This window comes from Rhizobium sp. 01T444 (genome assembly GCF_056398305.1).
Genome location: NZ_JBFTPD010000011.1, coordinates 110,524 through 163,962 on the forward strand (window position 1 = coordinate 110,524; position 53,439 = coordinate 163,962).

Sequence of the window (53,439 nt, forward strand, 5' to 3'; positions counted from 1 at the left end):
TGCAAGGGCGCAAGCGGCCCGGCAAGACAAGGCTCTCACCATGGCTCATCTGGGCAGACGGATTTTAGTTTCGGCGTTCGCCGCGCTTCTGGCCTTGCCGGCCGGTGCGAGCGAAGTACAGCACCGCACGGAGTACAAGGTAGCCCTTGCTGGCCTGACGATCGCGCGGGCTGCCTTTCTCACCAAGATCGAAGACGATCACAGCTACAAAATCGACGGTGACATCAAATCGGCCGGACTTGCCGATCTCGTCACCGATATCCTGGCAAAGACCAGCGTTACCGGGGTGGTACGCGACGACCGGCTGCAGGCGGCAAAATATGTCCTCTATTACAAGACCGGCAAAAAGGTTCGCACCTATGAGGTCAGCTACCGCAACGGCAATATCGTTTCGGCCACCACGACACCGGAGCCGCGCCGGCCGAAGGAATGGATTCCGGTAACACAGGGCGATATGCGCTCTGTGCTCGATCCGATTTCGGGGCTCATCTTCACCGGCGATACCGACGTCTGCTCGCAGAAGCTGCCGATCTTCGACGGCGAGACGCGCATGGACCTCGTGCTTTCACCGAAAGGCGACGAGGATTTCTCGACAGATGGGTTCAAAGGCAAGGCGACCGTCTGCGGCGTGCGCTTCATTCCGCGATCCGGCTACAAGAAGGGCCGCAAGGATCTTGTCTACCTCAGCAAGAGCAACCGCATGGAAATCTGGTTTGCCAAGGCGGCGGCGGCAAATGTATATGCTCCGGTCTACGTCCGCATTCCCACGGAATACGGGACGGTGACGATCACTGCTGTGAAGTACAGCAGCGTGAACAGCTGACGGAGCCTTCGTAAGTCTCCGCGAGGGGGATGGGTGAAGCTTCAGGCAACGTTGATCGGTTTTACGGCCATTCTGATGTGGTCGTTCCTGGCGCTCTTTACAGCTGCTTCCGGCAAGATGCCGCCGTTCCAGCTTTCGGCCATCTGCTTTGCCATCGGCAGCATTCCCGGCATTCTCGTACTCATCCTCAACCCGTCGCGGATCGCGCTCCTGAAGCAGCCGGCAAAGATCTGGATCACGGGCATTGCCGGCCTGTTCGGCTATCATTTTCTCTATTTCACGGCGCTCAGGAATGCGCCGGCCGTCGAGGCGGGATTGATTGCCTATCTCTGGCCGTTGCTGATCGTCGTCGGTTCGGCATTGCTGCCGGGCGAGAGGCTGCGCTGGTACCACATTGTCGGCGCTCTGGCCGGTCTGTGTGGCACCTTCATAATTGTCGGGCGCAACGGCATCGATTTCGACGGTGCTTATGCCGTCGGTTATGGGGCGGCCTTCCTCTGTGCCTTCACATGGTCGGGCTATTCGCTGCTGACGCGGCGTTTTGATGCCGTCTCCACCGATGTCGTTACTGGCTTCTGCCTTGCGACATCGGTGCTTTCGCTGCTCTGCCATCTGGGGCTTGAGACCACGGTCTGGCCGGAGACGAGCTTCGAATGGCTTGCCGTGGTCGGCCTCGGTCTCTTTCCGGTGGGAGCTGCCTTCTATGCCTGGGATCATGGGGTCAAGAACGGCGACATCCAGATCCTTGGTGCCGCAAGTTACGCCGCACCGCTGCTTTCGACACTGATCCTGACTGTTTTCGGCATTGCCGAGCCGAGCTGGCGCATCGCGCTTGCCTGTCTGCTGATCACGGGAGGCGCGGTGCTTGCGGCACAAGAGATGTTCCGCCGCAAGCCGCAGATGCAGCCGGTCGCAGCCGAGCAGACCTAGATAATACCGGGCTTCCAGTCCGGCGGCGCCATCTCGAATTTGGAAAATTCAAAACCGGGCGCCACCGTGCAGCCGACCAGCGTATAGTCGCCGAGCGTCTCGGCCGATTGCCACCAATTGGCAGGGATGATGGCCTGCGGCCGCTCACCGCCGGCAATATCCGTGCCGAGCTTCAGCGTTTCGCTGTGGCGGCCATCTCCCGAGCGGTGCAGTGCCAGCGGCGCGCCAGCATAGTAATGCCAGACCTCTGCCGCATCATGGACACGGTGCCAGTGCGAGCGCTCTCCTCTTGCGAGCAGATAATAGATCGCCGTCGAATGGCCGCGTTCGCCGCCATTGATGTCGCGGAAGGTCTGTGCATACCAGCCGCCTTCGGGGTGCGGCTGCATGCTAAGCTCGCGGATGATCTCCTCGGTGGTGAGTTTTCTCCCGGCCATGTCCTAGAAATTGTCCTTGCGCTTGCGGATTTCGGCGAAGACCTCTTCATTGGTCTTGCCTTCCATCAGCAGATTGCGGCGGACGGCGGGATCGGCCGCGCGCAGGAAGGGGTTGGTTTCCTTTTCGAGCGCCAGCGTCGTCGGAATGGTGAACTTGCCTTCGGCCCGCAGTGACTCGATCTCCGCCGCGCGGCTCTTCAGGCGCTCATTGCCGGGATCGATCGTAACCGCAAAACGGGCGTTGGAGAGCGTATATTCGTGGCCGAAATAGACGGCGGTCTCATCCGGAAGAACGGCAAGCTTCTGCAGCGAATGCCACATGTCGGCGGCGGGGCGTTCAAACAGGCGGCCGCAGCCGAGCGCAAAGAGCGTATCAGCAGCAAAGAGGAGCTTGTCGTCGGCAAAATGATAGCAGATGTGGCCGGCAGTATGGCCGGGCGTTTCGATGACGTTGACCGTATGATCGCCGAAGAGGAAGCTGTCGCCGTCGCCCACCGTCTTGTCGAGGCCGGGAATCGCCACCGCTTCGTTGACCGGGCCGATAATCTCCAGGCCGTACTGCTCCTTTAGCGGCAGGTTGCCTTCCACGTGGTCGATATGGTGATGGGTCGTGAAAATATGGGTGATGGTCCAGCCACGGCGGACAGCAGCAGCTTCCACGGCTGCCGCATCAGGCGCATCGATCGAGGCGGTCTGCCCGGTTTCCGGGTCATGGACGAGAACACCGAAATTGTCGCTGCGGCAGAGAAAAACTTCTAATTCCAAAGGTTTCATCGCTCAAATAGTCCCTTATCCCTCGTACTGACCGGGAATGTAGAGGTTCCGGCCTTGAAGTCCAACCGGTCACTGATAACATTTGTCTTAATGCACGCCGATATCGTCGACCTTCGCCAATTCTATCATTCCGAGCTTGGGCACATGGCCGAGCAGTCGATTGCCATGGCGCTGTCGTCGCTCTGGGTGCGCCTGCCGCAGGAGCGACTTGTGGGCATTGGTTATTCCGTGCCCTTCCTTGACCGGTTCCAGGCTGATACGGAACGCACCTTCGCTTTCATGCCCGCTGGACAGGGGGCTGTGAACTGGCCTGTCGGTTCGCTTTCTTCCACCGCATTGATCTTCGACGAGGAATTGCCGCTGCCGGATTCCTCAATCGACCGGGTGCTGATGGTGCATTCGCTGGAATTTGCCGAAAGTCCGCGCGAGACGCTGAAGGAGCTCTGGCGGGTGCTGGCGCCGGGCGGACGCCTCGTTATCGTGGTACCGAACCGCCGCGGGGTCTGGGCGCGCATGGAGCATACGCCCTTCGGCTCCGGCCGGCCCTATTCGCGCGGCCAGCTGACCCATCTGCTACGCGAGACCAACTTCACGCCGGGCGCGACGGCCGAAGCGCTGTTCTTCCCGCCGTCGAAACTGCGTGCGGTGCTGCGCCTGCGCCGCGGCTTCGAGCGGATCGGCCGCACGCTCTGGCCGGCTTTTTCGGGTGTCATTATCGTCGAGGCGCAGAAGCGGCTTTACCAGGGCCTTCCTGTTGCCGCGCGTGCTTCACGCCGCGTTTTTGTACCGGTCCTTGCGCCGCATGGTGTGCCGACCACACGCAGCCGCTAAGCGCTGCAGCACTCGACAAAATCGCCATTCCGCTTTAATTGCACTCAAGTCTTTCGCCGGCCTTCCGGCAATTTCCAAGGTCGATCCATGAGTGTTGAGATGAGCAAGCCCGTTCCGCGTCCCGGTATTCTGGATATTGCAGCCTATGTGCCGGGCAAGGAGCATGCACCGGGTGTGGCCCGCGTCTACAAGCTCTCCTCCAACGAGACGCCGCTCGGCGCGAGCCCCAAGGCGATCGAAGCATTCAAGGCGGCCGCAGGCAATCTCGAGCGATACCCGGACGGTCAAGCGCACGAGCTGCGCGAGGCGATCGCTTCAGTGCACGGCCTCAACCCGGCAAACATCCTGTGCGGCAACGGCTCCGACGAGCTGCTCGGCTTGCTCTGCCACGTCCATCTCGGCGCCGGCGACGAGGGCATCATCACCGGGCACGGATTCCTCGTTTACAAGATCCAGATCATGGGCGCGGGTGCGACGCCTGTCGTGGTCAAGGAAAAGAACCACACCGTCGATGTCGATGCGATCCTTGCTGCGGTGACAGACAAGACGAAGATCGTCTTCATTGCCAATCCCGGCAATCCGACCGGCACCTATATTCCCGTGAGCGAGATTCGCCGCCTGCAGGCCGGCCTGCCGAAGCACGTCATCCTCGTGCTCGATGCTGCCTACGCGGAATATGTTCGCCGCAACGACTATGAAGCCGGTATCGAGGTGGTCTCGTCTAACGCCAATGTCGTCATGACCCGGACCTTCTCGAAGGTCTATGGCCTTGCAGCGTTGCGTGTCGGCTGGATGTATGCGCCGGTCGACATCATCGACGCCCTGAACCGCGTGCGTGGGCCATTCAACATGAATGCTCCTGCAATTGCCGCGGGCGCTGCCGCGATCCGTGACCAGTCCTTCATTCAGGATGTTGTGTCTTTCAACCAGATGTGGATCGAGAAGCTGACGAGCGCATTCGAGGCCATCGGCCTGGAGGTCACGCCATCGGTCACCAACTTCGTTCTCATCCATTTCCCCGATGTCGACGGCAAGCGGGCGGCGGATGCCGATGAGTTCCTGACGAGCCGCGGCTATATCCTGCGCGCGGTGCGCGGCTACGGCTTTCCCAACTCGCTGCGTATGAGCGTCGGTTCGGAAGAAGCCAACCACGGCGTCATCGAGGCGCTTGGCGAATTCATGGGACGCAAGGCATGACAGCGCAGTTCAATCGCATCACCCTGATCGGTATCGGCCTGATTGGCTCTTCGCTTGCCCATGACATCAAGCGTCTGGGCCTTGCCAATGAAGTCGTCGTGGCTACACGCAGTGTCGAGACGCTGAAGCGTGCCGAGGAGTTGGAGCTCGGCGACCGCTATACGACTTCCTCGGCAGAGGCGGTAAAGGATGCCGATCTCGTTATCGTGTCGGTGCCGGTCGGCGCCTCCGAAAGTGTCGCGAAAGAGATCGCCAGCAGCCTGAAACCCGGCGCGATCGTTACTGATGTCGGCTCCACCAAAGCTTCCGTGATTGCGCAGATGCAGCCGCACATGCCTGATCATGTGCATTTCATTGCCGGCCATCCGATCGCGGGCACGGAAAAGTCCGGCCCGGATGCAGGCTTCCCCGGCCTGTTTCAGGGACGCTGGTGCATCTTGACGCCGCTCGAAGGAACTGACCCGACAGCGCTGAAGACGTTGCGAGGCTTCTGGGAAGCGCTCGGCTCCCGAGTCGACGAGATGGACGCCCAGCATCACGACAAGGTGCTTGCGATCGTCTCCCATCTGCCGCATCTCATAGCATACAATATTGTGGGAACGGCCGACGATCTGGAGACGGTAACGGAATCGGAAGTTATCAAATATTCCGCCTCCGGCTTCCGCGATTTCACCCGTCTTGCCGCATCAGATCCGACGATGTGGCGCGACGTCTGCCTGCACAATCGTGACGCGATCTTGGAAATGCTGGCGCGTTTCTCGGAAGATCTCGCCTATCTGCAGCGGGCGATCCGCTGGGGCGAGGGCGACAAGATTTTCGAACTCTTCACCCGCACCCGTGCCATCCGACGCTCGATCGTCCAGGCAGGCCAGGATGTGGATGCGCCGGACTTCGGCCGCCCACATCCGCTGGAAAAGAAATAGTCATGATCGAGATCGCGAAGCCGAGCCAGTCGGAGAAGGAATGGCTGCTTCGCGAGGATCACCATGTCGGCGAGGCCTGGATTTCGCGCTGCATCGATCTCGGCGAATATCTGATCGCCCGCGAGCAAGGCGAGATTGTCGGCTTCCTGCGCTTCTCCCGCTTCTGGGGCAGGATTCCCTACATGGAAATGATCCGGGTGCTGGATGGCCATCGCCGGTCCGGCGTCGGCACGGCGCTGTTTCTTGCCTGGGAAACGGAGATGCGCGAGAGCGGCGCGCGTCTTTTGATGACATCAAGCGAGTGCGATGAAAGCCGCCCGCAGGACTGGCATCGCCGCAACGGATTTTCTGAAACCGGGTCGATCGAACTGCCCGGCATCCAGACGGTGCCGGAAGTCTTCTTCCTTAAAAAACTCGATTAAACCGGCGGGATCTTGCCGAGCGGGATGAAGCCGCTCACTGTCGCATTGCCGTGATCGACGACCAGATCGACGGAAACCTTATCGCCGCCGCCGGCAAGCGCCTTCAACAGCTTGGTTGCGGTATCGACCGTCGAGGCGATATCGGGGAAGGCCTCCTTGATGCTCTTGCCCCAGGGGCCGAGTTGCTCGATCTCCAGCTTGAACTTGCCCGAGAGGAAGCCCTGTTCGTCGAAGGCGAAGGGGCCGGAAATGGTCATTACCTTGCCATCGCCGATATCGGCGACGATGCGGCGAAGCTCGCCCTGAGAGCCGTGGATGCCTTGTTCGTCGGTGCCGTCGATCATTCCGGCCTTGCCAATCAGCGTCAGGTCGGCGCTGGCGGAGAATTTCGGGAAGACCTGCGGCCAGTCCTTGACGATCGCATTGGCGTTTTCGACCGAGATTGCGCCGTCAAGATCCGCTCCGTTCTGCCGCAGGTGGATCTCGGTGCGGGCGGCATCGAAATTGACAGTCTGCCCGGTAAAGGAGGAGATGGCCACGGCCTTCAACCCGTCAATGACGGTCGAGGTGCGGTCGATGCCCTGCGCCTTGGTAACGAGGCTCGATTGCAGATTGTCCCATTGGGCATTGATGGTCAGGCCCTGCGCGGTGCGGATCTCGGCCGGGGAGTCGAGTTCCCAGACGATATGGCCGGGGGCATAGACCTGGGCGGCGGAGCGAAGCGCGCCGAAGGTGGCGGATATGCCGTTCACATTATCGTCCACATCCACCTTGGAGCAGAAAAGTCCGATGCGGAAAGGAAAGCCGCGGAATTCAATATCGGAGCACTCGCCGCTCACGCCCACTTCGGCACGAGGAGCGATTGCGGTCAGAACGGTCTGTTTCAACGCAGAGGCCGCATAGAACCAGCCGCCTGTATAGAGAGCGATCACCAGAAGGATAGCGCCGCCCAGCAACCAGAATTTCCTGCCGTTGCTGTATTGGCCGCTGCCGGATTGGCTTGACGCTGCCATGATGTTCTCCAATGGTGAAAACGAAATCTGATTTTGATCTGGCGTGCGATATGGACGAATTTTGGGTATTTGGCTACGGCTCGTTGATGTGGAATCCGGGCTTCGAATTCGTTGAGCGGTCGCAGGCATTGGTTTATGGCTACCGGCGCTCGCTCTGCGTCCGTTCTTTCGTGCATCGCGGCAGCCGCGAAAATCCCGGCCTTGTTCTCGGCCTCGACAGAGGCGGCGCCTGCCGCGGCATGGCTTTTCGCGTAGCGACAGAGAAATGGCATGAGGTGATTGATTATCTGCGCGCCCGCGAACTCGTCACAAACGTCTATCTGGAACGGCACCTGCCGTTGCAGCTTCCGGATGGTCGCAGTGCGCGGGCGGTCGCCTATGTGGTCGACCGCGCCCATGAGCAATATGCCGGCGCACTGGATGCGTTTGCCGCCGCACGGATCGTTAATGTCTCTGTCGGCCAGTCGGGCCCGAACGATGCCTATGTCTTCAATACGCTCGCGCATTTGAAGGAGATGGGCATTCGCGACCAGTGGCTGGAACAGGTGGTCGAGGAAGTCACGCGGCTGCGTGCCGCGGCTTAGATCCTTCCCGGAAAAGATCTATCTCTTTGTTTTTATGTAATTCCGACGCAAATCGCTGCACGCTTTTGCTGGAATTGTTTCAAGCCGTCGCGGCCTTTGCCTTGCGCAACTCGGCCAGCCTCTCTACCGCCGTCGGCGGCAGCGGCACATGCGGGTTGTGTTCGACCGTGTCGATCAGAAGCTGATCGCTGGCGCTTTCCGTCACGTCGATCAGATGGGCGAAGAACGCGTCGGGATCCATGCCAGGCATGATGGGCGGCAGGATCTGTACCTTGAAATGACCGGGATAACGCATGGTGCTGCGGCGCGGCCAGAACAGGCCGGGATGCATGACGATGGGTACGACCGGGAGCTGCAGGTCGCGATACATGCGGGCGATGCCATATTTGTACATCGGCTCGGCACCCGGTGGGCGTCGCGTGCCCTCGGGATAGATGATGAGCTGGCGGCCGGTGGCGAGCTCTTCCTTGGTGCGCTTCAACACCTCCACCATCACCTTGCCGCGCGCGCCACGATCGACCGGAATCATGCGCTGCCTCTTCGCGTACCAGCCGAAAAGCGGGATCCACATCAGCTCGCGCTTGAGGATATAGACCGGATCCTTGAGGTTGGGCAGCAGCGCATAAGTATCCCAGAAGGACTGATGCTTCGGCGCAATGATGTAGCTGCCGTCAGGCAGGTTCTCCAAGCCCTCGATCTCGAAAGTGGTGCCGACGATCACCCGCATCAGCCAGTGGTTCGAGCGCGCCCAGTTCTTGGGGACGTTGTAGGCGAGCTTGCGCGGCGCGATGAAGTAGAAGGGGGAGAGCACGATCATCCTGATGATGAGGTTGGCATAGAAGATCGTGTTGAACAGAACGGAACGCAGGGCGATCATGAAACTTTCCCGAGGCACGGTCACGCCGACCGGCCTACACGATATTGCCTGTCAGAAAAAGCGTCTGATTGCCGAAGTGCGTAAAAGCCTCAGTTCTGATCGGCCAGGCTGGCGGAACGCAGGCCGGTATGGCGCAGGCCGACGATGTTGCGCCCGCCTGCCAGCAGCACCTTGGCATACTCGGCCAGCATGACGCGCATGGCGTTCGGATCGGTGAACCAATCGCGTGTCTTCAGATCAGAATTGACGACGGGATAGGGAATGAACTCGATGTCAGGATCGACATAGGAGAGTTCGGCGAGGCTGCGCGGCATATGGTAGTTGTTGGTGACGACGAGGATGCTCTTATAGCCCTTTGCATGAATCCAGTTCGAGGCTTCCTCGGCGTTGCCGATCGTATCGAGCGCGTCATAGCCGATGTCGACACAGCAGGAAAAGAGATCGGCGGACCCTTGAGTCATCCTGCGGATCTGCGTCGGCGTGGTGGAGGGATGCGCACCAGAGATCAGCAGCCGCTTGCCGGCGCCTTTCTGCAGGAGTTCGACGGCCTGATCGATACGCTGGTAGCCGCCGGTCAGTACGATGATTGCGTCCGCCCGCGGCTCGGCAGGAGGCTTCAGGGTCGTGACCGAATCTGCAAAGCGTAAAAAACCGCCGAAGATCAGCGCGGCGATCAACACGCAGGAAAAGCCCATCCAGCGTAAGACGCGACGGATTGGGCCGCGTCGCGGCAAGACGTTCTCGGGGCGTTCATGCTCCGGGTCTGGGCGAATCGGATTGCGTGTCGTATGGCCCATCGTCATGAGTCGTGATTATACGCTGATTGCGGCGCGGAACAGACGCTTTCATGGCAAAACGGCATGGCTGCGATCAATTCACGATGCCGTCAGCCCGCGTCGGATCGGAACGTAATATATCGATTTCATAGATCGTGCGCATGACGGTGAGCCGCGCCGTCAGCGTCGTCAGCAGTGCGATCACGATCATCGTCGCGAAGATGCCGAGATAGCCGAGGGCGCCAACCGAAAATGTGCCGAAGAGGGCCGTTGCCTGATCGGTCTCGGGCGTGGCGATCGTCTTGCTCTGCAAGAAGCCGGCGGCGGCGAAAAAGAGGGCGGCCAGTGCGCTGCCGATCGCCGAACCCTTGAGGCTGATTTTCAGGAAATGCTTCTGGAATTCCGTTGCGACGAACGAGCTCTCGGCGCCGACAAAATGCAACACTTCGACGATGTGGCGGTTGCCCGAGAGCACGCCACGCGTCGCAAAGACCACTGTCAGCACCATGGCGGCGAAAACGAGCAGCAGGATGCCGGTGCCGATCATGACCGTCGTACGGGCCATCGCAACCAGCCGGTCGACCCAGGTACGGTGGTCATCGAGGAAGGCCTGCGGAATGCTTTCCTTCAGAAGGTCCCGCATTGCCGCAAAGTCGGGTGGATGGCTCTCGTCAATGGTGACGATGACGAGGCGCGGCACGGGAAGTTCCTTGATGTCCAGGCCGCTGCCGAGCCAGGGCTCCAGAAGGCGTGCGGTGGCGGCTTCGTCGACGATCTGACCACTCTTCGTGCCGACGAAGGTCAGCGCGATATCGCGGGCCTGGACGAGGGCCTTTTCCATGTCCAGATTGTCGTCCGGCTTGATCTGAATGGTGACTTCGCGGGAAATCTGGCTTTCCCAGCTCGCTGCCGTCGAGCGAACCATGCTGACGCCGCCGAGCGTTAGGCAGGCGAGGAAGGCCATGATGGCAATGACAACCATCAGCGCATTGCCCTGAATGTTTGATGGCGGCAGGATCGGTGCCGTGGGGCGCACGCGCATCTCCGGCCGCTTGGGCTGTTGGGCGGCAGCGGCGGGCGCCTTCGCGCGGGTCCTGGTGGGCGTTTTAGTCATAAATATCGAGATGCCCTTCCGAGAGGATCATGCGGCGGGCTTCCACCTGGTCCATCAGCGAGAGATCGTGGGTGGCGATCACCACTGCGGTGCCTAGACGGTTGAGTTCCATGAAGAGGTTCAGAAGGCGTTTGGCCATCGGCGGATCGACATTGCCGGTCGGCTCGTCGGCGAGCAGCACTTCCGGCCGATCCATCAGCGCGCGGGCGATCGCAGCACGCTGTTTCTCGCCACCCGAGAGCACCGGCGGCAGCACGTTGATGCGTTCGCCGAGCCCGACCCATTTCAAAAGTTCCAGCACGTCGGTCTTGTAGGTGCTTTCATCCTTGCCGCGCACGCGAAGCGGCAGGGCCACATTCTCATAGGTCGTCAGATGGTCGAGGAGACGAAAATCCTGAAAGACGATGCCGACGCGGCGACGCAGCAGCGGCAGCTCCGGACGAGGGATCTCGGATATGTCGCGCCCGAACATGCGGATCAGGCCGCGGGTCGGCTGCAGCGACATGAAGAGCAGGCGCAGCAGCGTGGTCTTGCCGGCGCCGGACGGGCCAGTCAGAAACTGGAAGGACTTTTTCGGGATGTCGAAAGTCAGGTCCCGGAGAATTTCCGGGCCCATACCATATCGCAAACCGACATTCTCGAAATGGATCAACGGGGTAGCTCAGTCTTTCGTGGTTTCACCGCATGACTTGTTAACCAACACCGTTAACAGCGGGTAAATTTTGCCGGAAAGACGCCCGTTTGATGGCGATCTTTGCGAAGCATTAACCATTGAAATTTACGACTGGGCTGGATTCGTTTCAATGCCAAGATTGTCTTAGGCAGCGAAACCATGTGGACATCCGAGAGGTCGCCACCATGGAAGCATCCTCCTTCAGACGACCGGCCGCCGGCCGGGCCTATGATTTTCTGCCGCCGGAGCGGGTTATCCGCCAACCCCGCCGCATGCCGCGCACGGATGACGTAGCCGATGCCGAATTCGTGGTCGTCGGTGAGGCGCGGCCGCAAGGTGCATCTGCCAGTGCCCGCGACGCGACCCAAAACGACAATCGCCGTCGTAGCGTTCCGCCCGAGACGCAGCCTCCGGTCTGGCTTGCCACCGCTGCCGCGGTCTTGCGTGGCATGGAGGTCTGGCTGCAACAGGCGTCGCTTCGGGGCTTTGCGGCACTGGTGATCTCGCTCTTCGTGCTGGTCTTCGGACTTGCCGGCGGGTTCTCCGGACTTTTGAAGAGTGGAGCGTCGCCGGCTACTACGCTCCACTTTTCGCATGTGACGATTACCCCGCGCGACGCCAATGGCATGCGCATCCTGCTGATCAACGGCATCGTCGAGAATGAAAGCGGCGTGACACAACAGGTCAAGCCGATCCGCGCCGATCTCGTCGCCGACGAGCGATTGACCGCCAGTATCGTCATCGCACCGCCGACGGATGCCATTTATGCAGGCCAGAGCCGCGGCTTTTCAGCCCGCGTGCAGCATGCCGGCGGCAAGGTGCCGGAGGTGCGGCTTTCGTTCATGCCATGAGCGCGAGGCGCGTTTTTGGATTGATCGATGGGAAAAACCTGTCTCTCCGGGGTGTTTCGCCGGAATTAATGTGCTAACGGCTTACCCTTCATTTTACGGAGCAAGCCTTTATGCCTGTCGTGCGCGGAAAAAACATCGAGCCGCTCTTCACTGCCGAGCAGATAGCCGAGCGCAATCATTCCATGGCGCAGGATATCGCCGCCGGTCCGACGAAGGACCTGCTGGTCATCGCCGTGCTCAAGGGCTCCTTTATTTTTGCGGCCGACCTGCTGCGCGCTCTGCATGATACCGGCCTTGCTCCCGAGGTCGAATTCATCACGCTCTCGAGCTATGGCGCGGGCACGGTTTCGCAGGGCGTGCGGATCGTCAAGGACATCGACAGCGACGTGAAGGACCGTGATGTCCTGCTGATCGACGACATCCTCGAATCCGGCCGTACGCTGCGGTTTGCCAAGGAATTGCTCTATGAGCGCGGCGCGCGCAACGTGACGATCGCCGTACTGCTCGACAAGCGGGTCAAGCGCAAGGAAGAGCTGGAAGCGGACTATGTCGGCTTCGAATGCCCCGACTATTTCGTCGTCGGCTACGGTATGGACGTTGCCTATGCTTTCCGCGAGCTGCCCTTCGTCGGCGTGGTTACCGGTGACGCGTAAGGCGTCCTGCTTCAAGACGGCTTGTTAACCATTCCGTCGATCCGCCGCGCGTGTTTACCGATCGCTAGGGAACGGCGTGCGATCTCGGTCGCGGGGCATGACGACGGAGCAATGCACAGATGGCAAAAATTCTGATCACGGAAGACGAGGATTCCCTTCGTACTTTCGTAGCCCGGGCACTACGCCTTGACGGTCATGAGACCGATGAAGCCGCCGACGGGGCGGAAGGGCTGGAAAAGTTGAAGGGCGGCAGCTACGACCTGCTGCTTTCAGATATCCGTATGCCGGTCATGGACGGCATCGAACTGGCGCATCAGGCGAAGGACGCCTTTCCGGCGCTGAAAATCCTGCTGATGACGGGCTATGCCGAACAGCGCGAACGGGCCGACGACCTCGCTGAAAAGATCATCGATGTCGTGCCGAAGCCGTTCGCCTTGCCAGACATCCGCAAGGCCGTGGCACGGGCGCTAGTGGCCTGACGTTTATGGCCCGGGCGTGCCTCCGAGGCACGCCAAAAGCCTCATCCTCCCAGCATCACTGAATATCCAGCAGCCGTTCGAGATATTGTCGCTCGATCGCCTGGGTCGGATTGTTGCCGAGCTTTTCGCGGATAGCGTCCAGAATCTCTCGGGCGCGCTGAACGTCGATCTCGTCGGGTATCTTCACATCGTTGTTCATGTCCGGCCCGAGGTCGGTCTGGCGCGGGCGGCCGAGCGGATCGCGGCCGTTCTGGTTGCCCTGGCCGAGTTGGCCGTTCGGGCCCTGCTGTCCTTGTTGACCCTGCTGCGCCTGCATCATCTGGCTCATCATGTCACGTGCGCCCTGTCGCAGGGCTTCGAGAGCCCGGCCCTGGCCTTCCACGGCGCTGCTGCCGTTGCCCTGGCCGAGGTCACGGCCGGCACCTTCCATCTCGCGCTGTGCCTGACCGAAGCCTTCGCCTGGCTTCATACCCATATCGCCAAGGCTCTTCTGCAGTTCCTGCAACTGCTTGCCGAGTGCATCCTGCTGGCCACGGAGCTGCTTTAACGCTTCGCGCAGTTGCTCGGCCGTCATCTGGTCGCCGGGCTGTTGGCCTTGCTGCTCCTGCTGGCCCTGCTGTTGTTGCTGCTGGCCTTCCTCGCCCGGCATCATGTCGTCCATGTTGGGATCGCCGCGCTGCATGCGGTCGCGAAGCTGCTGGTCGAGGCGGAAAGTCTCGTCCATCAGCTTCTGCTGGTCGCGCAGGATCTGGCCGAGCTTGTTCATCTGCTGCGTCAGCTGGCTGTTTTCCTGCTGCTGGCCGCGCTGCGGACGGGCCGTCTGCAGGTTGTTCATCAGCCGCTGCAGGTCGGAGAGCATCTGCTGGGCGGCATCGCGATTGCCGGAGCGTGCCAGGTTTTCGATCTGGTCCATCATGCGCTGCAGATCCTGCTGGCGCAGGAAATTCTGGGCATTCTGGTTCGGCTGCATTGGCATGTTCTGCAGGCGCTGGGCGAGCTCGTTCATATAATCCTGCATCGCCTTGCGCAGCTCATCCATCAGTTTCTTGATTTCGGCATCAGGAGCATTGCGGTTCAGCGCATCGGCAAGGTTCTGCTGGGCGTCGCGCAGTCGCCGTTCGGCCAGCGAAAGATCACCTTCCTCGATGCCGAGGGCGATGTCCCAGAGATATTGGGCTGTATCCTTGAGCTGCTCATCACCCTTGGCGAGCTGCATGCGGGTCAGCGCGGACTCGATCAGCAGGTAATGGGTGGTGTTCGGGATCGTCTCCTCGGGCCGGATCGTCAGGGCTTCGTTGAGCGCGATCGCCTCGGGCATCTTGCGGGTATCGAGAGCGAAGGTCTGGCGCTCTTCGGCGACAGCCGCAGCCAGCGGCTCGCTGAACGGACGCGACGGCATGATCATCTCATAGGGCGGGCTGCGGCCCGTCTGTCCGGCAGCATCCTTGGCGACGAGGGTGATGCGCACGCGTTTGCCGGCCAGCGGATGTTCGGTCAGGTTCTTGCTCGTCAGGCCCTTGCCGTCACGCGCGTTGCGGCGGGGAATGTCCAGCCGGAACTCCGGCAGCGGGTAGAGCGGTGTTGCGGCCGGATCGGATTCGACCGGCACGATCTCGGCATGAGCCTCCTGCACGCCGTAATCGTCCTTCACCGTGAAGCCGATTTCCAGCGCGCCGTTGACGGCGCGGCGCGGCATGCCGTCGAAGGCGATTTCCGGCGCCTTGTCGGGCAGCACGTCGAAATTCCAGGTGCGGTCGTTTGCCTGCAGTGCGCCATTCTCCTCAAGCTTCATGATGTGCGTCTGCGCCATCAACTGAGGTGCGACTGGAGCGCCCGAAACCTGTTGGGCATCGGCATTTGTGGCTGGCTGCTGCGGCCGGGTGTCTTCCTGAACAGCGATTTCCTGGCTTTCGCCATTGGCCTTCCTGAACAGCACCTTCTCGGCCGATTGGCCGCCGCTGACGCGCACCGTCAGGCTGGAAAACTGCGGAACACCGATCGGCGCCTGTTCACTGCCATCGGCCGTCAGATAGATCGGCGCGCGGCCAGTATAGGAGGGCGGGGTCACCCATGCGTCGACACGCACGGCCGGATTGCTCGTAACCTGTGCAGGTGCAGGCTGAAATGCATCGGCGACAGAGCCGCCGTTGATGGACAGCGAATAACCGAAGGCGGTGACAACAAGCAGCGCTGGAATTGCACGCAACGCGAAGCGGTCGTGCCGGGCGATATCGGGTCGCGGCAGGCCGGCGTCCAATGTCGCGATCTTCCGCGCCATGCGCGTCTGGTGTTCACGCCACAGGGCGCGGGAGAAAGGCGTATCGAAGGCGGGCTCATCCCCCTGCACCATGACTGGCTGGTGCGGCAGGCCGTTACGCTCTTCCAGCATGCGGTCGGCATCGACAACCTGTGGCCAGCGAAGATTACGGAACGGCAGCAGGGAAACAAGGAAGCCAGCGGCAAAGGCGATCAGCAGGAGGATGCGCAGCCAGTCCGGTACAAAGCGGAAGAAGCCGAACCAGGAGACCGAGAGATAAATCGCGATGACGGAAAGGGCGGGCACCAGCAACGGAAGGACCTGCTCGGCAAAAAGCACGATCCGGGCCAAGAAACGCTTTGCCGCCACCAGCCGCGCAAGAGAGGGTTGAAGCGCGAATGCGCCTTTCTTCTGCCTTGCGGGGCTTGTCATCAATCCGGTCTCCGCGATCTGGTGTTCAGGGAACAGAGGGCGCTTCCGGCGATTGCTGGGCAATACGCTCACGAAAGAAAAGGATAACACTCTTTGTGGCGAAGGCGAGGGCGAGCACCGGTCAATACCGGTTTTTCGCGTGTGGTCGCCAAAAAGTGATTGCGACTTTTAGTCCAGCCAAGCCGGAACGGAATCGAGACCGATCAACTCCGAATAAGTGCGGCGAGGACGAACCACATGGAATTCGTCACCCTTGACCAGTACTTCAGGCACCAGAAGGCGGCTATTATAGGTGCCAGCCTGGACCGCGCCATAGGCGCCGGCCGTGCTGACGGCCAGGAGGTCGGCCGGCTTCGGGGTCGCCATTTCCCGGTCCAGAGCGAGGTAATCGCCGGTCTCACAGACGGGGCCGACGACATCGGCGCGGATGCGCGGCGCGTTGGCGGCCGAAATCACCACGGGGCGGATCTCATGATAGGCCTCATAGAGTGTCGGGCGGATAAGGTCGTTCATCGCGCCGTCGACGATCACAAAGGTCTTCTCGCCGCCATCCTTCACGTAGATGACTTCGGTCACGAGGATACCGGCATTGCCGACGATCAGGCGGCCAGGCTCGGTAATGATCTTACAGTTCAGCGCGCGAAGCTGGTTCTTGACGATCGCGGCATAGGCGTCCGGCAGTGGCGGCGGGTTGTTGTCGTCCTTGTAGGGAATGCCGAGGCCGCCGCCGATATCGACGTGGTGGATGTTATGGCCGTCGGCGCGCAACGTGTTGACCAGATCGTGCAGCAGCTTGAAGGCATCGTCGAAGGGCTGCAGCTCGGTGATCTGGCTGCCGATATGCATGTCGATGCCGGTTACTTCGATGCCGGGCAGGCTGGCGGCGCGGGCATAGATGGCGCGGGCGCGCTCCCAGGAGATGCCGAACTTGTTTTCCTTCTTGCCGGTCGAAATCTTCGCATGGGTGCGGGCATCGACATCGGGATTGATGCGGAAGGAAACGGGCGCCTTCTTGCCGGCGCGCACGGCACGCTGATTGAGGACTTCGAGTTCCGGTTCGGATTCGACGTTGAAGCAGTAGATGCCGGCTTCGAGTGCGTAATCCATCTCATTCGGTGTCTTGCCGACGCCGGAGAACATGATGCGATTGGCGGGAATTCCGGCGGCAAGCGCGCGGCGCAACTCGCCCTCGGAAACCACGTCGATGCCGGCGCCGAGCCGGCCGAGCGTCTTCAGCACGGCCTGGTTCGAATTGGCCTTCATCGCGTAGCAGACCATGGAATCGACATCGCCGAAAGCCTCGGAGAAGACCCGGTAATGGCGCTCGAGCGTTGCTGTCGAATAGACGTAGAAGGGCGTGCCGACCGCCTTGGCGATCTCGGGAACGGGAACGTTCTCGGCGTAGAGAATGCCGTCGCGGTACTCGAAATGGTTCACGGTAGCCGGGCCTTAGAGAAGGGGATCGAGAATGAAGGGCTTATCGACGGTGCCAGGCTGTTTCGTCGGCTTGGAAACATCGCCACCCTTCGTCGCGTTGGCGCTCGGCGGATCGAGGTCGCCCTTGCGGCCGCATCCGGCAACGGCAAGGCCGATGACGGCAAAAACCACCGTAAGGCGGATGAAATGCGGCAAGCTCATCTGCATGAATATCCTCATATCGGGCACGGGGCACTGGCTGGCATCTTCATAGCGAAGTTTATCAGCCTTGTGCACCCCGATTGTTGAAGCTTCGGCCTGTGTGCATTTCCGGGCGGCGGACGGTCTCCATTTCGCCCGGAAATGACTTAATTGCGAGCGCGCCAATAGGCGATCTGCTTCCTGACTTCCGAAGGTGCCGTACCGCCGAAGCTTTTGCGGCTGGCGACCGAAGCTTCGACCGTCAGCACGTCATAGACCTTGTCGGTGATGGCGGGATTGATCGCCTGCAGATCGGCAAGCGGAAGCTCCGAGAGATCGCAGCCCTTGCTTTCGGCAAGTGCGACAGCACGGCCGGTGACATGGTGGGCGTCGCGGAAGGGAAGGCCCGCCTCGCGCACTAGCCAGTCGGCGAGATCCGTCGCGGTCGAATAACCGGATCCGGCAGCCGCTTTCATTCTGACAGTGTTGATCGTCATGTCGCGCACCATGCCGGTCATGGCGGCAATCGCCAGTTCCAGGTTTTCGGCGGCGTCGAAGACCTGTTCCTTGTCTTCCTGCATGTCCTTGGAATAGGCGAGCGGCAGGCCCTTCATGATCGTCAGCAGGGCGATCAGCGAGCCGTTGATGCGACCGGTCTTGGCGCGCACCAGCTCGGCCGCATCAGGGTTCTTCTTCTGCGGCATGATGGAGGAGCCGGTCGAGAAGGCGTCGGAGAGGCGAACGAAGCCGAATTGCGGCGTCGACCAGATGACGATTTCTTCGGCGAGGCGCGAAAGATGCACGGCGCAGATCGCGGCAATCGCCAGGAATTCGATGGCGAAATCGCGGTCGGAAACGGTGTCTATCGAGTTGCGGGTCGGCTCGCGGAAGCCGAGAGCCTTGGCCGTCATGTGACGGTCAATCGGATAGCCGGTGCCGGCGAGCGCTGCCGCACCGATCGGGCTTTCGTCCAGATGTTCAATCGCATGGCGAACGCGCGAGCGATCGCGGCCGAACATTTCCACATAAGCCATGCAGTGGTGGCCGAAGGTGACCGGCTGGGCGGTCTGAAGATGCGTGAAGCCGGGCATGACGCTGTCGGCATGTTCTTCGGCGCGGTCGAGGAAGGCGGCGATCAGGTTGGTCAGCATGGCCTCGGTTTTCTGCAGCTCTTCTTTCACCCAGAGGCGGAAGTCGAGCGCTACCTGGTCATTGCGCGAGCGGGCAGTATGAAGGCGACCGGCGGCGGGGCCGATCAGGGTCGCGAGCCGGGCCTCGACATTCATATGGATGTCTTCGAGCTGACGAGAGAACTCGAAATTGCCGCTTTCGATTTCTGACAGGATCGTGTTTAGCCCGTGAACGATCTTGTCCTTATCGTCGGCAGAAATGATGCCCTGATGGGCGAGCATCGTGGCGTGGGCGATCGATCCGCGGATATCCTGGGCAAACAGCTTCTTGTCGAAACCGATCGAGGCATTTATCTCCTCCATGATCGCATCGGGGCCGGAGGCGAAACGTCCGCCCCACATCTGGTTGGAGGATTTGGTGTCCGTGTTGTCCTCGGCCATGGAAGATGCCCGTCCTGGAGAATGAAATGACGACGAAAAAACCCTTCGGCCTGCCGTCGGTGAAACTGATCGCAATCGCTGCCGTTGCTGGCATTGTTGCCGGTGCGGCAGCGGTATACGTGAAGGAGACGGGCATTGGCAATGGTATCGGCGATACGGCTTCGGCCGAGTGCCCGCTGACGAAGGAGCGCGCCGCCAATCTGACGCCGCTCATGAAGGGCCAGGTTGCCGCAATGGTTGCCGCCAACCAGCCGAAGAAGCTTGGAACCGTCGCCTTCAACGGCCCTGACGGTAAGCCGATGACGCTCGATCATTTCTCCGGCAAGACCGTGCTTCTCAATCTCTGGGCCACATGGTGCGTGCCCTGCCGTGAGGAGATGCCGGCGCTGAATGCGCTGGAGAAAGAGATGGGCAGCGACAAGTTCCAGGTCGTGCCGGTCAATATCGATACTGGTGACGATGAGAAGCCGAAGGCGTTTCTCAACGAAATCGGTGTGGATGCTTTGCAGCTCTACCGTGACAACACGATCGGTGTTTTCAACAGCCTGAAGAAGGAGGGCCTGGCCTTCGGTCTTCCGGTGACGCTCCTGCTTGATGACAAGGGCTGCCTGATCTCAGCTATGAATGGCCCGGCTGCCTGGGACAGCGAGGATGCCAAGGCGCTGATCAAAGGTGCGGTGGGTTCGTAAGAGCGGCCGTCAGGAGTCGCCGGCGCCGCGAATGAGGAAGACGCCTGCAAGTCCGATCAGGACGCCGCACTGCAGCAGGAACATCGGCAATTCGCTCGACATGGCATTTTCCTTCCGTTCGACGGAAGGAAAGCATGTCTCGGGCGTTTGTTCCATTCACCCGTTCTGATGACGGACGAGCCTAGCGCGTCGGAACCGGCGTTTCGCCACGATAATCGTAGAAGCCGCGACCGGATTTGCGGCCGAGCCAGCCGGCTTCGACATATTTCACAAGCAGCGGGCAAGGGCGGTATTTGCTGTCGGCGAGGCCGTCATGCAGCACCTGCATGATCGAGAGGCAGGTATCGAGCCCGATGAAATCGGCAAGCTGCAGCGGCCCCATCGGATGGTTGGCACCGAGCTTCATGGCGGTATCGATCGCATCGACCGTGCCGACGCCCTCGTACAGCGTATAGATCGCTTCGTTGATCATCGGCAGTAGGATGCGATTGACGATGAAGGCCGGGAAATCCTCGGCGACTGTGACCGTCTTTTCCAGCGACGCGACGAATTCCCTGGCGGCAGAGAAGGTCGCTTCCTCGGTCGCGATGCCGCGCACCAGCTCCACGAGCTTCATGACCGGAACCGGGTTCATGAAATGGATGCCCATGAAGCGCTCGGGGCGGTCTGTCGCGGACGCAAGACGTGTGATCGACAGCGAGGAGGTGTTGGTGGCAAGGATCGCTTCCGGCTTCAGTACCGGACAGACCTGCGCATAAATCTTGCGCTTGACACTTTCATCCTCGGTCGCCGCCTCGATGACCAGATCGGAGGGGGCGAGATCGTTGACATCGGCTGAGCCGGTGATGTGCGCAAGCGCTGCACTGCGCTCTTCATCGGTCATCTTGCCGTTCGTCACCTGACGCGCAAAATTGCCGTTGATGGTGGCAAGGCCGGACTCGATACGATCCTGCGACAGATCGTAGATGTGAACCTTGTATCCTGCGGCGGCCGAAACATGCGCGATGCCGCAGCCCATCTGGCCCGCACCAATGATACCAATATTCTTCAACACCGCGCTCATCTCCAACCCCCGCCCGGCATACACCCCCGCGCTGCCGGTATTTTTATATGAAATTGCCGGACGAAAGATCGCCCGGCAAAAGTAGTAGACCGATAGAAGACAATTTTCCAGTCATTCGCAAGTGCGAAAAGAAGGCAATCTGCCCGATCAGAGGGCTTTTTCGAGCTCCGGCAGGACATCGAAGAGATCGGCGACAAGTCCATAGTCGGCAATCTGGAAGATCGGAGCCTCCTCGTCCTTGTTGATCGCGACAATGACCTTCGAGTCCTTCATGCCGGCGAGATGCTGGATAGCGCCTGAGATGCCGCAGGCGATGTAGAGCTGCGGGGCGACGACCTTGCCGGTCTGGCCGACCTGCCAGTCGTTCGGGGCGTAGCCGGCATCGACGGCGGCGCGCGATGCACCCACGGCAGCACCGAGCTTATCGGCGACCGGCAGGATGACTTCCTTGAACTTTTCGGCTGAACCGAGCGCACGACCGCCGGAAATGATGATCTTGGCGGAGGTCAGTTCCGGTCGCTCGGAGGCCGACAGTGCGTCGGACACGAAATTCGAAAGGCCTGGACCAGAAACCGCCGGAATTACTTCGACGGTAGCCGGGCCGCCCTCGGAAGCGGAGGCGAAAGAGGCGGTGCGCACGGTGATGACCTTCTTGGCGTCGGTCGCCTGCACCGTCTGGATCGCATTGCCGGCATAGATCGGGCGCTTGAAGGTGTCGGGAGAAACCACTTCGATGATTTCAGAGACCTGGGCGGCATCGAGGAGCGCTGCGACACGCGGCATGACGTTCTTGCCGGTGGAGGTGGCAGCGGCGACGATGGTGTCATAGCTGCCAGCCAGCGAAATGATCAAATCGGCGAGCGGTTCGGCAAGGTTGTTGGCGAGCTCGTCGCTTTCGGCGAGCAGCACCTTGGAGACGCCGGAAAGCTTGGCAGCCGCGTCTGCGGCTGCCTTTGCGCCCTTACCGGCGACGAGGATGTGAACATCTCCGCCGATCTGAGACGCAGCCGTCAGGGCCTTGGCAGTCTGGTCGGAAAGGCTCGCGTTGTCGTGGTCAGCCAGAAGAAGAATGGCCATTATCGTGTTCTCCCTTTCCAGATCTCAGAGTACGCCGGCTTCGTTCTTGAGCTTGTCGATAAGCTCGGCGACCGATTTCACCTTCACGCCTGCCTTGCGGCCGGATGGTTCTTCCGTCTTCAGCACCTTGAGGCGCGGCGCGGTGGAAACGCCGAAATCAGCCGGGCTCTTCTTGTCGAGCGGCTTCTTTTTCGCCTTCATGATGTTCGGTAGCGTAGCATAGCGCGGCTCGTTCAAGCGCAGGTCGGTCGTCACGACGGCCGGAAGCTTGACCTTGATGGTCTGCAGGCCGCCATCGATCTCACGGGTGACCGTCGCCGTTGCAGATTCTCCGGCGCCGGCGATCTCGACCTTGGAGGCGAAGGTCGCCTGGGCGGAGCCGAGAAGGGCTGCAAGCATCTGGCCGGTCTGGTTGGAATCATCGTCGATTGCCTGCTTGCCGACAATGATGAGGCCTGGCTTTTCAGCGTCTGCAACACCCTTGAGGATCTTTGCGACTGCGAGCGGCTCGACGGCGTCATCGGTTTCAACGAGGATGGCGCGGTCGGCGCCCATGGCGAGCGCGGTTCGCAAAGTTTCCTCGGCCTTGGCCGGGCCGATCGAGACGACGACCACTTCCTCGGCCTTGCCGGCTTCCTTCAGGCGAAGGGCCTCCTCAACCGAAATCTCGTCGAACGGGTTCATCGACATCTTGACGTTGGCAAGGTCGACGCCCGATCCATCCGGCTTGACACGGATCTTCACGTTGTAATCGACAACGCGCTTGACTGGGACGAGAATTTTCATGGGGTCCTTCCTTCGAACAGAGATGGGCCTTCAACAGAGACTTCTGGGAAAATGCGCGCTTGGACGCTGCTCCGATTGTCGAATGGCGACATGGATACGCGTTTTTCCTCCAAATACAACGCTTCCGTGACGCAGCCAGCCGATTTGGATGGCAATATATTAACGTTTACGTTCACGTCAATATTAATGCTTGTCCCGTCCCCAGGGCAGGCGCGGCGGCACGGGCATGCCGGAGGCGGTGACACGGATGGGGACCGGCCGATCGCGAACGGCACGTGGAGTGACGATCTGCCGGTCCAAGAGCGGCACGCCTGGCCGGCGCAGGATGAGAATGAGCAGGGCGCCAGCGATGATGCCGCCGACATGCGCGCCCCACGAGACGTTCCCGTCAGGATCGATCAGTAGCATGAAAAACTGCTGACCAACCCAGAGCAGGAGTGGGATGAAGGCCGGCAGCGGTAATGGCACGCGGAAGAAGACCAACACCCAGACCCGCACGCGCGGATGCAGCATCAGATAGGCCGCCACCACGCCGGAAATTGCGCCCGATGCACCGACGAGGGGCGCTTCCGATGTCGTCGACAGCAGGCCATGGCAAAGGGCACCGGCCGCAGCGCAGGCGAGGTAGAAGACGAGGAAACGCAGATGTCCCATCGCATCCTCGACATTGTCGCCGAAGACCCAGAGGAAGATCATGTTGCCGGCAAGATGCCAGAAGCTTGTATGGATGAAGGAATAGGTGATGTAGGTAGCGGCTTCCGGCACGATCTCCAGTCCTGGCGCCAGCATTGCATGGCCGAAGATGATAGCCGGGATATAGCCGAGGCCGATGGTTGCCGCCTGCGCGACTTGATCGCTTTCGACTGCCGTGAAGATCCAGGCGACTATGTTTGCCGCCATCAGGCCGAGTGTGACCCACTGAACCTTAATGTGTTTCAGCGTATTGGCATCGTGCAGTGGTATGAACATGAAGGCCTGCCCCCGGGCGATCGTGACGGCTGCGAACCTACCTGTTTTTTCCGGGAACCCAAAGCACATCTGCCTTGCCACCATTATTTGCATGACGAGCGGCTACGAACAGGAAATCGGAGAGGCGGTTGACGTATTGAAGTGCTGCGGCGCTGACGATTTCTCCGTCGCTTCGGGCAAGCGCCACCATCAGCCGTTCGGCGCGGCGTGCGATCGTACGGGCGAGGTGCAGATGGGCGGCCGCAGCGCTGCCGCCGGGCAAAACGAAGGATTTCAGCGGCTGCAGGTCGGCGTTCAGCCCGTCGATATCCTGCTCCAGCCGTGTGACCTGGCTTTCGACGATGCGCAGCGGCTCGTAAGCCGGCGGCTCAGCGGTTTCAGGCGTGGCGAGATCGGCGCCGAGATCGAAGAGGTCGTTCTGGATCAGCGCCAGCATGGCGTCGAGTTCGGCCAGGTCTGCCGTATGCAGCCTTGCGACGCCGATGGCCGAATTGGTTTCGTCGATGGTTCCGTAGGCCTCGACGCGCAGGTCGTGCTTGGCGCGGCGTGGACCGGAGACCAGCGCGGTCGTGCCGTCATCGCCGGTTCTGGTGTAGATCTTGTTGAGCTTTACCATCGGCGGCTCGCAGATCAGCTCGGGCGTCCGCCGCCGGTCAGCCAGAGCGTCAGCATGATCAGGACGACGGCGATCGCCTGCAGCAGCACGCGCAGCTGCATCAGCTTGTTGGAAAGGTTCGCATCGCCACCTTTCATCATGTTGAACAGGCCGCGGATCAACACAAGAGCGACGAGGCCCATGACGATGATCGCGATGACATAGGTGACCGTGGACATGGCAGTCTCTTCTCTTCTTCAGTCCGTCCAGCGCATCAGGCGGTAGAAGAGATTGGCCGGAAGCAGCCTCTTCAACAATATGCCCTGTTTAGCCGGAATCGTTACGGGATAATGTGGCTTCGGATTTTTCGAGTTCAATGCACGCGTCAATACTGCATAGACCGCCTCGGGGCCAAGTTTGTGGCGGTTGACCGGACCTGAGCCTTCAAGGCGGGCAAGCTGTCTGCGGTATTCGACCGCATGGGGCGAGTTTTCCAGGTCGACATGTTCTTTGATCTTTGCCAGCGCGTTTGCCGTAAAGCGGCTGGTGATCGGTCCCGGCTCAATCAGGCTCACATGAATGCCGCTTCCCTGCAGTTCCATGCGCAGGGTGATGCTCAAGCCTTCGAGCGCGAATTTCGACGCCGTGTAGGCGCCGCGATAGCGGTAGGGCAGGAGGCCGAGAATCGAGGAACATTGCACGATGCGGCCCTGGCCGCGCCGGCGCATGAAGGGAATGACCAGCCTGGTCAGCTCGTGCCAGCCAAAAACATTGGTCTCGAACTGGTCGCGCAGCGCCTGCGTCGACAGATCTTCCACCGCTCCCGGCTGCCCATAGGCGCCATTGTTGAACAGTGCATCGATCCTGCCTCCGCTGCGCTCGGCCACCGCATCCACCAGTGCCGAAATCGTCTCGGGCTGTGTGTAGTCCATCAGGAAGGCTTCGATGCCGTCCGCTTCAAGCGACGACAGATCCGCCACCTTGCGTACCGTGGCGAAGACACGCCAGCCGTCCGCTTTCAGGGCGCGCGCGCAATAGGCGCCGATGCCGGAAGAGCATCCGGTTACGACGATGGTGCGCTGATCGGCCATTCAATGATTCCTGTACAAAGTGGGACTCGTTTCCCATATTCGCGGGAAGGATACAATTGGGAAGCCGAATGCCGAAATTCCTGCGCACGCTCTATGATGTGGTCTACGATGCCATCTGCCATCTCATCGAGGACGACGGCTTTGCCATGGCAAGCCATGTGGCGCTTTCCACTCTGCTTGCGGTCTTTCCCTTCCTGATCTTCGGCACTGCGCTTGCCAATTTTCTTGGTGCCGACCAGTTTTCCACCACGGCCATCCATCTGATCTTTGATACATGGCCGGAAGCCATCGCCAAGCCGCTGGCCGACCAGGTCGTGCAGGTGTTGACGATCCCTCGCGGCGGGCTGCTGACCATCTCTGTGCTTGCAGCTGCCTATTTCGCCTCGAACGGTGTCGAGGCGCTCAGAATCTCGTTGAATCGTGCCTATCGCGTGCAAGAGACGCGGCCCTGGTACCTTACGCGCCTTGCGAGCCTTGGCTATGTGCTCATCGCCGTGATCATCTTTGCGGCCATCAGCATTCTGCTTGTGGCAGTTCCTGTTGGTCTTGATTATGCGCGCGACTGGCTGCTGCATAACGACACGCTCGAATGGCTTCCCGTCACGATCCGTCAATGGTTGCCCATTATCGTCGACACACTCGAAATTGTTTTCAGCTGGCGCATTTATGGCACGCTCGTCATGCTGACGATTGCCTTGCTTGTCGTCCATCTCTGGTTGCCCGCCGGCAAGCGTCGCGTTTTCGACGTCGTTCCGGGCGTGTTTCTGACCTTGGTGCTCTGGCTCGTCGGCGCGCTGATCTTTGCCTATTATCTTGCGACCTTCGCCAATTACACGGCTACCTATGCCGGCCTGGCATCGGTCATGATCGTGCTGATCTTTCTCTACATGGTGGGTGTCATCTTCATCGTCGGCGCGGAGATCAATGCGGCACTCATGAAGTTCCGAGTGCTGCGCAATTTCTCGCGAACCTTCTCGGTGGTCGGACGTGACCACGCCGCTGATTCAAAGTCCGACAAGACGGCGAATATCGGCAACTGACAGCCCTGTGGCACGCAGTTCCGCAAGGCCGGTATCGCCCTCGCTCTTGGATAGCTTTCGGCCATCTGTATCCACGACGAGGCGATGATGGTGGTAGACGGGCTGCGGCAGGTTGAGCAGGTTCTGCAGCAGCCTGTGCACCGAGGTGGCGTGGAAGAGGTCAAGGCCGCGCACAACATGGGTCACGCCCTGCAGCGCATCATCGATGACGACGGAGAGATGGTAGCTGGAGGGGGCATCCGAGCGTGAGAGAACGACGTCGCCCCAAGCGGCGGGCTCGGCCAGGATTTCGCCCTTTCGTTCATCGCCGGTTTCCGTCCAAAACAGCGGTTCGCCGATCAGATCCAGTGCCCTGTTCATGTTGAGCCGCCATGCATGTTTGAGACCGGAGACCAGCATCGCATCGCGTTCTTCGTCGCTGCGGTCACGGTCGTCGGCTGGATAGTGCGGCGTGCCATCCGGGTCGCGCGGCCAGGGCTCACCCATTCTCTCATAGGCAGCGACGCGTGTTTTGACCTCGCCGCGCGTCAGGAAGGAGGGATAGACCAGTCCGCGTTCGATCAGAGAATGAAGGGCTGCCTGGTATTCGGAAAAATGTTTCTGCTGGCGACGGACCGGCTGTTCCCATTCAATGCCCAGCCACTCGAGATCGGCGTAGATGCCGGCCTCGAATTCGGGTGTGCAGCGCGTCAGATCGATGTCTTCGATACGCAGTAGCAGCCGGCCGTCTGCGGCCTTGGTCATGTCGTCGTTCAGGAAAGCCGACAGCGCGTGACCGAGATGCAAAGGCCCATTGGGGCTCGGCGCGAAACGGAAGACGGGCTTTTGACGCGGAGTCGTGATCATGCTTTCTTCTGGCACGGATTTGAAGCGATCGCGAGGCAAGGTGCAGGTCATCAGCAACGAAAAGGATATTGAGGAGGGGCTCGCCGCTCTTCTTGTTCTCGATCCACGGCTCGTGGCGATTGCCAGGGAGGCCGGCCCTGTCCCGCTGAGGCTGCGCGAGCCGGGCTTTGCCGGCCTTGCTCATATCATCGTTTCGCAGATGGTATCGCGCGCCAGCGCCGAGGCGATCTGGCGGCGCATGCAGCCGGCGAGCGGACTGCTAAGTGCGGAATCCTACATATTGCTTCATCCCGATGCCTGGCGCGAGTTTGGGCTATCGCGCGCCAAGGCCGATACGCTGACGCGGATTGCGCAAGCGGTCGCATCCGGACGAATCAATCTGCAGACCCTGGTCCAGAAACCGCCTGGCGAAGCGCTCGCAGAACTGACGGCTCAGAAGGGAATCGGGCCATGGACGGCAGAGGTCTATCTGATGTTCTGCGGCGGCCATGTCGACGTATTTCCGGCGGGTGACGTGGCGCTTCAGGCGGCGGTCGCTGCGGCATTCGGTCTCGCTGAACGCCCGCAAGCCAAAGTACTTACAGGGCTTGCAGAAATCTGGTCACCCTGGCGTTCGGTCGCAGCCCGGCTTTTCTGGGCTTATTACGCCGCAAAAATGCGTCGCGACGTGCTGCCGATCGGCTAACGGACACTCTCCCTCAATTTGCCTTTATCCCCTGAATTTATTGGACTTCACAATCCTGTAACAACCGGCCTAATATACAGGTGCAGATGCCGAATCGATCCAGGAGGGCTCCTTGACGATTGCAGTCTCACCACAGGCCCTGCCAGCGCTCGTCCTGAACGCTGACTACCGGCCACTGAGTTATTACCCCTTGTCGCTCTGGTCCTGGCAGGACGCGATCAAGGCGGTATTTCTCGACCGTGTGAACATTATCGCGGAATATGAGCATGAGGTTTCCTCACCGAGCTTCTCGATGCGGCTGCCGAGTGTCGTGTGTCTAAAAACTTACGTTCAGCCGTCCCGCAACCCCGCCTTCACCCGCTTCAACGTCTTCTTGCGCGACAGGTTCGAGTGCCAGTATTGCGGCGCTCATGACGATCTGACCTTCGACCACGTCATCCCGCGCGCTCATGGCGGCGAGACGACCTGGGAGAATGTCGTGGCGGCCTGTTCGCCCTGCAATCTGCGCAAGGGCAGCAAGCTTCCGAAGCAGGCAAGCATGTTCCCTGCGCAGAAGCCGTACCAGCCGACCGTGCAGGATCTGCACAATAACGGCCGGCTCTTCCCGCCGAACTATCTGCATGACAGCTGGCTCGACTACCTCTACTGGGATACCGAGCTGCAGCCGTGATGCATTGGTTCGAAGTCCTGGGTTTACGCAGTCGTTAGCTGCGCAGTTCTGGCCACATGCTTTATGCGGTTAAGCAGTCTTCTTCACGCTCCAGAAGGCGAAGGCCGCGAGGATCAGGCTTGCGACCACATTCCAGCCCGCAAAGGACAGGCCGAGAACGCGCAGTGCTGCATCCGTGCAGGACGGGCCCTTGATCGTGTTCAGCTCGCCCAGCAGATCGCCGGCATTGGTGGTCATGCTGCTTGCGGTGGTCGAGCAGGTGGCGGGGCCTGGCCAGAAGTGCCATTCCACGCCTGCGTGATAGACGCCCATGCCGGCGCCGACGAGCATCAGGATGCCGACGGCAAGAATGATGGCGCGCGTCATCCAGTTCGGCAAGCCGATGAGGGCGGCCACGGCGCCGACGATCGCGATCGGAATTCCATAATAATAGGGCTGGCGCTGCAGCAGGCAGAGCGCGCAGGGAATATAGCCGCCGATATACTGGAAGCCGAGAGCCGTGCCCACAACCGCTGCCATGGCGATGGCAAGGAGCAACAGGAGGACGACGCCCCGACGGGCAAGTGGCGAAGCAGTGGCATTCATGTCGGCACTCCGCAAAGTTGGCTCAGTGGGCAAAATATCGGTAGGCGATATATAACACGATCACGGCCGCGGCGCCGATGCCGACGATCTGGCCGAGACGCTTCTCGATGAAGTGGCGGATCGGCTCGCCGTAACGCCGCAGCAGCCAGGCAAGGAACAGGAAGCGCGCGCCTCGAGCGATGATCGCCGAAACGATGAAGAGCGGCAGGCTGACATGGATGACGCCTGATAGAATCGTGACGATCTTGATCGGCGGCAGATGCGCGAGACCCGAGGTGACGAGCAGCAGCAGGATCGTCTCGTAAGTGACGTAGGATTTCATCTGCTCGAATTGATCGAGCTTTCCATAGAATTCCAGAACCGGGCGTGCCACGGTTTCGTAGGCAAAATAGCCAAGCGCCCAGCCGGCGATGCCGCCCAGCACCGATGCGACAGTGGCGACGAGTGCATAGCGATAGGAGCGTTCGGGCTTGGCAAGCGCCATCGGCAGGAAGAGCACATCAGCGGGAACCAGAAAGACGGAGCTTTCGACGAAGGCGATGACGGCGAGCCAGACTTCGGCTGATTTCTTCGAGGCCAGAGACATGGTCCAGTCGTAAAGTCTGCGGAGCATCCGTTCCCTTTCTCTGTTGCGACGCACAAAGCATTAGGGGGCGATCATGACGCTGTAAATGCTCGGGCTGTGCCTTCGCGGCGTTCGCGCTGAAAATTTTCGTGATCTGATGCGGCATTCCCTCCCAAGATCTTGCGGGATGGCAAAAGCGCCAAACTACGTCAGGCTGGGTTGTCGTTCGACGAATCCGGGCATGTCATGAAATTCAGGGTCATAGAGGGCGGGCTGAGTTCCGCAGGGGAGTGGGATAGGCAAGCGAGCGGTCGGGGGCCGGAGCGCGAGGATATCAGGCGCGAGGCGGCTCGTCGTTTGAACGCCAGCGGCTATCACCGTTCCCGCATTATGGAAGCAGCCGGCGTGCCGATGCCACCGGCGTTCCAATATTTCGCCATGCAGATCGATTTCGCTGCAGATGCTATCTGCCGCCTCGATCCCATCCCGGCCGATTTTTGTTCCGATCTTTACTGGCCGAAGCTGGATGAAACGGCGACGGCGTGATCGAGTTTGCGCTCCGACCGCTTACGACAGGTCCATGGATTTTTCCCACTGCTGGCGCATGACGTTCATTTCGGTGCGCTTCTGCGCCATTTCGCTGACGATGGCGCGAAGGTTCGGGTGGCGAGACATGAACATGTTGAAGTCACGCCGCTCCAGCACTTCGAACTGGCAGAAATCGACCGCGATGACATCGGCCGTGCGGCGTCCGCCGCTCAGCAGCGCCATTTCGCCGAAGAAGGCGCCGGGCTCAAGCCGCACCGCGCCGCTTGCCAAGCGCACCTCCACCGCGCCGGAGGAGATGAAATACATGCTGTCGCCGCGGTCGCCACGGCGGATGACGCGTTCACCCGGCGAGGCGAGTTTGGGGTTGAACAGCAAGAGCAGTTCCTCAAGCGCATCCTCGCCAACTTCGGAGAAAAGCGGGAAGGTCTCGACCAGCTGCTGGATCCGCAGATGATGCTGGCGCGCGCGCTCCTCGCCGAGCGCCCTGATCTTTTCCAATTCCCGCGCCAAGGCGTCCTGGTTTTTCCGGCCGTAGCTTTCATGTAGGCGCGGCCATTTCACCCTGATCTTGCGGTTCAGCTTCTCGGCCACGAAGATGACGAGCGGGTTCAGCGTGATGGAAAGGATTGCGGCGGCAAGGATAAGATCCTGTCCTTCATGCGGCAGGAGCCCGAGCGAAACGCCGAGGCCGGCAAGGATGAAGGAGAATTCGCCGATCTGGGCAAGGCCGCCGGCGGCGGTCAGGCCCATGCCGATCGGATAGCGCAACAGGACGACAATACCGAAAGAGATGATTGCCTTGCCGACGATGATCAGTGCCAAAGCACTGATCACGGCTAGAGGATGCTGCACAATGATCGACGGATCGAAGAGCATGCCGACGGAAACGAAAAACAGCACTGAGAAGGCATTCTGCAGCGGCAGGGAATCGGCGGCGGCGCGATGGCTGAGATGGGATTCACTCATGACTACGCCGGCGAAGAAGGCGCCGAGTGCGAAGGAAACGCCAAAGATTGCCGCCGAACCGAAGGCAATGCCGAGCGCGATGGCGAGCACGGTGAGCGTGAAGAGTTCACGCGAGCCGGTGCGGGCAATCAGCGTCAAAAGCCAGGGCACGATGCGCGGCCCGAGGAAGATCGCCATTGCCGCAAAGGCTGCGACCTTCAGCAAGGTGAGGGCGATCGTGATCCAAAGCGGCAGGTCGAGGCCATGCGCGGCATCGCTCGCATGCCCGCCCAGAAGTTCGGCGAGGGCCGGCAACAGCACAAGCGCCAGTACCATGGCGAGATCCTCGACGATCAACCAGCCGACGGCTACGCGCCCGCCGGCGGTATTGACGAGGTTGCGCTCTTCCAGCGCTTTCAGGAGCACGACCGTGCTGGCAACCGAAAGGCTGAGGCCGAAGACGATGCCGGCGCCGAGGCTCCAGCCCCAGAGTTCGCCGAGGCCGACGCCGAGCAGGGTGGCAAACAGGATCTGGCCAATCGCGCCCGGCACGGCGATGCCGCGCACGGCCAAAAGATCGGATGCGGAGAAGTGCAGACCGACGCCGAACATCAGCAGGATCACGCCCATTTCGGCAAGCTGGCTCGCAAGCTCCGTGTCGGCCACAAAGCCCGGTGTGAACGGTCCCATGAGAATGCCGGCGAAGAGATAGCCGACCAGTGGCGGCAGCCGCAGCCTGTCGGCGCAATAGCCAAGAACCGCCGCAAAGACGAAGCTTATGGCTACCGTCGCAATCAATCCCGCTTCCTGATGCATCAGCCCTCTCAAAATGCCTCGCGGCCGGCACTTTAGGATGAAGCACCGGCAAAGTTAAAGAGTTGATTTGGATGGATTAGACCTAAATGGCCGGCTTTTTGAGCCGAACCACTAAGCTCCCGTGTCGTTGCCTATACATGACGACAAGGAGAAGAGAGATGCGAAAGATCATCATCAACTGTGCAATCGCTGTCCTTGCCCTGGGCTCGGCCGCAGCGCCTGCAATGGCAGACAGCGTGACGGTCATGCGCGAGCGTGCCTATGACGGTTATGACCACTATGACCGTGACCGGGCTCGGCCCGGCGTTACCATCAGTGATCGCGGCATTACGTTCGGCGCGGTGCGCGAACGGGATCGCTGGCGCGATCGGGACCGTGACCGTTGCGTCACGCGCAGCGTGACCCGTCAGACAGATGAAGGCACTGTCACAAAAACGGTCAGACGGTGTGATTGAACAGCAGGCTGAGGGGCCGGCATCCCACTCCGCCGGAACTTCGGCATCGTCTGCCAAGGCTCATGCCCTCGCCCTCTGGGGCGTGGGCGAAGTTTAAAATCCATTTATTTAGAGATATTTGGTGCCCCATGCCGGGGTCGAACCAGCACTTCTTTCGAAACTCGATTTTGAGTCGAGCGCGTCTACCAATTCCGCCAATGGGGCAGCGAAATACGAGGCGGCTGTCTAACATGCGTTCGCCCGCGCGTGCAAGACGGCGGGCGAAGTTTTGGCGTTTGGAAATCGAGGTTTAGTGGGCGACTGCCTCACTTGGGGCAGTGAGGCTGGATTTCTTCAGTGTGATCGCGAGGACCGAGGCCAGCAGGCAGAAGGCGCCGGCAATGAAGAAGGCCGGCAGGTAGCTTTCCAGGGCCGTGCGCGACAGGCCTGCGCCATAAGCCGCGGTGGCAGCACCAAGCTGATGACCGGCAAAGACCCAGCCGAAGACGAGGCCGGCTTTTTCACGGCCGAAGCGGTCGGCGGCGATCTTGACAGTCGGCGGCACGGTGGCGATCCAGTCCAGGCCATAGAAGACGGCGAAGATGGACAGGCCGTAGAAGCTGAAATCGCTGAAAGGCAGGAAGAGCAGCGAGAGGCCACGCAGGCCGTAGTACCAGAAGAGCAGCCAGCGATTGTCGAAGCGGTCGGAGAGCCAGCCGGAGCCGATCGTGCCGAAGAAATCGAAGATGCCCATGACGGCGAGAACGCTGGCGGCTGCGACCGGCATGATGCCGAAGTCGCCGCAGAGTGTGACGAAATGCGTCTGGATGAGGCCGTTGGTGCTGAGCCCGCAGATGAAGAAGGTGGCAAACAGGATCCAGAAGGTCGAGGTCGTCGAAATGTCCCTGAGAACCGTGATCGGCGTTACAAGCGCTGCGCCGAGCGTGCCTCGGGCCGGGGCCGGCGCAACCTGGGTTTCGCCGACCGAGGGCAGGTTTACGTCCGAGGGGCGGTCGCGCATGAAGAGCAGCACGAGAAGAGCGGCGACCATGATCATGGCGCAGACGAAGAAGACGGTGGCACGCCAGCCGTAGCGTTCGGTCAGCTCCGCCATCAGTGGCAGGAAAACGAGCTGGCCGGTTGCCGAACTTGCCGAGAGCATGCCGACGACAAGGCCGCGATGCTTGACGAACCAGCGTGTGGAAATCGTGGCTGCCAGCACCATGGCCGTCAGCCCGGTTCCGAAGCCGACGACGATGCCCCAGAGCGCCAGCAGATGCCAAAGCTTGGTCATGAACAGCGAGCCAACGAAGCCAGCGCCGATGAGGGCCAGCGCAAAGACGATGACCTTGCGGACGCCGAAATAGTTCATGAAGGCTGCCGCAAACGGACCCATCAGGCCGAAGAGGATCAGGCGGATGGCAAGGGCGGAGGAAATCTGCGAGGTTTCCCAGCCGAATTCGTCCTGCAGCGGCTTGATGAGGACACCCGGCGCGCCCATTGCGCCGGCGGTTACCAGCATGGTCAGGAAGGTGGCGCCAACGACCACCCATCCATAGTGAATGTTTCGCCGGGCAAGGGATGATGCAAGGACTGCAGAGACCATGGGCAAATTCCGTTTGTGACGTGAGGACCATATAGAAGGCCGCTTTACATGACGGCCATCATATTTGTTGCGTATTGATGATGGACATCATATAAATTGTCAAGCGACCATTTCCGGAGACGAAAAATGCGGGTCAGCCGCGAGAAATTTGCAGAAAACCGCGAGAAGATCCTGACGGCGGCCAGCGTGCTCTTCCGCGAGAATGGGTTCGATGGCGTCGGCGTCGCCGACATCATGAAGGCTGCAGGCCTTACGCATGGCGGTTTTTACGGCCATTTCGAATCGAAGGACGACCTTGCTCTGGAGGTCAGCCGCAAGCTGATCGAGCGTGTGGAAGAACGTTGGCTTGAGCTGATCGCCGCTGAACCAGACAAGCCGCTTCAGGCGCTGCTCGATCACTACATCCATTGGCGCACGGTTGATGATCCCGGCGGAAGCTGCGTGTTCGCCTCGTTGATCCAGGAAGTCAGCCGCAGCGAAGGTGCGGTTCGTGCGACCTTCAGTGAGGGGTTGTCCGCGCTGGTCGATGTGCTGAAGGAGGTGGTGCCGGGTGCGACCGAGGAAGAGCGCCGCGCCAATGCGACATCGACGCTTTCATCGATGATGGGCGCCGTCATTCTTGCCCGCGCGGTCGAGGATCGGGCGCTCGCCGAGCAGTTTCTGGTCACGATGCGCCGCAAGCTCGACCCGGCGCAGTAATCCCAAAGCATTCACGCAATTCCGGACGCAAAACCGCTCCGCGCTTTTACTGGAATTGCTTAGTTTCGGAAGGCGATCATCGCATGGCCCTCGACGATTTCGGTGAAGGTGCCGTCCGGCGCCAAAGCGGCGAGCTCGCTGCGGAAAGCTGCCTCGAATTCCTCTGTCTTGTCGCCTAGCGCCTGTGGAGAGGTGACGGACATGGAAAAGGCGCGGCCGATGATATCCTCCGTCCCGATTACCCGTTCGTTGACGATGCCGATACGTTCAAGGCTGCGGAAGGGGGAGCGCAGCAGGACCGCCTCATGCGGTCCGAATTCCGGCGCGCGGCGTAGTTTACGCTCGGCGCTTTTTTCCGGCGAATAGGTCTCCGACAGCTGATGCAGCACATCACGCCAATCCGGTGTCGCTGCGATATGCCTGTCGGAGAAGAGAACGACAGCTCCGCCCGGCGCGATGAGCTCGTCGAGCGCTACCAGCGTCGCCGGGCGGTCCATCCAATGGAAGGAGCGGCCCAGGACAGCAAGTTTCAGCGGGGCCAGATCCGGGTTGAGATCGTAAGAGGAGCCCTGGATGAGCCTCATGTTCACGGCGGCTTCGGCCGCATTTTCGCGCGCGGCATCCAGCATTTCCGGCTCGGGATCGACCCCGATCACATCAGCGCCAGCGAGGCGTGCGAAGGCGACGCCGAGCGGTCCTGGTCCGCAGCCGAGATCGAGCACACGATCGCCGGGTTTCAGGCCGGTGCGTTCGGCGACGCGTTCGATCAGCCTGTCCGGATAGGGGACACGGAAGCGGTTGTAGTAGACGGCAGTGGTACGAAAGCGGGGGGCTTCGAAAGGAACGATAGTCATGCGGACGGTCCTCTGTTTGCCGCAAACCGCTAAGGCTCAACTGTGACCGGCTCGTGATGGTTTCTTGGATCGCACACGCGTGGCCTCGAACGAGGCGACGTTTTCGGCCACCCAACGCCAGAGCGGCATGATCTGCTTCAATAGGTCGCGGCCGAACTCACACAGCGGGCAATCGCCTGGAAGTCCGGATATCGGGAAAGGAATGAGCCTCCTCCACATCGGCGGAGAGAGGCTATCACGCGGCGGCTTATTTGAAGCCGGCGACGTTATGCGGGATGTAGGGTGCTTCGAGTGCGGCGATATCATCGGCGCTGAGTTTCACAGTCAGCGCGCCGACGGCGTCCGTCAGGTGTTGCGCCTTGGAAGCGCCGATGATCGGGGCGGTGACTGCGCTCTTCTGTAGGATCCACGCGGTGGCGACCTGCGCGCGGGAAACGCCATGGGCCCTGGCGATTTCGGCAACCTTTTCGACGATCTTGCGATCGGCCTCTTCGGCCTGCTTATAGAGCGTCTTGCCGAATTCATCGGTTTCGCTGCGGTTGGTCTTCTCATCCCAGTCACGGGTCAGGCGACCGCGGGCAAGCGGGCTCCAGGGAATGACGGCGATCTTCTGGTCCTCGCAGAAAGGCAGCATTTCACGTTCTTCCTCGCGGTAGAGCAGGTTTACGTGGTCCTGCATGCTGACGAATTCCGTCCAGCCATTGAGGCGCGAGGTGTAGAGCGCCTTGGCGAACTGCCAGGAATACATGGAAGAAGCGCCGATATAACGCGCCTTGCCTGATTTCACGATGTCATGAAGGGCTTCCAGCGTTTCCTCGATCGGTGTCGTATAGTCCCAGCGGTGGATCTGGTAGAGGTCGACGTAATCAGTGCCGAGGCGGCGCAGGCTGTTGTCTATTTCGTCGAAGATCGCCTTGCGCGACAGGCCGGCGCCATTCGGCCCGGGCCGCATGCGGTTGAAGACCTTGGTCGCGAGTACGATATCCTCGCGCTTGGCGAAATCCTTGATGGCGCGGCCGACGATCTCCTCGGAGGAACCATTAGAATAGGTGTTGGCCGTGTCGAGGAAATTGATGCCGAGATCGATCGCCTGTTTGAGGAGCGCGCGGCTTTCCTCTTCCGGCAGGCTCCAGGCGTGATTTCCGCGGTTGGGATCGCCATAGGTCATGCAGCCGAGGCAGATCTTCGAGATTTCGAGACCGGTCTTCCCGAGTTTTACATATTCCATGAAAGTGCTCCGCGATGATTTTCAGCGACTCCCCAGGCGCATGCACATGATGTAGCGCAGAAATCGCCGAAGTCTCAGCGAGCCTGACGGAGAATGTGTTTTGCAGTTAGCGCAATAATACCTGATGAGCGGGCCGAATGTCGTCTTATCCTTGCGGATTACACCGCTTGCGCATTCGGTCGGTGAGGTGTTAGCTGGTGCAGCATTTTACCGGATCATGCCCATGAAACTGCCGCCCGGCGATCGATATGACACGCTCTACCGCGATTTCTCCTGGCAGATATCAGAGGATTTCAATATCGGCCGCGCCGTGTGCGACGATTGGGCCGCGCGTGATCCTGATCGCGTCTGCCTCGAACATTTCAGTCCCGACAGTCACCATCTGTCATTGACCTATGGCGAGCTTGCCGCCCGCTCCTCATCCTTCGCCAATGCGCTTTCAGCACTTGGTATCGGCCGGGGAGAGCGTGTAGCGCTGCTCCTGCCGCAATCCTTCGAGACGGTCATTTCGCATGTGGCTATTTACAAGATGGGCGCAATCGCGCTGCCGCTCGCGTTGCTTTTCGGTGTCGAGGCGCTGGAGTACCGGCTGAAGGCCGCAGGTGCGACAGCCGTCGTCACCAATGGTTTCGGGCTTGGACGCATCAACCAGATCCGCGACCGACTGCCTGACGTCAAACATGTCATCAGCGTCGATGGGGCCTCCGCGAGCACGCTCGGCTTTGCCGATCTGGTTTCCGCCCATTCTTCCACATTCGAAATTGTGCAGTCCGGCCCCGACGAGCCAGCGCTGATGATCTTCACGTCGGGCACCACGGGGCCGCCGAAGGGCGCGCTGCATGGCCACCGTGTTCTCGCCGGCCATATTCCCGGCATGCAGTTTGCCCATGAGGGTTTCCCGCGGGCCGGAGACAAGGTCTGGACGCCGTCTGACTGGGCATGGGCCGGCGGGCTGCTCAATGCGCTGCTGCCGAGCCTGCTGCTCGGCGTGCCTGTTGTTTCCTCGCCGGCACAGAAATTCGATGCGGACATGGCCTATCGCATCATGGCCGAAATGAAGGTGCGTAATGCCTTCATTCCGCCGACGGCACTCCGGCTCCTGAAATCCGTCGAGGAGCCGCGTTCGAAATACGATCTCGTCCTGCGCACCATCGGTTCGGCAGGTGAATCCCTGGGGCGCGAAACCTATGAGTGGGTGCGCCGTACGCTCGGCATTACCGTCAATGAATTTTACGGGCAGACGGAGTGCAATTTCGTGCTGTCTTCGAGCGCTGCCTTCGGGGTGACGAAGGCTGGTGCGATCGGGCGCGCTTCGCCCGGCCACAGGGTTGCTGTTGTCAGCGACGAGGGCGACGAAGTGCTGGTCGGCGAGCAGGGGCAGATCGCCATTGCCAGTCCCGATCCGGTGATGTTCCTCGGCTACTGGAACGACCCCGATGCGACCAGCAGGAAGTACGCCAAGGGATGGATGCTGACCGGCGATATCGGCCGGCAGGATGCGGAGGGCTACGTCACCTTTGCCGGCCGTGACGACGACGTCATCACCTCGTCCGGGTACCGCATAGGGCCGGCGGAGATCGAGGACTGTCTCGTCGGCCATCCGGCCGTGCAGCTTGCCGCTGCCGTCGGCAAGCCAGATGCGCTGCGTACGGAGATCGTCAAGGCCTATATCGTGCTTGCGCCAGGCTACAGCCCGAGTGCGGAGCTGGCAGCGGAAATCCGGGACTGGGTGAAAACCCGGCTTTCGATGCACGAATATCCGCGCGAGGTCGAATTCGTCGATGCGCTGCCGCTGACAACCACAGGCAAAGTCATCCGCCGGCTGTTACGGGAAAAGGCTGCGGCGGAAGCTGAAAACTAACCCCGGCCGGCAAGCGACATGATCTTCTCGCGGAGCATCTTCGCCATGTTGCGGGTACTGCGGTACATGTGAAGCTGGGCCGCGACCTGTCGCATGTCGCGGTCGCCGTTCTGGGTGAGGCCGATCACCAACGTGCCCATCTCCTCGCGTTCCTGCCAGAAGCGGCTCATGATCGGATGATCGGAGACGGCGCAGGAATCCGAGCGCACGACATTGGCATCGTCAAGATGCCATTCGGTCAATTCGCTCATCAACAGCTTGCCCGGCGAATAGCGGGAGTAGTTTTCGTCATAGGCGGTCTTCCAGGTATAGGCCTCGCCGCCCATCATAAGCACGACCACGGCGGCGATCGCCTTGCCGTTAATGTCGATCGTGTGGATGCGCACGGCATCGACTTCCGCCAGATTGGAGACGGCCTCGCGGGCGAAGGCGGTGTGATAGCGGTCGGTCACCAGCGCGCTGCGGCGCTTGCCCTTCCAGCCGCCGGCTTCCAGCGCCAGGAATTCCTCGAAACGCATGTGGATTTCGCGCGGCTGGCGGGCGACGGTGTGGACGACATTGCCGAGCTCTTCGAGCAGCCGCCACTGGCGGCGCATCTCGCGCTGGTGAGAGGAAGATACGGTGCGGCCGAGATAAACCATGGCATCGTCATCACTCTGCAGCATCGGCCGCTCATAGGGATTGGCGACGGTCAGCGGCAGATTGCGGCTGAGCGCAACGGCCTTTGCCATGCGCACGAAGATGCCGTTCAGCCGGACGTCCGGCAGCACCAGTGTGCCCGGCAGGCCGAGGTCCGGCGTGATCAGGCCTTCGAAGAGGTTGTCCAGCGTCTCCGCCGCATCCTCGGCGTCGACCAAGGGGGTACCGAGCGGACCGAAGCTGTTTGCCCAGCCGCGGATGATCGACGGGCCGACGGCGAAACCGGGTTTGTCGACAGAGAAGGGCATGAGCAGGCGCATGCGGCTGCGATGTTCGTTCTCGTCGCGGATGATCGCGAAATTGACCTGCCGGTCTTCCAGCCGCGGCATGGCAGGCGCCAGGAAACGGCCGCTGAAGAAGACGTTCGGCTCCATCGCACGGTTGGAGAGGAAGTCCAATTCTTCCTGCAGATCGTAACCCAGCTTACCGGGGTAAAGGCAGAGCTCGCGCCCCAGCCGGCCGATTTCGATCCGTGCTTCAGCCTGCGGGGCTTCGAACTTGAGAGCGGCAAGATCGTGAACCATGCGGTTCGCGTTGCTGTCGGTGCTCTCGGTGATGGGTGGTACACGCACCATCTATCGGGCTCTCATTTCTGGCGTTGCGGCGGAAGGGGTTGCGAAGGCGAAAAGCGTAAAGCCGAGTGCGCGGCGCACGAAGACATGCAGCAGGATCGCTTCCACGGCCATTGCGGAGGCCGTGGCGATCGCCGTGCCGACGATGCCGTAGTGCGGGATCAGCAGGATATTAAGGCCGACATTGGCGGCGAGCGCTCCAGCATAAAGGGCGACGCAGAGGTTCTGCTTGCCTGCCATCATCAGGAGCGTCTCGGCGGGACCGACCAGAGCCTTGGTGAGGATACCGGCCAGCAGGATCGCCATCAGCATATAACCGGCCGTGAATGCGCCGCCGAAAAGCGACAGCAGCAGATGCCCGGCCGCCAGGACCGCGAGACCGACGGCGAGAGCAGGCCAGAAGGTCCAGCGGGCAGCATCGATAGCCGCAACCGCGAGATCGGCCCGGTTGCCTTCGGCGATAATCGAGGAGAAGCGCGGGCCGGAGGCAGCTTTCACCGAGAAATTGATGAAATGCACCAGAGCCATGGTCTTGGCCGCTGCAAAATAGATCGCGACGTCATGCGGCTCCAGGAAGATGCCGACGATCACGACATCGGAATTGGTCAGCAGGAAGCTCACGCCCTCGATCAGGAAGATCGGGAAGGCAACACCCAGCCATTCCACGAAATCCACCTTGCGGGGGCCGGCATCGTAATGCTTGCGCATCCGATAGAGGGTGGCGGCATATTGGCCGAGTGCGGTGACGAAGGTTGCCGCGAGTGCCGCCTGCATGGCGGTGACTGCCGTGTGCGGTGCGCCGAAGAAGATCGCAGTCAGCATGAAAAGGATGATGAGGATCGGCCTGACAATATAGACCGGGCTGAGCGCCATGACGGGCCAATGATTGGCCCGTGACGTGCCTTCAAGGATATCGCCGAGCGCGATCATCGGCATGGCCATAAGGCCGAGGAAGATCGGCACCAGATAATAGCTCTCGATTCTGTCGCCGAAGAAATGCAGACCGAACATGCCGGCGATGAGAACGGTCGTACCCGAGAGCAGCGCGAAAACGCGCGCGGTGCCGGTGAGGCCACGGATTTCGGCGAAGGCGCCGGCGGCGCGATATTGCGGCAGGAAGCGGACGATCGCGGTGTGGAAACCGAGGCAGGAAAGATCACCGCAGAGGACGACCAGCACCCACACGAAGACGAAGATGCCGTATTCATATTCGCCCATCAGCCGGGCGAGCACGATTTGCGACAGGAAGGCGAGGGCCGCGCTCAGGATGCGGATCGAGAAGGCGATCAACGCCATGCGCTGTGCGGCTGCCTTGTCGCCCCGTTCGGTCAGCACGGCGGCGAGCATACGCAGCACGCGGCCGGCGATCGGCCGCAGCCCCGCGGGCAGCATTTTTTCCGCTGTTTCTATGACCGCCATTTTAACACGCAAAACTCTAAGGGCAGGGCATTCGCACCGGCAAGTCTTGCCAGATCAGAGTTAAGAAACGGTATGCCCAACGAGGCGGCATTGCCTGCCACTGTGATCCATAATTGGGCGGAAATACCAAGAAAAATGGCGCCCGAAGGCGCCATTCTCAGACCTGTTCGAAAGCACCATGGCAGTGCTTGTATTTTTTGCCCGAGCCGCAGGGGCAGGCCTCGTTACGGCCGACCTTACCCCAGGTCGATGGATCGTTGGGGTTGCGGTTTTCCGGCGGGACGGTGACTTCAAGCGCCTGATAGGTCGTATTTGTAAACTCATCCTCGCCGGTCGTCGGATCGAGGTGATGGGCCTGCATGACAGGCGGTTCCGGCTGCGGCGGAGCCTGCTGCACCAGCTCGACGCGCATCAGCTGTGCCGTGACGGCCTGACGCAGGTTGTTGAGCAGCGCCTGGAAGAGCTCGAAGGCTTCCGACTTGTATTCCTGCAGCGGATCGCGCTGGGCGTAACCGCGGAAGCCGATGACGGAACGCAGATGGTCGAGGTTGACGATGTGCTCGCGCCACAGATGATCGAGCGTCTGCATGACAACCTGGCGCTCAACATAGTGCATGATATCGGGACCGAAGCGCTCGACCTTCTCGTTGAAGGCGGCGTTGGTGGCTTCCGTCAGGCGTTCGCGGATATCGTCTTCGCCAATGCCTTCTTCCTTCACCCAGTCCTCGATCGGAAGGTCGAGGTTGAGGATGTTGGCGGCCTGCGTCTTCAGGCCGACGGCATCCCACTGCTCGGCGTAAGCGCGTTCCGGAATGTGGGTCGTGACCAGATCGTCGACCACTTCGCGACGCATGTCCGATACGGTCTCGGAAATGTTCGGCGCTTCCATCATCTCGACGCGTTGTTCGAAGATGACTTTGCGCTGGTCGTTCAGAACGTCGTCGTACTTCAGAAGGTTCTTGCGGATGTCGAAGTTGCGAGCTTCGACCTTCTTCTGCGCGCGTTCCAGAGCCTTGTTGATCCAGGGATGGACGATCGCCTCGCCCTCCTTGAGACCCAGCTTCTGCAGCATGCTGTCCATGCGGTCGGAGCCGAAGATGCGCATCAGGTCGTCCTGAAGCGACAGGTAGAACTTGGAACGGCCGGGGTCACCCTGACGGCCGGAACGGCCACGCAGCTGGTTGTCGATGCGGCGGCTTTCATGGCGCTCGGTGGCGACGACGTAGAGACCGCCTGCCGCAAGCGCCTTTTCCTTGAGCGCCCTGATTTCTTCGCGGATCGCCGCGACCTTTGCGTCGCGCTCCGGGCCTGGCTCGACTTCGGCAAGCTCATGGTCGATGCGCATGTCAAGGTTGCCGCCGAGCTGGATGTCGGTACCGCGGCCGGCCATGTTGGTGGCGATCGTCACGGCGCCCGGCACACCAGCCTGGGAAACGATATAGGCTTCCTGCTCGTGATAGCGGGCGTTTAGAACCTGGAAGTTGGAGAAGCCCTGCTTGCGCATCAGCTCTGCCAGAGACTCCGACTTCTCGATCGAGGTTGTACCGACGAGCACCGGCTGGCCGCGCTTGTGGGCGTCCAGGATCTCGGTGATGATCGCCTTGTACTTCTCCTCGACGGTCCGGTAGACCTCGTCGTCTTCGTCGATACGCAGGATTGGCAGGTTGGTCGGCACCTCGAGAACGTCGAGATTGTAGATGTTGCCGAATTCTTCCGCTTCCGTCTGGGCCGTGCCGGTCATGCCGGCAAGCTTGTTGTACATGCGGAAGTAGTTCTGGAAGGTGATCGAGGCCAGCGTCTGATTTTCCGGCTGGATCTGCACCTTTTCCTTGGCTTCCAGCGCCTGATGCTGGCCTTCCGAATAGCGGCGGCCCGGCATCATTCGGCCGGTGAATTCGTCGATGATGACGATTTCGCCGTTGCGGACGATGTAGTCCTTGTCGCGCTGGAACAGCTTGTGGGCCTTCAGCGCATTGTTGATGTGATGAACGATCGCCACATTCTCGATGTCGTAGAGCGAGGCGCCCTTCAGGAGGCCGGCCTGCTTCAGCAGGTTTTCCAGCTTCTCGGTGCCGACTTCGGAGAAGTTTGCCGAACGTTGCTTTTCATCGATCTCATAGTCTTCCGGCGTCAGCAGCGGAATGTAGGTGTCGATGGTGTTGTAGAGGTCGGAGCGGTCGTCGAGCGGGCCGGAGATGATGAGCGGCGTGCGCGCTTCATCGACCAGGATCGAGTCCACTTCGTCGACGATCGCGAAGTTATGGCCGCGCTGCACCATCTGGTTCGTCTCGTATTTCATATTATCGCGCAGATAATCGAAGCCGAGTTCGTTGTTAGTCGCGTACGTGATGTCGCAGGCATAGGCGTCGCGGCGCTCCTCGTCGGAAAGGCCGTGGACGATGACGCCCGTGGTCAGGCCGAGGAAGCCGTAGAGGCGGCCCATGTTCGCCGCGTCACGCTGAGCGAGGTAGTCGTTGACGGTGACGACATGCACGCCCTTGCCGGCAAGCGCGTTCAGATAGACCGGCAGGGTAGCGACGAGCGTCTTGCCTTCGCCGGTCTTCATTTCGGCGATGGCGTTGGAATGCAGGATCATGCCGCCGACGAGCTGTACGTCAAAAGGTCGCATGCCGAGGACGCGGCGGGAGGCTTCGCGCACGACCGCAAAGGCCGGGATCAGGATATCGTCCAGCGTCTTGCCTTCTGCAAGGAGCGCGCGGAACTCCACCGTCTTTGCGGCAAGCTGCTCGTCCGTCAGCGCCTTGGTCTTCTCCTCAATAGAGTTGATTGCGGCGACGTTCGGCTGGAAGGATCGCACGCGGCGATCGTTGGCTGAGCCAAATAACTTGCGGGCAATACCGCCAAAGCTGACCATATGACTGGCCCTTTCTGAATATTCTTCCCCGACGTTTCTTATTCGCTACCCAGCCGAAAAACAGGCGCACGCTTGAAAACGCCCGGAAACTGTTCTGGACGCGAGGTTGCGTGACAGATAAGAGGGGGGGCAAATGATGTCAACGGATTTGGCTGATATAGAAAGGCCACATTCCGGTGTTGAAGGCTGTTTTCGGGCTGGATTCACGAAAGCTGAAGCCGGCGGGTATAATTGTGAAGGGTTATTTGATGTTGAGCACCAACAAACTTGCTGCGCTGGCGTTTACGGCCTTCGTCGCCTTCCAGGCTCCGGCCTATGCCGATGATGCCGTCGTCGCCAAGGTCGGCAATCTGGAAATCCACCAGTCGGAACTCGATCTGGCTGTGGCCAATCTCGACCCGCAGCTTGCGCAGCTCCCTGACGACCAGAAGAAGGTAGCCGCCCTCTCTGCCGCCATCGATGTGAAGCTGCTTGCTGCCGATGCCACCGCCGAGAAGCTCGACCAGACGGACGACTTCAAGAAGCGCATGCAGTATCTGACCGACCGTGAACTTCACAACGCCTATTTCAAGAAGCATGTCGTTGACACCGTAACCGATGCCGACGTGAAGGCACGCTACGACAAGGAAGTCGCCGCCCTGCCGAAGCAGGAAGAAGTTCACGCCCGCCATATCCTCGTCAAGACCGAAGACGAAGCCAAGGACGTTATCAAGCAGCTCGACGCCGGCAAGGACTTTGCCGAGCTCGCCAAGGAAAAGTCCACCGATCCGAACAAGGATGACGGCGGCGACCTCGGCTATTTCAGCCGTGGCCGCATGGTCAAGGAATTCGAGGATGCCGCTTTCGCGCTTGAGAAGGGCACCTATTCCAAGACCCCTGTGAAGACCGACTTCGGCTATCACGTCATCAAGGTCGAGGATAAGCGCGACGCTCCGCCGCCGGCATTCGAGCAGGTGCAGGACCAGGTTCGTCAGCTCGTCATGCGCGACAAGTATCTTGCGCTCCTCAACCAGGCCAAGGCTTCCTCCAAGGTCGAGATCATGGACGAAACGCTCCGCAAGGGTTACGAAGACGCGAACAAGCAGCCTGAGCCGGGCGCTGCTCCGGCACCGGCCCCCGCGCCGCAGCAGTAATCATCAGCATCTGGGCCCGGTTTTTCCGGGCCCTTCATTAGATCCGGATGATTTTGGGCCTGATCGGCCTAAAATCTGAATCCGGATCTAAATCAAAAAATAGAGCATGACGTCGTCCGAAAACCGCTCACACTTTTCGGCATCATGCTCGAACATCGTTTGTTGTCGCATTTCCGGACGGCGGACCGGTTTCCATTTCGCCTGGAAATGCTCATTGGCAGGTCGCATCTCATGTCCGCTACCGTTTCTCCGCTTGCCCCGAAAACCTTTGCCTCGCTGCCCGCGCTTCGCGGCGTGCGTATGGCGACCGCTTCTGCCGGCATCAAGTACAAGAACCGGACGGACGTGCTGATGATGGTCTTTGATGCGCCGGCTGCCGTTGCAGGCGTCTTCACCAAATCGAAGTGCCCCTCCGCGCCCGTCGATTTCTGCCGGACCAACTTGCCGCATGGCACGGCACGCGCCGTCGTCGTCAATTCCGGCAATGCCAATGCCTTCACCGGCCTGAAGGGCCGCGCTGCGACTGAGCTCACCGCAAAGTCGGCCGCCGCTGCCGTCGGCTGCGGCGAAAATGAAATCTTTCTTGCGTCGACCGGCGTCATCGGTGAACCGCTCGACGCCACCAAATTTGCCGGTGTGCTCGACAAGATGCACGCCGATGCGACAGGCGATTTCTGGTTCGAGGCCGCCAAGGCCATCATGACCACTGACACCTATCCGAAGGTTGCGACCCGCACTGCCGAAATCGGCGGTGTGAAGGTGACGATCAACGGCATCGCCAAGGGAGCTGGCATGATCGCGCCCGATATGGCGACCATGCTTTCCTTCGTCGTCACGGATGCCGATATCGCGTCTTCCGCCCTGCAGTCTTTGCTGTCTGCCGGTGTCGAGCCGAGCTTCAACTCCATGACCGTCGACAGCGACACCTCGACCTCGGACACGCTGATGCTGTTTGCGACAGGTGCCGCAGCAGCCGACGGACAGGCTCGCATCACGAGCGCGGGCGATCCGCAGCTCGGTGCATTCCGCGCAGCCCTCAACGAGCTCCTCAAGGATCTGGCGATCCAGGTCGCCCGCGACGGCGAGGGCGCCACGAAGATGCTCGAAATCACCGTGACCGGCGCCGAGAGCGATGCCGCTGCCAAGACGATCGCCCTTTCCATCGCCAATTCGCCGCTGGTCAAGACGGCGGCTGCAGGCGAGGACGCCAACTGGGGCCGTATTGTCATGGCCGTCGGCAAGGCCGGTGAAATGGCCGATCGCGACCGGCTCGCCATCTGGTTCGGCGATGTGCGCGTTGCCGTCAACGGTGAGCGCGACCCCTCCTATTCCGAGGATGCGGCCTCCGCCGTGATGAAGAAGCAGGATATTCCTGTCAAAGTTGATATTGGCCTCGGCTCCGGCAAGGCTACGGTCTGGACCTGCGACCTCACCAAGGAATATGTTGCGATCAATGGCGACTACCGGAGCTGATCGTTCGTTGATGCAGGCATCCCTTCCGAAGCAGAACCTGCCGCTGGTCCGGCGGCTGGAAGCCGTGGGCTTTCGCGCCTGGCCGGCCGCTTCCGTACAATATGACGGAAGCTGGCAGGTTCGCCTGACGGCGGGCCATCCCTCCAACCGCCTGAACTCCATTGTGCCGCTCGATCCCTCCGACCATCGCGATGTCGAGATCAGGCTGGAGAAGGCAAGCCGCAAATTCGAGGCCTATGGCCGTCCTGCCGTCGTGCGTGAGACTCCACTTGCCTCGCCTGTTCTGATCGACTTGATTAGGGAGCAGGGATGGAAGCGTTTCGATGAAACGGCCGTCATGGTCTGCGATCTCTCGCAGGCCGATCTGCCCGATACGCTCGATCATCTTCCGACCCACGATGTTGGCCGGTTCGTTGATGCCAATCTCGCCGTCGATCAGGCGCAGCTTTCTCTGAAACCGGCGCTTGCCGAGATCATCTCGGCAATCAAGCCGCCATCCGGCCTTTTCATGATCGAGGATACCGTCCAGGGCTCGCTGGCAACGGTCCTTTGCGTGCAGGACAACGATCTTGCGGGCATCATGTCGCTTTCGGTCGCTGACAGCCATCGCCGCAAGGGGCTCGGCATCGAGATCCTGACTTCGGCACTGCGCTGGGCGCGGATGCGCAGCGCCCGTACCGCCTGGCTGCAGGTGAAGCTCTCCAACGCACCGGCGATTGCTCTCTATGAACGTCTCGGCTTCCGTGATGCCTATCACTATTGCTATTGGCAGGAGCGCTGCGAATGAGCGACGCCGGAAGGAAGCTGCTCCTGGTCGCAGCCTGTGCGCTGATCGATGCGGACGGGCGTATCCTTCTGGCACAGAGGCCGGAAGGCAAGTCTCTTGCCGGCCTGTGGGAATTCCCCGGCGGTAAGGTCGAACCCGGCGAGACGCCGGAGGAAACGCTGGTGCGTGAACTGAACGAAGAGCTCGGCATTTCGACGAAGGTGGCGTGTCTTGCGCCGCTGACCTTCGCCAGTCACAGCTATGATACGTTCCACCTGCTGATGCCGCTTTATGTCTGCCGCCGTTACGAAGGCGTTCCGCATGGCCGTGAGGGCCAGGCAATCAAATGGGTGCGCCCGCAGGCGCTGCGCGATTATCCGATGCCGCCGGCCGACGAGCCGCTCATCCCGGTACTGCAGGATCTACTTTAGCTTTTGCTGATTATTGAGGCGAAACGTCGATTTCGCCTGTGGATATTAATCGATCATTTAGCACCTTCTGGCAATGATCGGCCTCACTCAAGCAACTGGCGTGTGTGTATTTAAGGGCTTGACGTCATGGACGACGATTTCTGGAAAGCTGTGCGCGAAAAGGAACGTGCTTCTTCGTCTGCTTCACGCAGGACGGGGGCGCTCAATATTGCCCTTCTCTTCGGTACAGCCGTAGTGGCGCTGACCCTTATCCTGACGCCGATGCTGGCGGATTCTTCCAAGAAGAGCGTGCTCGCCAGCGCGCCGGCGGATTTCGACACGATCACCACCGGCTCTATCCCGAAGACCGAGAATGGCCCGAAGAGCGAGAACGGCAAGCGCTATACAATCCGCCGCAGCGTGCTCCAGGATACTCCTGGTTCGGTCTGTGTCGTCCAGGGCTACGGCGTCGGCGCCGGCTGCTGAGGAAATGAAGCTCCCGTCCCTGGGGGCCATGAGTTTCATTGCAGTCTTGCGCGCAGAAGGGTTGGGTTGATGAATTTGCTGAAGAAATTTCTGGCAGACAGAAGCGGTGCGACGGCGATCGAATATGGATTGATTGCAGCGCTGATGGCGGTTGCCCTCATTGGGGGCCTGGGTGTGTTCACCAATGGCCTGCGCGGCGTGTTCAACACCGTCGAGAATAACCTGACGATCAACTGAGCTATTCGTTAGCTCACTGCCTGAGCTTCTGCTCTTCCACCTTCAGTGCGTCAGCAAGCCGCGCCTTGGCCGTTCCTGGCTTCAGCGGCTGCTGCTGGCTTTCATGCGGTGCCCATCCCGACACATAGATCACTGAAAATGTCGCGCGGATGCGGCCGTCGGGGTCCGAATAGCGCTCGGCATAGATTTCAGCGGCGCGCAGGAAGAAGGCGCGTGTCAGTGGCTTGCGGCTGCGCGCAACGAGCGGATTGGCCATGCCCATCGCTCTCAGGTCGCGCATCAGCGGAAAAATTGAATCATAGCGTACCGTATAATTCTCCGCGTCGATGACGGGCAGCGCAAAGCCTGCGCGCTGCAGCAGACCGCCCACATCGCGGACATCGGCGAAGGGGATGACGCGCGGGCTTGCACCACCGGTCATCTCGATCTCGGTCGCGAGCAGCGCCTCGCGCAGTTCCTGCAGCGTACCGGCGCCCGGAATGGCGGCCAGGAACAGGCCGTCCGGCTTCAACGCGCGGCGGATCTGGATGAAGACGCCGGGTGTGTCGTTGGTCAGGTGCAGGTTGAGCGGTGCAATTACCAGATTGGCCGATTGAGGCGCGAGCGGCACGTCTTCGAGCGGTGCTTCGAGAAAAGGTTCGCCCGGCGCGACATAGTGCATATCGCTTTCCACGCGGGTGAGGCTGCCGACCTTGCCGGTCGCGATCGCCGCACGGGCGGCCGCGCCTGTGGTGCCGTGCAGTTCCACCGCAAGTTCGAAGTTGCGCTCCACGACGGCCAGGCGGTCTGCCAATTCCTCGGCGGCGATATCGAGCAGGAAGCCTGCTTTCGGGTCGTTATTTGCGAGCGCGCGCCGACGGTTCGCGGCGATCTGCGCCTTGTCGAAGATGATATCCATGGCGATGTCCATATTCCGCCATCCGGCAGGCGGCAAGGCGATTTTCCTTTGTCGCGTGACGCGCTAAGCGCGTCGCGATCTTTGATATCCGCCTGCCACGCTTCAGGTCTTCGTTTTTTACGCATGTCGTTATCGCAAAACCGCTACACAGTTTTGCGCGACATGCTTTAGTCTGCCTCATATGGGGACGATCAAGATGAAAAGTGAGACGGGGCGGATATTCGCGCAGCTTCTGCGGCCCGTTTCCATGCTTGCCGATCTTGTCTATCCGCCGTCCTGTGCGGCTTGCGGTGTTTCGACAGGCGGCCATCGCGGGCTCTGTGCCAAATGCTGGTCCGAGGTCCGCTTCATCGAGCGGCCCTATTGCGAGGTGCTCGGCCTTCCCTTTTCCCATGATCTCGGGGCCGGCATTCTGAGCGCAGAGGCGATCGCCAATCCGCCGCCCTTCGATCGGCTGCGTTCAGCAGCCACCCTCGACCATGCCGTTCGCACTCTTGTACACGGCCTCAAATACCGCGATCGAACCGATCTCGCGCCGATGATGGCCGGCTGGATGCTGCGCGCGTCGGACGGCATGGTCGAACGCTGCGATGCCGTCATTCCGGTTCCGCTTCATCGCACCCGCATGGTCTCGCGCAAATTCAACCAAGCCGCGGAGCTTGCCCGACATTTGGCGGGGCTTGCAGGAAAACCGCTGTTGCCGGGGACGCTTCTGCGTGTGAAGCGTACCAGCCAGCAGGTTGGTCTTGGTATACGGGCGCGCGAGGACAATGTCCGTGGCGCTTTTGCGGTCGCCGCGGGCAGGGAAAGCGATGTCTTCGGCAAACGCATCGTGCTTGTCGACGACGTCTTTACGACAGGGGCGACGGTTGGTGCGGCAACGCGCGCGCTGCGAAAGGCGGGGGCTGCCGATATAACGGTTTTGACCTTTGCAAGGGCTATTGCAGAAACTATATGACAGAAAGAAAACAGCACTGTCTGGAGACCTTCATGATACCCGTTGCCATCTATACGCGTCAATTCTGCGGCTATTGTGCACGCGCCAAATCTCTTCTTGAAGAGAAGGGCGTCGACTATGTCGAACATGACGCGACCTTCTCGCCCGAGCTTCGTCAGGAAATGCTTGGCAAGTCGAACGGCCGCACCACCTTTCCGCAGATTTTCATCGGCAGCACGCATGTCGGCGGTTGCGACGATCTCTACGCGCTCGATCGGGCAGGCAAGCTCGATCCGCTGCTGGCGGCCTGAGGAAGAGCGATGAGCTTCACAGCCGCCGCCATCCAGATGTGTTCCGGTGTCGATCCGGAGCGGAATGCCGCTTCGATGGCGCGCCTCGTCCGAGAGGCTGCTGCAAAGGGCGCAACTTACGTGCAGACGCCTGAAATGACCGGCATGTTGCAGCGTAACCGCGCTGCGGCAAAGGAAGTGCTGCGTGACGAGAGCAATGACATCATTGTCAAAACCGGCTCGGCGCTTGCGGCCGAACTCGGTATCTTCATGCATGTTGGCTCGACGGCGATTGCGCTCGACGACGGCAAGATGGCCAATCGCGGTTTCCTCTTCGGACCTGACGGCAAGATCCTGAACCGTTACGACAAGATCCACATGTTCGATGTCGATCTCGACAATGGCGAGAGCTGGCGCGAAAGTGCGGCTTACAGGCCGGGTTCGGAAGCGCACGTTCTGTCGTTGCCGTTTGCCGAGATGGGGTTCACCATCTGTTACGACGTGCGTTTCCCGCAGCTTTTCCGAGCGCAGGCGGTTGCCGGTGCCGAAGTGATGACCGTTCCGGCCGCTTTCACGAAGCAGACAGGCGAGGCGCATTGGGAAATCCTGCTGCGGGCGCGCGCCATTGAAAATGGTGTCTTCGTCATCGCCGCAGCGCAGGCGGGCCTGCATGAAGACGGACGCGAGACATTCGGCCATTCGATGATCATCGACCCCTGGGGCAAGGTGCTGGCGTCCGCCGGCCCGACCGGCGAGGCGGTCATTTTGGCGGAGATCGATCCGGCGGCTGTGAAAGCCGCCCATGACAAGATTCCGAACCTTAAGAACGGCCGGGAGTTTTCCATCGAGAGGATTGCGGGGGAAATTACAGGAGGCGTAGCAGCTTGATCCGCTATTCCCTTATTTGTGAGAATGCCCACGAATTCGAAGGCTGGTTTTCTGAAGGCGCCGATTTTGACCGGCAGGTCGCAAGCGGCTTTCTGACCTGCCCTGTCTGCAATTCCGCTTCCATCTCCAAGTCACTCATGGCTCCCTCCGTCTCGACCGCGCGCAAGAAGGAAGAGATGCAGACGGTCGCGATGGACACGGCCCGCCGCGAAGCCTTCCTGAAGCTCAAGGAAGCTGTCGCTGCGATCAAGGCGAATTCCGAGGATGTCGGAACCCGATTCCCCGAGGAAGCTCGCAAGATCCACTACGGTGAGGCGGATGCCCGCGGTATCATCGGCCAGGCAACGCCCGACGAAGCTGAAGCGCTGGTGGAAGAAGGCATCGAGATCGCTGCCCTGCCGGTCTTGCCCGAAGACGTGAACTGATATGCGGGCGGCCGGTCTTTTATAATTTTGGCCTGCGGTGCGATCAGGCCGGCCGTTTTGCCAGCAGCATGTAATTCACATCCATGTCCTTCGACAGGTTCCACTGGTTTGCCAGCGGATTGAAGAAGACGCCCGTGCGGTCGACAATCTCGAGACCGCTTGCGGCAAGCGACTTTTCCAGTTCTTCCGGGCGTACCAGCTTCTCATACTGATGCGTGCCGCGCGGCAGCCAACGCAGGACATTTTCGGCAGCGAAAATGGCAAGTGCTGCCGCCTTCATGGTGCGGTTGATCGTGGCGACGAACATCAGGCCGCCCGGCCGGACCATGCTGGCGCAGGTATTCATGAAAAGCTCGACATCGGCCACATGCTCCACCACTTCCATGTTGAGCACGAGATCGAAGGTCTCGCCTGCCTCGGCAAGCTGCTCGGCGGTGACGGCGCGATAGTCGACCGCAACACCCGATGCCTTGGCATGGGTGGAGGCGATGCCGATATTCTTTTCCGAGGGATCGGCGCCGACGACTTCAGCGCCCATACGGGCGACCGGCTCCGACAAGAGGCCGCCGCCGCAGCCGATATCGAGCACGCGCAGGCCTTCAAGCGGCTTGGCACTCTTCGGACTGCGCGAAAAATTCTCTGCTGCCCTGTCGCGGATATAGGCCAGGCGAACAGGATTGAACTTGTGTAGCGGCTTGAACTTGCCCGTCGGGCTCCACCACTCGGCTGCCATGGCGGAAAAGCGATCGACTTCGCTCTGGTCGATGGTGGTCTTTGCCGCTTCGTTCATCTGCCGCTCCTTCATGTCCTTTCAGTGAAGTCGGACGATCGAGGCGATAAGTCAAGGGCGCTCAGGTCGCACCGGGGGGCTTGGCAAGGACCGTAAAAAAATAGAGTAAGTCTGAAGGCAATAAAAACCCCCGCGTCTTCGCGGGGTTTCGGATCCAAGATGATGCCGATTTAGCGGCACTGACGGCGCGGGCCGTACGTGGGCTGGTATGTGTTATCGTATGCGCGGTACGAGCGATAACGGCTGTAGCAGTA

Annotated in this window: 58 protein-coding genes, 1 tRNA gene and 1 pseudogene (1 of these 60 only partly in view); 28 read left to right on the plus strand and 32 right to left on the minus strand. The window is 60.6% G+C overall.

Annotated elements, in window-relative coordinates; all coding sequences use genetic code 11:
- Positions 1-40: 40 nt before the first annotated feature.
- Together AC1DTN_RS16920 and yddG are read left to right on the plus strand one after the other, a co-directional pair.
- The gene (locus AC1DTN_RS16920; RefSeq protein ID WP_113319706.1) at positions 41-823 is read left to right on the plus strand and encodes a DUF3108 domain-containing protein; all 783 of its coding nucleotides are present in this window, start codon (positions 41-43) and stop codon (positions 821-823) included.
- A 33-nt stretch (positions 824-856) separates the two neighbouring features.
- Positions 857-1,753, plus strand: coding sequence for an aromatic amino acid exporter YddG (yddG, locus tag AC1DTN_RS16925; protein ID WP_477921854.1), 897 nt, complete (start codon positions 857-859; stop codon positions 1,751-1,753).
- Here the strand turns inward: yddG and AC1DTN_RS16930 are convergent.
- Positions 1,750-2,190, minus strand: coding sequence for a cupin domain-containing protein (locus AC1DTN_RS16930; protein WP_477921855.1), 441 nt, complete (start codon positions 2,188-2,190; stop codon positions 1,750-1,752). The genes yddG and AC1DTN_RS16930 overlap by 4 nt on opposite strands.
- A 3-nt stretch (positions 2,191-2,193) precedes the next feature.
- Positions 2,194-2,964, minus strand: a complete 771-nt coding sequence (gene gloB, locus AC1DTN_RS16935) for a hydroxyacylglutathione hydrolase (RefSeq protein WP_477921857.1) — start codon at positions 2,962-2,964, stop codon at positions 2,194-2,196.
- A gap of 54 nt (positions 2,965-3,018) precedes the next feature.
- On the opposite strand from gloB, the gene AC1DTN_RS16940 reads away from it, so the two are divergent.
- The 4 genes and pseudogenes from AC1DTN_RS16940 (at position 3,019) to AC1DTN_RS16955 (ending at position 6,337) form a co-directional block, all read left to right on the plus strand.
- A complete protein-coding gene (locus tag AC1DTN_RS16940) occupies positions 3,019-3,795 on the plus strand; it encodes a class I SAM-dependent methyltransferase (RefSeq protein ID WP_113319703.1) in 777 nt (258 codons plus the stop codon).
- A gap of 99 nt (positions 3,796-3,894) precedes the next feature.
- Positions 3,895-4,992, plus strand: coding sequence for a histidinol-phosphate transaminase (gene hisC, locus AC1DTN_RS16945; protein WP_477921859.1), 1,098 nt, complete (start codon positions 3,895-3,897; stop codon positions 4,990-4,992).
- Positions 4,965-5,915 (plus strand): annotated as a pseudogene (locus AC1DTN_RS16950) (prephenate/arogenate dehydrogenase family protein); the annotation flags it as partial. The gene hisC and the pseudogene AC1DTN_RS16950, both read left to right, overlap by 28 nt.
- Before the next feature lie 2 nt (positions 5,916-5,917).
- Positions 5,918-6,337: a GNAT family N-acetyltransferase gene (locus AC1DTN_RS16955; protein ID WP_477921860.1), complete on the plus strand. Its 420-nt coding sequence runs from the start codon at positions 5,918-5,920 to the stop codon at positions 6,335-6,337.
- On the opposite strand, the gene AC1DTN_RS16960 is transcribed toward AC1DTN_RS16955, so the two are convergent.
- On the minus strand, positions 6,334-7,350 hold the full coding sequence (locus AC1DTN_RS16960; RefSeq protein WP_477921862.1) for a DUF2125 domain-containing protein: 1,017 nt from the start codon (positions 7,348-7,350) through the stop codon (positions 6,334-6,336). The genes AC1DTN_RS16955 and AC1DTN_RS16960 overlap by 4 nt on opposite strands.
- 50 nt (positions 7,351-7,400) lie before the next feature.
- On the opposite strand from AC1DTN_RS16960, the gene AC1DTN_RS16965 reads away from it, so the two are divergent.
- Positions 7,401-7,934, plus strand: a complete 534-nt coding sequence (locus AC1DTN_RS16965) for a gamma-glutamylcyclotransferase (RefSeq protein ID WP_439016726.1) — start codon at positions 7,401-7,403, stop codon at positions 7,932-7,934.
- A 79-nt stretch (positions 7,935-8,013) separates the two neighbouring features.
- Here the strand turns inward: AC1DTN_RS16965 and AC1DTN_RS16970 are convergent, their stop codons facing one another.
- The 4 genes from AC1DTN_RS16970 to ftsE form a co-directional block, all read right to left on the minus strand.
- Positions 8,014-8,811: a lysophospholipid acyltransferase family protein gene (locus AC1DTN_RS16970; protein WP_439016725.1), complete on the minus strand. Its 798-nt coding sequence runs from the start codon at positions 8,809-8,811 to the stop codon at positions 8,014-8,016.
- Between the two features lie 89 nt (positions 8,812-8,900).
- Positions 8,901-9,614 (minus strand): YdcF family protein, encoded by a 714-nt coding sequence (locus AC1DTN_RS16975; protein WP_439016724.1) that lies wholly within the window; start codon positions 9,612-9,614, stop codon positions 8,901-8,903.
- Between the two features lie 67 nt (positions 9,615-9,681).
- Complete coding sequence (locus AC1DTN_RS16980; RefSeq protein ID WP_405049741.1) at positions 9,682-10,629, minus strand: cell division protein FtsX; 948 nt, start codon at positions 10,627-10,629, stop codon at positions 9,682-9,684.
- Positions 10,630-10,693: 64 nt separating this feature from the next.
- Positions 10,694-11,353: a cell division ATP-binding protein FtsE gene (ftsE, locus tag AC1DTN_RS16985; RefSeq protein WP_007825071.1), complete on the minus strand. Its 660-nt coding sequence runs from the start codon at positions 11,351-11,353 to the stop codon at positions 10,694-10,696.
- A 206-nt stretch (positions 11,354-11,559) separates the two neighbouring features.
- On the opposite strand from ftsE, the gene AC1DTN_RS16990 reads away from it, so the two are divergent.
- From AC1DTN_RS16990 to AC1DTN_RS17000, 3 genes are all read left to right on the plus strand, one after another.
- Positions 11,560-12,225 carry a hypothetical protein gene (locus tag AC1DTN_RS16990; protein ID WP_439016723.1) on the plus strand — a complete coding sequence of 222 codons (666 nt, stop codon included), beginning with the start codon at positions 11,560-11,562 and terminating at the stop codon, positions 12,223-12,225.
- A 110-nt stretch (positions 12,226-12,335) separates the two neighbouring features.
- Entirely contained in the window at positions 12,336-12,878 is a 543-nt protein-coding gene (hpt, locus tag AC1DTN_RS16995) for a hypoxanthine phosphoribosyltransferase (protein ID WP_007825075.1), read from the plus strand.
- 119 nt (positions 12,879-12,997) lie between these two features.
- Entirely contained in the window at positions 12,998-13,357 is a 360-nt protein-coding gene (locus AC1DTN_RS17000; protein ID WP_112545534.1) for a response regulator, read from the plus strand.
- Positions 13,358-13,412: 55 nt separating this feature from the next.
- Here the strand turns inward: AC1DTN_RS17000 and AC1DTN_RS17005 are convergent, their stop codons facing one another.
- The 4 genes from AC1DTN_RS17005 to argH all read right to left on the minus strand — a co-directional run bounded on the left by AC1DTN_RS17005 (position 13,413) and on the right by argH (position 19,234).
- On the minus strand, positions 13,413-16,046 hold the full coding sequence (locus AC1DTN_RS17005) for a TIGR02302 family protein (RefSeq protein WP_477921866.1): 2,634 nt from the start codon (positions 16,044-16,046) through the stop codon (positions 13,413-13,415).
- Between the two features lie 168 nt (positions 16,047-16,214).
- On the minus strand, positions 16,215-17,483 hold the full coding sequence (gene lysA, locus AC1DTN_RS17010) for a diaminopimelate decarboxylase (protein WP_439016721.1): 1,269 nt from the start codon (positions 17,481-17,483) through the stop codon (positions 16,215-16,217).
- A 12-nt stretch (positions 17,484-17,495) separates the two neighbouring features.
- Positions 17,496-17,690 carry an LPS translocon maturation chaperone LptM gene (lptM, locus tag AC1DTN_RS17015; protein WP_113319692.1) on the minus strand — a complete coding sequence of 65 codons (195 nt, stop codon included), beginning with the start codon at positions 17,688-17,690 and terminating at the stop codon, positions 17,496-17,498.
- Between the two features lie 140 nt (positions 17,691-17,830).
- On the minus strand, positions 17,831-19,234 hold the full coding sequence (argH, locus tag AC1DTN_RS17020; RefSeq protein WP_439016720.1) for an argininosuccinate lyase: 1,404 nt from the start codon (positions 19,232-19,234) through the stop codon (positions 17,831-17,833).
- A 26-nt stretch (positions 19,235-19,260) separates the two neighbouring features.
- On the opposite strand from argH, the gene tlpA reads away from it, so the two are divergent.
- The gene (tlpA, locus tag AC1DTN_RS17025) at positions 19,261-19,923 is read left to right on the plus strand and encodes a thiol:disulfide interchange protein TlpA (protein WP_477921868.1); all 663 of its coding nucleotides are present in this window, start codon (positions 19,261-19,263) and stop codon (positions 19,921-19,923) included.
- Positions 19,924-20,104: 181 nt separating this feature from the next.
- Here tlpA and AC1DTN_RS17030 read toward each other — a convergent pair whose 3' ends face one another.
- From AC1DTN_RS17030 to AC1DTN_RS17060, 7 genes are all read right to left on the minus strand, one after another.
- Positions 20,105-20,986, minus strand: coding sequence for a 3-hydroxybutyryl-CoA dehydrogenase (locus tag AC1DTN_RS17030; protein ID WP_310384840.1), 882 nt, complete (start codon positions 20,984-20,986; stop codon positions 20,105-20,107).
- 147 nt (positions 20,987-21,133) lie between these two features.
- Positions 21,134-22,063: an electron transfer flavoprotein subunit alpha/FixB family protein gene (locus tag AC1DTN_RS17035; RefSeq protein ID WP_477921869.1), complete on the minus strand. Its 930-nt coding sequence runs from the start codon at positions 22,061-22,063 to the stop codon at positions 21,134-21,136.
- A 24-nt stretch (positions 22,064-22,087) separates the two neighbouring features.
- Positions 22,088-22,849: an electron transfer flavoprotein subunit beta/FixA family protein gene (locus AC1DTN_RS17040; RefSeq protein ID WP_113319688.1), complete on the minus strand. Its 762-nt coding sequence runs from the start codon at positions 22,847-22,849 to the stop codon at positions 22,088-22,090.
- 183 nt (positions 22,850-23,032) lie between these two features.
- Positions 23,033-23,818 (minus strand): rhomboid family intramembrane serine protease, encoded by a 786-nt coding sequence (locus AC1DTN_RS17045; protein WP_477921871.1) that lies wholly within the window; start codon positions 23,816-23,818, stop codon positions 23,033-23,035.
- A 37-nt stretch (positions 23,819-23,855) separates the two neighbouring features.
- Positions 23,856-24,434: a cob(I)yrinic acid a,c-diamide adenosyltransferase gene (locus AC1DTN_RS17050; RefSeq protein ID WP_477921872.1), complete on the minus strand. Its 579-nt coding sequence runs from the start codon at positions 24,432-24,434 to the stop codon at positions 23,856-23,858.
- 14 nt (positions 24,435-24,448) lie between these two features.
- Positions 24,449-24,652: a twin transmembrane helix small protein gene (locus tag AC1DTN_RS17055; protein WP_112571731.1), complete on the minus strand. Its 204-nt coding sequence runs from the start codon at positions 24,650-24,652 to the stop codon at positions 24,449-24,451.
- A gap of 18 nt (positions 24,653-24,670) precedes the next feature.
- Positions 24,671-25,504, minus strand: coding sequence for an SDR family oxidoreductase (locus tag AC1DTN_RS17060; protein WP_310384829.1), 834 nt, complete (start codon positions 25,502-25,504; stop codon positions 24,671-24,673).
- 68 nt (positions 25,505-25,572) lie between these two features.
- Between AC1DTN_RS17060 and AC1DTN_RS17065 the strand changes: the two genes are divergently transcribed.
- Positions 25,573-26,544, plus strand: a complete 972-nt coding sequence (locus AC1DTN_RS17065) for a YihY/virulence factor BrkB family protein (protein ID WP_477921873.1) — start codon at positions 25,573-25,575, stop codon at positions 26,542-26,544.
- On the opposite strand, the gene gluQRS is transcribed toward AC1DTN_RS17065, so the two are convergent.
- Positions 26,509-27,390: a tRNA glutamyl-Q(34) synthetase GluQRS gene (gene gluQRS, locus AC1DTN_RS17070; RefSeq protein ID WP_477921874.1), complete on the minus strand. Its 882-nt coding sequence runs from the start codon at positions 27,388-27,390 to the stop codon at positions 26,509-26,511. The genes AC1DTN_RS17065 and gluQRS overlap by 36 nt on opposite strands.
- On the opposite strand from gluQRS, the gene AC1DTN_RS17075 reads away from it, so the two are divergent.
- Together AC1DTN_RS17075 and AC1DTN_RS17080 are read left to right on the plus strand one after the other, a co-directional pair.
- On the plus strand, positions 27,389-28,075 hold the full coding sequence (locus AC1DTN_RS17075; protein ID WP_477921876.1) for a DNA-3-methyladenine glycosylase family protein: 687 nt from the start codon (positions 27,389-27,391) through the stop codon (positions 28,073-28,075). The two genes, gluQRS and AC1DTN_RS17075, sit on opposite strands and share 2 nt — an antisense overlap.
- Positions 28,076-28,187: 112 nt before the next feature.
- The gene (locus AC1DTN_RS17080) at positions 28,188-28,745 is read left to right on the plus strand and encodes an HNH endonuclease (RefSeq protein WP_007825539.1); all 558 of its coding nucleotides are present in this window, start codon (positions 28,188-28,190) and stop codon (positions 28,743-28,745) included.
- A 69-nt stretch (positions 28,746-28,814) separates the two neighbouring features.
- Here the strand turns inward: AC1DTN_RS17080 and AC1DTN_RS17085 are convergent, their stop codons facing one another.
- The gene (locus AC1DTN_RS17085; protein ID WP_310384821.1) at positions 28,815-29,330 is read right to left on the minus strand and encodes a disulfide bond formation protein B; all 516 of its coding nucleotides are present in this window, start codon (positions 29,328-29,330) and stop codon (positions 28,815-28,817) included.
- Positions 29,331-29,352: 22 nt separating this feature from the next.
- Entirely contained in the window at positions 29,353-29,943 is a 591-nt protein-coding gene (locus tag AC1DTN_RS17090) for a YqaA family protein (RefSeq protein ID WP_477921877.1), read from the minus strand.
- Positions 29,944-30,141: 198 nt separating this feature from the next.
- Between AC1DTN_RS17090 and AC1DTN_RS17095 the strand changes: the two genes are divergently transcribed.
- Positions 30,142-30,441 carry a hypothetical protein gene (locus AC1DTN_RS17095; protein WP_477921878.1) on the plus strand — a complete coding sequence of 100 codons (300 nt, stop codon included), beginning with the start codon at positions 30,142-30,144 and terminating at the stop codon, positions 30,439-30,441.
- Positions 30,442-30,462: 21 nt separating this feature from the next.
- Here AC1DTN_RS17095 and AC1DTN_RS17100 read toward each other — a convergent pair whose 3' ends face one another.
- Complete coding sequence (locus tag AC1DTN_RS17100; RefSeq protein WP_310384815.1) at positions 30,463-32,205, minus strand: cation:proton antiporter domain-containing protein; 1,743 nt, start codon at positions 32,203-32,205, stop codon at positions 30,463-30,465.
- Between the two features lie 158 nt (positions 32,206-32,363).
- On the opposite strand from AC1DTN_RS17100, the gene AC1DTN_RS17105 reads away from it, so the two are divergent.
- Positions 32,364-32,660, plus strand: a complete 297-nt coding sequence (locus AC1DTN_RS17105) for a hypothetical protein (RefSeq protein WP_113183916.1) — start codon at positions 32,364-32,366, stop codon at positions 32,658-32,660.
- A 119-nt stretch (positions 32,661-32,779) separates the two neighbouring features.
- Here the strand turns inward: AC1DTN_RS17105 and AC1DTN_RS17110 are convergent.
- Together AC1DTN_RS17110 and AC1DTN_RS17115 are read right to left on the minus strand one after the other, a co-directional pair.
- Positions 32,780-32,864: transfer RNA gene (locus AC1DTN_RS17110), tRNA-Leu, on the minus strand.
- Between the two features lie 85 nt (positions 32,865-32,949).
- Positions 32,950-34,245: an MFS transporter gene (locus AC1DTN_RS17115; RefSeq protein ID WP_439016708.1), complete on the minus strand. Its 1,296-nt coding sequence runs from the start codon at positions 34,243-34,245 to the stop codon at positions 32,950-32,952.
- A 126-nt stretch (positions 34,246-34,371) separates the two neighbouring features.
- On the opposite strand from AC1DTN_RS17115, the gene AC1DTN_RS17120 reads away from it, so the two are divergent.
- Positions 34,372-34,944, plus strand: coding sequence for a TetR/AcrR family transcriptional regulator (locus AC1DTN_RS17120; protein ID WP_439016707.1), 573 nt, complete (start codon positions 34,372-34,374; stop codon positions 34,942-34,944).
- Positions 34,945-35,003: 59 nt separating this feature from the next.
- Here the strand turns inward: AC1DTN_RS17120 and AC1DTN_RS17125 are convergent, their stop codons facing one another.
- Both AC1DTN_RS17125 and AC1DTN_RS17130 read right to left on the minus strand, forming a co-directional pair.
- Entirely contained in the window at positions 35,004-35,798 is a 795-nt protein-coding gene (locus AC1DTN_RS17125; protein WP_113319672.1) for a class I SAM-dependent methyltransferase, read from the minus strand.
- Positions 35,799-36,045: 247 nt separating this feature from the next.
- Entirely contained in the window at positions 36,046-37,026 is a 981-nt protein-coding gene (locus tag AC1DTN_RS17130) for an aldo/keto reductase (RefSeq protein WP_439016705.1), read from the minus strand.
- 223 nt (positions 37,027-37,249) lie between these two features.
- On the opposite strand from AC1DTN_RS17130, the gene AC1DTN_RS17135 reads away from it, so the two are divergent.
- On the plus strand, positions 37,250-38,887 hold the full coding sequence (locus tag AC1DTN_RS17135) for an AMP-binding protein (protein WP_113319670.1): 1,638 nt from the start codon (positions 37,250-37,252) through the stop codon (positions 38,885-38,887).
- Here the strand turns inward: AC1DTN_RS17135 and AC1DTN_RS17140 are convergent.
- The 3 genes from AC1DTN_RS17140 to secA form a co-directional block, all read right to left on the minus strand.
- Positions 38,884-40,161, minus strand: coding sequence for a GNAT family N-acetyltransferase (locus AC1DTN_RS17140; RefSeq protein ID WP_439016703.1), 1,278 nt, complete (start codon positions 40,159-40,161; stop codon positions 38,884-38,886). The two genes, AC1DTN_RS17135 and AC1DTN_RS17140, sit on opposite strands and share 4 nt — an antisense overlap.
- Positions 40,162-41,577 carry an oligosaccharide flippase family protein gene (locus AC1DTN_RS17145; RefSeq protein WP_442205953.1) on the minus strand — a complete coding sequence of 472 codons (1,416 nt, stop codon included), beginning with the start codon at positions 41,575-41,577 and terminating at the stop codon, positions 40,162-40,164.
- A gap of 157 nt (positions 41,578-41,734) precedes the next feature.
- Entirely contained in the window at positions 41,735-44,452 is a 2,718-nt protein-coding gene (gene secA / locus AC1DTN_RS17150) for a preprotein translocase subunit SecA (protein WP_113319667.1), read from the minus strand.
- Between the two features lie 248 nt (positions 44,453-44,700).
- Between secA and AC1DTN_RS17155 the strand changes: the two genes are divergently transcribed.
- From AC1DTN_RS17155 to AC1DTN_RS17180, 6 genes are all read left to right on the plus strand, one after another.
- Positions 44,701-45,585, plus strand: coding sequence for a peptidylprolyl isomerase (locus AC1DTN_RS17155; protein ID WP_113319666.1), 885 nt, complete (start codon positions 44,701-44,703; stop codon positions 45,583-45,585).
- Positions 45,586-45,816: 231 nt separating this feature from the next.
- Positions 45,817-47,058: a bifunctional glutamate N-acetyltransferase/amino-acid acetyltransferase ArgJ gene (gene argJ / locus AC1DTN_RS17160; protein ID WP_113319665.1), complete on the plus strand. Its 1,242-nt coding sequence runs from the start codon at positions 45,817-45,819 to the stop codon at positions 47,056-47,058.
- Entirely contained in the window at positions 47,039-47,845 is an 807-nt protein-coding gene (locus AC1DTN_RS17165; RefSeq protein ID WP_439016701.1) for a GNAT family N-acetyltransferase, read from the plus strand. The genes argJ and AC1DTN_RS17165 overlap by 20 nt, the downstream gene beginning before the upstream one ends.
- Positions 47,842-48,255, plus strand: coding sequence for an 8-oxo-dGTP diphosphatase MutT (mutT, locus tag AC1DTN_RS17170; RefSeq protein WP_439016700.1), 414 nt, complete (start codon positions 47,842-47,844; stop codon positions 48,253-48,255). The genes AC1DTN_RS17165 and mutT overlap by 4 nt, the downstream gene beginning before the upstream one ends.
- A gap of 126 nt (positions 48,256-48,381) precedes the next feature.
- Positions 48,382-48,720, plus strand: a complete 339-nt coding sequence (locus tag AC1DTN_RS17175) for a hypothetical protein (RefSeq protein WP_007825505.1) — start codon at positions 48,382-48,384, stop codon at positions 48,718-48,720.
- 69 nt (positions 48,721-48,789) lie between these two features.
- Positions 48,790-48,957 carry a Flp family type IVb pilin gene (locus AC1DTN_RS17180; RefSeq protein ID WP_007825504.1) on the plus strand — a complete coding sequence of 56 codons (168 nt, stop codon included), beginning with the start codon at positions 48,790-48,792 and terminating at the stop codon, positions 48,955-48,957.
- Positions 48,958-48,970: 13 nt separating this feature from the next.
- Here the strand turns inward: AC1DTN_RS17180 and AC1DTN_RS17185 are convergent, their stop codons facing one another.
- Positions 48,971-49,855: a methyltransferase domain-containing protein gene (locus tag AC1DTN_RS17185; RefSeq protein WP_477921893.1), complete on the minus strand. Its 885-nt coding sequence runs from the start codon at positions 49,853-49,855 to the stop codon at positions 48,971-48,973.
- Between the two features lie 196 nt (positions 49,856-50,051).
- On the opposite strand from AC1DTN_RS17185, the gene AC1DTN_RS17190 reads away from it, so the two are divergent.
- The 4 genes from AC1DTN_RS17190 to AC1DTN_RS17205 are packed head-to-tail and all read left to right on the plus strand — an operon-like array spanning position 50,052 to position 52,395.
- A complete protein-coding gene (locus tag AC1DTN_RS17190; RefSeq protein WP_477921880.1) occupies positions 50,052-50,813 on the plus strand; it encodes a ComF family protein in 762 nt (253 codons plus the stop codon).
- Between the two features lie 32 nt (positions 50,814-50,845).
- Positions 50,846-51,103, plus strand: a complete 258-nt coding sequence (gene grxC, locus AC1DTN_RS17195; protein ID WP_477921881.1) for a glutaredoxin 3 — start codon at positions 50,846-50,848, stop codon at positions 51,101-51,103.
- A 9-nt stretch (positions 51,104-51,112) separates the two neighbouring features.
- A complete protein-coding gene (locus AC1DTN_RS17200) occupies positions 51,113-51,970 on the plus strand; it encodes a carbon-nitrogen hydrolase family protein (protein ID WP_477921882.1) in 858 nt (285 codons plus the stop codon).
- Positions 51,967-52,395, plus strand: a complete 429-nt coding sequence (locus tag AC1DTN_RS17205; RefSeq protein ID WP_037101528.1) for a DUF1178 family protein — start codon at positions 51,967-51,969, stop codon at positions 52,393-52,395. Before AC1DTN_RS17200 ends, AC1DTN_RS17205 begins: the two co-directional genes overlap by 4 nt.
- A 43-nt stretch (positions 52,396-52,438) precedes the next feature.
- On the opposite strand, the gene ubiG is transcribed toward AC1DTN_RS17205, so the two are convergent.
- Both ubiG and AC1DTN_RS17215 read right to left on the minus strand, forming a co-directional pair.
- Positions 52,439-53,185 (minus strand): bifunctional 2-polyprenyl-6-hydroxyphenol methylase/3-demethylubiquinol 3-O-methyltransferase UbiG, encoded by a 747-nt coding sequence (gene ubiG / locus AC1DTN_RS17210; protein WP_477921883.1) that lies wholly within the window; start codon positions 53,183-53,185, stop codon positions 52,439-52,441.
- 170 nt (positions 53,186-53,355) lie between these two features.
- A protein-coding gene (locus tag AC1DTN_RS17215; RefSeq protein WP_310384776.1) for a BA14K family protein crosses the window boundary here: on the minus strand, positions 53,356-53,439 show its final stretch. Its footprint extends 417 nt past the window's final position; 84 of the gene's 501 nt are visible here — the last part of the coding sequence; the start codon falls outside the window, past its right edge; the stop codon is at positions 53,356-53,358.

What these genes read in the sequence shown, in the direction of transcription:
- AC1DTN_RS16920 (WP_113319706.1), top strand. Translation starts at nt 41, where the DNA reads ATGGCTCATCTGGGCAGACGGATTTTAGTTTCGGCGTTCGCCGCGCTT.
- AC1DTN_RS16930 (WP_477921855.1), bottom strand. Translation starts at nt 2,190, where the DNA reads ATGGCCGGGAGAAAACTCACCACCGAGGAGATCATCCGCGAGCTTAGC.
- gloB (WP_477921857.1), bottom strand. Translation starts at nt 2,964, where the DNA reads ATGAAACCTTTGGAATTAGAAGTTTTTCTCTGCCGCAGCGACAATTTC.
- hisC (WP_477921859.1), top strand. Translation starts at nt 3,895, where the DNA reads ATGAGCAAGCCCGTTCCGCGTCCCGGTATTCTGGATATTGCAGCCTAT.
- AC1DTN_RS16955 (WP_477921860.1), top strand. Translation starts at nt 5,918, where the DNA reads ATGATCGAGATCGCGAAGCCGAGCCAGTCGGAGAAGGAATGGCTGCTT.
- AC1DTN_RS16960 (WP_477921862.1), bottom strand. Translation starts at nt 7,350, where the DNA reads ATGGCAGCGTCAAGCCAATCCGGCAGCGGCCAATACAGCAACGGCAGG.
- AC1DTN_RS16965 (WP_439016726.1), top strand. Translation starts at nt 7,401, where the DNA reads ATGGACGAATTTTGGGTATTTGGCTACGGCTCGTTGATGTGGAATCCG.
- AC1DTN_RS16970 (WP_439016725.1), bottom strand. Translation starts at nt 8,811, where the DNA reads ATGATCGCCCTGCGTTCCGTTCTGTTCAACACGATCTTCTATGCCAAC.
- AC1DTN_RS16975 (WP_439016724.1), bottom strand. Translation starts at nt 9,614, where the DNA reads ATGACGATGGGCCATACGACACGCAATCCGATTCGCCCAGACCCGGAG.
- AC1DTN_RS16980 (WP_405049741.1), bottom strand. Translation starts at nt 10,629, where the DNA reads ATGCGCGTGCGCCCCACGGCACCGATCCTGCCGCCATCAAACATTCAG.
- AC1DTN_RS16990 (WP_439016723.1), top strand. Translation starts at nt 11,560, where the DNA reads ATGGAAGCATCCTCCTTCAGACGACCGGCCGCCGGCCGGGCCTATGAT.
- hpt (WP_007825075.1), top strand. Translation starts at nt 12,336, where the DNA reads ATGCCTGTCGTGCGCGGAAAAAACATCGAGCCGCTCTTCACTGCCGAG.
- AC1DTN_RS17000 (WP_112545534.1), top strand. Translation starts at nt 12,998, where the DNA reads ATGGCAAAAATTCTGATCACGGAAGACGAGGATTCCCTTCGTACTTTC.
- AC1DTN_RS17005 (WP_477921866.1), bottom strand. Translation starts at nt 16,046, where the DNA reads ATGACAAGCCCCGCAAGGCAGAAGAAAGGCGCATTCGCGCTTCAACCC.
- lptM (WP_113319692.1), bottom strand. Translation starts at nt 17,690, where the DNA reads ATGCAGATGAGCTTGCCGCATTTCATCCGCCTTACGGTGGTTTTTGCC.
- argH (WP_439016720.1), bottom strand. Translation starts at nt 19,234, where the DNA reads ATGGCCGAGGACAACACGGACACCAAATCCTCCAACCAGATGTGGGGC.
- tlpA (WP_477921868.1), top strand. Translation starts at nt 19,261, where the DNA reads ATGACGACGAAAAAACCCTTCGGCCTGCCGTCGGTGAAACTGATCGCA.
- AC1DTN_RS17030 (WP_310384840.1), bottom strand. Translation starts at nt 20,986, where the DNA reads ATGAGCGCGGTGTTGAAGAATATTGGTATCATTGGTGCGGGCCAGATG.
- AC1DTN_RS17035 (WP_477921869.1), bottom strand. Translation starts at nt 22,063, where the DNA reads ATGGCCATTCTTCTTCTGGCTGACCACGACAACGCGAGCCTTTCCGAC.
- AC1DTN_RS17040 (WP_113319688.1), bottom strand. Translation starts at nt 22,849, where the DNA reads ATGAAAATTCTCGTCCCAGTCAAGCGCGTTGTCGATTACAACGTGAAG.
- AC1DTN_RS17045 (WP_477921871.1), bottom strand. Translation starts at nt 23,818, where the DNA reads ATGTTCATACCACTGCACGATGCCAATACGCTGAAACACATTAAGGTT.
- AC1DTN_RS17050 (WP_477921872.1), bottom strand. Translation starts at nt 24,434, where the DNA reads ATGGTAAAGCTCAACAAGATCTACACCAGAACCGGCGATGACGGCACG.
- AC1DTN_RS17055 (WP_112571731.1), bottom strand. Translation starts at nt 24,652, where the DNA reads ATGTCCACGGTCACCTATGTCATCGCGATCATCGTCATGGGCCTCGTC.
- AC1DTN_RS17060 (WP_310384829.1), bottom strand. Translation starts at nt 25,504, where the DNA reads ATGGCCGATCAGCGCACCATCGTCGTAACCGGATGCTCTTCCGGCATC.
- AC1DTN_RS17065 (WP_477921873.1), top strand. Translation starts at nt 25,573, where the DNA reads ATGCCGAAATTCCTGCGCACGCTCTATGATGTGGTCTACGATGCCATC.
- AC1DTN_RS17075 (WP_477921876.1), top strand. Translation starts at nt 27,389, where the DNA reads ATGCTTTCTTCTGGCACGGATTTGAAGCGATCGCGAGGCAAGGTGCAG.
- gluQRS (WP_477921874.1), bottom strand. Translation starts at nt 27,390, where the DNA reads ATGATCACGACTCCGCGTCAAAAGCCCGTCTTCCGTTTCGCGCCGAGC.
- AC1DTN_RS17085 (WP_310384821.1), bottom strand. Translation starts at nt 29,330, where the DNA reads ATGAATGCCACTGCTTCGCCACTTGCCCGTCGGGGCGTCGTCCTCCTG.
- AC1DTN_RS17090 (WP_477921877.1), bottom strand. Translation starts at nt 29,943, where the DNA reads ATGCTCCGCAGACTTTACGACTGGACCATGTCTCTGGCCTCGAAGAAA.
- AC1DTN_RS17095 (WP_477921878.1), top strand. Translation starts at nt 30,142, where the DNA reads ATGAAATTCAGGGTCATAGAGGGCGGGCTGAGTTCCGCAGGGGAGTGG.
- AC1DTN_RS17100 (WP_310384815.1), bottom strand. Translation starts at nt 32,205, where the DNA reads ATGCATCAGGAAGCGGGATTGATTGCGACGGTAGCCATAAGCTTCGTC.
- AC1DTN_RS17105 (WP_113183916.1), top strand. Translation starts at nt 32,364, where the DNA reads ATGCGAAAGATCATCATCAACTGTGCAATCGCTGTCCTTGCCCTGGGC.
- AC1DTN_RS17115 (WP_439016708.1), bottom strand. Translation starts at nt 34,245, where the DNA reads ATGGTCTCTGCAGTCCTTGCATCATCCCTTGCCCGGCGAAACATTCAC.
- AC1DTN_RS17120 (WP_439016707.1), top strand. Translation starts at nt 34,372, where the DNA reads ATGCGGGTCAGCCGCGAGAAATTTGCAGAAAACCGCGAGAAGATCCTG.
- AC1DTN_RS17125 (WP_113319672.1), bottom strand. Translation starts at nt 35,798, where the DNA reads ATGACTATCGTTCCTTTCGAAGCCCCCCGCTTTCGTACCACTGCCGTC.
- AC1DTN_RS17130 (WP_439016705.1), bottom strand. Translation starts at nt 37,026, where the DNA reads ATGGAATATGTAAAACTCGGGAAGACCGGTCTCGAAATCTCGAAGATC.
- AC1DTN_RS17135 (WP_113319670.1), top strand. Translation starts at nt 37,250, where the DNA reads ATGAAACTGCCGCCCGGCGATCGATATGACACGCTCTACCGCGATTTC.
- AC1DTN_RS17140 (WP_439016703.1), bottom strand. Translation starts at nt 40,161, where the DNA reads ATGGTGCGTGTACCACCCATCACCGAGAGCACCGACAGCAACGCGAAC.
- AC1DTN_RS17145 (WP_442205953.1), bottom strand. Translation starts at nt 41,577, where the DNA reads ATGGCGGTCATAGAAACAGCGGAAAAAATGCTGCCCGCGGGGCTGCGG.
- secA (WP_113319667.1), bottom strand. Translation starts at nt 44,452, where the DNA reads ATGGTCAGCTTTGGCGGTATTGCCCGCAAGTTATTTGGCTCAGCCAAC.
- AC1DTN_RS17155 (WP_113319666.1), top strand. Translation starts at nt 44,701, where the DNA reads ATGTTGAGCACCAACAAACTTGCTGCGCTGGCGTTTACGGCCTTCGTC.
- argJ (WP_113319665.1), top strand. Translation starts at nt 45,817, where the DNA reads ATGTCCGCTACCGTTTCTCCGCTTGCCCCGAAAACCTTTGCCTCGCTG.
- AC1DTN_RS17165 (WP_439016701.1), top strand. Translation starts at nt 47,039, where the DNA reads ATGGCGACTACCGGAGCTGATCGTTCGTTGATGCAGGCATCCCTTCCG.
- mutT (WP_439016700.1), top strand. Translation starts at nt 47,842, where the DNA reads ATGAGCGACGCCGGAAGGAAGCTGCTCCTGGTCGCAGCCTGTGCGCTG.
- AC1DTN_RS17175 (WP_007825505.1), top strand. Translation starts at nt 48,382, where the DNA reads ATGGACGACGATTTCTGGAAAGCTGTGCGCGAAAAGGAACGTGCTTCT.
- AC1DTN_RS17180 (WP_007825504.1), top strand. Translation starts at nt 48,790, where the DNA reads ATGAATTTGCTGAAGAAATTTCTGGCAGACAGAAGCGGTGCGACGGCG.
- AC1DTN_RS17185 (WP_477921893.1), bottom strand. Translation starts at nt 49,855, where the DNA reads ATGGATATCATCTTCGACAAGGCGCAGATCGCCGCGAACCGTCGGCGC.
- AC1DTN_RS17190 (WP_477921880.1), top strand. Translation starts at nt 50,052, where the DNA reads ATGAAAAGTGAGACGGGGCGGATATTCGCGCAGCTTCTGCGGCCCGTT.
- grxC (WP_477921881.1), top strand. Translation starts at nt 50,846, where the DNA reads ATGATACCCGTTGCCATCTATACGCGTCAATTCTGCGGCTATTGTGCA.
- AC1DTN_RS17200 (WP_477921882.1), top strand. Translation starts at nt 51,113, where the DNA reads ATGAGCTTCACAGCCGCCGCCATCCAGATGTGTTCCGGTGTCGATCCG.
- ubiG (WP_477921883.1), bottom strand. Translation starts at nt 53,185, where the DNA reads ATGAACGAAGCGGCAAAGACCACCATCGACCAGAGCGAAGTCGATCGC.